We start from the raw sequence: 56,568 nt of genomic DNA on the forward strand, positions 1-56,568 counted from the left end.
TAGGCCTGTACGCAGCTCGTCGCATTCTGAAGAAGATGCGGTACGGAGAGGCGACCGTCACGGTCGTCGACCCGCGGTCGTACATGACGTACCAGCCCTTCCTCCCCGAAGCTGCCGCAGGCAGCATCTCGCCTCGGCATGTCGTCGTCCCGCTGCGACGCGTGCTGCCCAAGGCTGAGGTTCTCACCGGTCGTGTCACGACCATCGACCAGGACCGCAAGGTCGCCACGGTCGCGCCGCTCGTCGGCGAGGCCTACGAGCTGCCCTTCGACTACCTGGTCATCGCGATGGGCGCGGTCTCCCGTACCTTCCCGATCCCCGGCCTCGCCGAGCAGGGCATCGGCATGAAGGGCATCGAGGAGTCCATCGGCCTGCGCAACCACGTCCTGGAGCAGCTGGACAAGGCTGACTCCACGACCGACGAGGACGTCCGCCGCAAGGCGCTCACGTTCGTCTTCGTGGGTGGCGGCTTCGCCGGTGCGGAGACCATCGGCGAGGTCGAGGACATGGCCCGCGACGCGGCGAAGTACTACACCAACGTGAAGCGCGAGGACATGCGCTTCATCCTGGTCGACGCCGCCGACAAGATCCTTCCCGAGGTCGGCCCGAAGCTGGGCGCCTACGGCAAGGAGCACCTGGAGAGCCGCGGTGTGGAGATCTACCTCTCCACCTCGATGGACTCCTGCGTCGACGGCCACGTGGTCCTGAAGAACGGCCTGGAGGTCGACTCCAGCACCATCGTGTGGACCGCCGGTGTGAAGCCGAACCCGGCGCTCGCGCGCTTCGGTCTGCCGCTCGGCCCCCGCGGTCACGTGGACACCTCCGAGAAGCTCCAGGTGCAGGGCACCGACTACATCTGGGCCGCGGGCGACAACGCCCAGGTGCCGGACATGGTCGGCCGCCGCGCGGGCAACCCGAACGCCTGGTGCCCGCCCAACGCCCAGCACGCGCTGCGTCAGGCGAAGGTCCTCGGCGACAACGTGATCTCCGGCATGCGGGGCTTCCCGCAGAAGGAGTACAGCCACGCCAACAAGGGTGCGGTCGCCGGTCTCGGCCTGCACAAGGGCGTCGCGATGATCGTCATGGGCAAGGTGAAGATCAAGCTCAAGGGCCGTCTCGCCTGGTACATGCACCGCGGCTACCACGGCATGGCCATGCCGACCTGGAACCGCAAGATCCGGATCTTCGCCGACTGGACGCTGGCGATGTTCCTCAAGCGCGAGGTCGTCTCGCTCGGCGCCATGGAGACGCCGCGCGAGGAGTTCTACGAGGCCGCCAAGCCGGCCCCGGCTCCGGCCGCCGCCAAGTCCGAGGGCGAGAAGGCCAAGGCCTCCTGACCTCCCGGTGAGGCAGCTCCGCGAGGAGCAACCGTACGACGCCCGAAGGGGCCGTCCGCCATCCGTGGTGCGGACGGCCCCTTCGGCGTTCCCGGGGCGCTGCCTGTGCCGTTCGTGCACGCTTTGCCGATTCGTTGCCCGGTAGCGGGATGACGGAGCGTACGGAGACAGTTGACGCAGATGTACCTCGCGTGGCACCGAGGAGCGTGTCGCGGCGGGGCAGCGAGCATGTCCTACGCATCGTGATACGTGCATATCGGGGAAACACCACCACGGAGGTGTGCGCCATGGCCGACGCCGCGTCGCGGCTGACCGCTCTCGCCGAGGAGCTGCTCTCGGAACCCCTCCCGGTCCGCATCCGGGCCTGGGACGGCAGCGAATCGGGGCCGCCCGGAGCCCCGGTGCTCGTGATCCGGCACCGCCGCGCCCTGCGCCGGCTCCTGTGGAAGCCGGGCGAACTGGGCCTGGCCCGCGCCTGGGTGGCCGGGGAGATCGACGTCGACGGCGATCTGTACGAAGCGCTCACCCGGATCGCCGGGCTCCTGTGGGACCGGGGCGCCGACGCCAAGGACGCCGTCCACCCGGTCCGCGACCCCGCCGCCCGCGCCTTCGCCCGCGGCCTCATCCAGCTGGCGGGCCCCTGGCCGCCGCCCGCCCCGCCCGCCGAGGAGGTGCGCCGCCGCACCGGGCCGCTGCACACCAGACGCCGCGACAAGGAGGCCATCAGCCACCACTACGACGTCGGCAACGACTTCTACGCCCTGGTCCTCGGCCCGTCCATGGTCTACTCCTGCGCCTACTGGCAGGACGGCGGAACCCTGGAGGACGCCCAGCGCGACAAGCTCGACCTGGTCTGCCGCAAACTCGCCCTGAAGGAGGGCGACCGCCTGCTGGACGTCGGCTGCGGCTGGGGCTCGATGGCCATCCACGCCGCCCGCGAGTACGGGGCGCGGGTCACCGGCATCACCCTCTCCCGGGAACAGGCCGCCCACGCCCGCAAGCGCATCGCCGAGGATGGCCTGGCCGACCGGATCGAGATCCGCGTCCAGGACTACCGGGACGTCGGTGACGGACCGTACGACGCGATCTCCTCGATCGGCATGGCCGAGCACGTCGGCTCGGTCCGCTACCGCGAGTACGCCGATGACCTCTACGCCCTCCTGAAGCCCGGCGGCCGCCTTCTGAACCACCAGATCGCCCGCCGCCCCGAGCAGGACGAGGCCGCCTACCGCATAGACGCGTTCATCGACTCCTACGTCTTCCCGGACGGCGAACTGGCCCCGGTCGGCCGCACCCTGACCACCCTGGAGGAGGCCGGGTTCGAGGCCCGGGACGTCGAGGCGCTGCGCGAGCACTACGCGCTGACCCTGCGCCAGTGGGTGGCCAACCTGGAGCGGCACTGGGAGCGGGCCGTGGCGGCCACCTCACCGGGCCGGGCCAGGGTCTGGCGGCTCTACATGGCCGCCTCCGCGCTCTCCTTCGAGCACAACAAGATCGGCGTCAACCAGATCCTCGCGGTGCGCCCGCCGGAGGGCGGCGGCTCCCGGTTGCCGCTGCGCGCCCGCGCCTGGACGGAGCGGGCGGACGACTGACCCGTACGCCTACCCCTCCGGTACGGGCGAGGGGCCGGTGCTCCGCTTCCCAGCGGTGCACCGGCCCCTCGTCGTCCCCTCGTCCCGGCCCTCGGGCCGCCCGCCTACTCGGTCTTGATCGCCGTCAGCATGTTGAGCTTCGCCGCGCTGCGGGCGGGCCACAGCGAGGCGAGGACGCCCACCAGCCCGGCGAGGAGCAGGAAGATCGCGAGCCGGTCCCACGGGATGACCAGGGCGTAGCCGGGGATGTCGGCGGACAGCGTCCGCCCGATCGCCCAGCCGAGGAACACCCCGAGGCCGACCCCGATCACCGCGCCGAAGACCGAGATGACGATGGCCTCCAGACGGATCATCCGCTTGACACGGCCGCGGTCGAGACCGATCGCGCGGAGCATGCCGATCTCCTGCTGCCGCTCGAACACCGACATCGCGAGGGTGTTCACGACCCCGAGGACCGCGATCAGCAGGGCCATGGCGAGCAGCCCGTACATGATGTTCAGGGCGGTGTTGATGAAGCCGCCGAACATGTCACGGATGTCCTGCCGGTCCATGACGCTCATCGCCGGGTTGTCGCCGAGCGCGTCCACGATGGACTGCTCGTTGGCCTTGCTCGCGCCGCCGTCCGTCTTGATCCAGATCTCGCGGATCTCGGGGCGGGAGGACGCGCTGTGCTGGTCGGCGAGCTCCTTGGGGATCACGAAGGTCGACAGGAAGTCGTTCTCCTTGTAGACCGCCCCGACCGTGATCTCGCCCTTCTTGTCGTCGTCGAACTTCACCGGGAGGGTGTCGCCGGTCTTCCAGCCGTTCGACTTCGCGGTCTTGGAGCCGACCGCGACCTGGCCGTCCTTCAGCGAGCTCAGCGAACCGGAGACGGTCTCCAGCGAGAAGACCTTCTCCACATCACCCGGGTTGACGCCGGAGGCGGACTGGAACTCCCCGTCGACCTCGAACCAGGCAGCCTGCTGCGGGGAGATCGCGGAGACCCCGTCGGCCTTCTCCAGGGCGGTGAGCGCCGACCGGTCGAGCGAGTCGCCACTGGCCATCGTGACCATGTAGTCGGCCTTGATGTTGTCCGTGGTCATCTTGTCGATGGCCTGGCCGAGGGTGACGCCGAGCACCGAGATCCCGGTGACCAGGGTCAGCCCGATCGCCAGCGCGGAGGCCGTGGCTCCGGTACGCCGCGGGTTGCGGACCGCGTTCTGCGAGGCGAGCTTCCCGGAGACGCCGAACAGCTTCTTCAGCAGCGGCCGCACGAGGGCGATGACCGGACGGGACAGCAGCGGGATCAGGATGATGATGCCGATCAGGGCGAAGAACGCCCCGGCCGCGACCAGCTGACGGCCCGAGGTGCCGCCCGAGGCCGCGCCGCCGACGATGCCCGCCGCACCGAGCAGGGCGATCACACCGCCGATGGAGTTCCGTACGACCAGGGACTTCACGGAGGCCGTGGCGTGCACGCTGCTCATCGCGGCCACCGGGGCGATCTTCGCGGCCCGGCGGGCGGGCAGCCAGGCGGCCAGCACGGTGATCAGGATGCCGACGGCGAAGGCGGACCCGACCGCGACCGGGGAGACGACCAGCGGGCCCGCGGGGATCTTGCCGCCGAGGAGCCCCATGGCGGAGCGCAGGCCGGTGGCGAGGCCGAGGCCGAGGGCGAAGCCGATGACGGAGGCGAGCGTGCCGACGACGGCGGCCTCGATCAGCACCGAGCGCTTGACCTGGCGGCGGGAGGCGCCGATGGCCCGCATCAGGGCCAGCTCACGGGTCCGCTGGGCGACCAGCATGGTGAAGGTGTTGGCGATGAGGAAGACCCCGACGAACAGGGCGATGCCCGCGAAGGCCAGCAGCATGGTGTTGAGGCTGGTGAGGCCGCTCTCGATGTCCTCGGCCTGCTGGTCGGCGAGCGCCTTGCCGGTCTGCGCTGTCGCCTCCTTGGGCAGCAGCGGCAGGATCTCGTCCAGCAGCTTCTGGTCGGAGGCGCCCGCGGCGGCGGTCACGGTGGCGTCCTGGAAGACGCCGGGCTTCAGGTAGAGCTTCTGGGCGGTCGGGGTGTCGAACAGTACGAGGCTGCCGCCCGCGTTGACCGCGCCGTCCTCGGTGGTGAAGACACCGGAGAGGGTGTACTCCTTCACCGGGCCGTTGGTGGCGACCCGCACCGGGTCGCCGACGCGGTACTTGCCCTTCTCCGCGGTGTCCTTGTCGAGCGCGATCTGACCGTTCTTCACCGGGCCGGTGCCCTGGGTGAAGTCGTACGCGCCGTCCTTGCCGTCCTTGCCGGGGGCGAAGTTGCCGCCGGTGTTGGACCAGCCGTTGCCGATCAGCTTGCCGTCCGGGTCGGCGACCCCGGCGAAGCCGTTGACCCGGCCGGTGGCGGAGGCCACGCCGTCCAGGCCGCGGATCTTGTCCAGGGTGGCCTCGTCGAGGCCGGGGGTCTTGTCGTCGCGGCCGCCGGCGTGGGTCGAGACGGCGACGGCGACGTCGTCGTAGCTCTTGGCCGACTGGTTGCGGAAGGCGTTGCCGAGGGTGTCGGTGAAGACCAGGGTGCCGGAGACGAACGCTACGCCGAGCATGACGGCGAGCACGGTCATCAGCAGCCTGGCCTTGTGCGCGAGCACATTGCGCAGGGCGGTACGGAACATGTCTGAGTGTCCTGGGATGGGTTCCGGAAGGGGGAGGGGGACGCGGTCGGGCCTTGGGCCGTACGCGTCAGCTGGTGCGGCCCTTCGCGTCGAACGCCTTCATACGGTCGAGGACTCCGTCGGCGGTGGGGTGCATCATCTGGTCGACGACCGCGCCGTCCGCGAGGAAGATGACCCGGTCCGCGTAGGAGGCGGCCACCGGGTCGTGCGTGACCATCACCACGGTCTGGCCCAGCTCGCGCACGGAGTTGCGCAGAAAGCCGAGGACCTCGGCGCCGGAGCGGGAGTCCAGGTTTCCGGTCGGCTCGTCACCGAAGATGATCTCGGGCTGCGAGGCCAGGGCGCGGGCCACGGCGACGCGCTGCTGCTGACCGCCGGAGAGCTCGGTCGGGCGGTGCTTGAGCCGCTCGGAGAGCCCCACCATGTCGATGACCTTCTGGAGCCACGCGGCGTCCGGCTTCCGGCCCGCGATGTCCATCGGCAGGGTGATGTTCTCCAGCGCGGTGAGCGTCGGCAGCAGGTTGAACGCCTGGAAGATGAAGCCGATCTTGTCCCGGCGCAGCTGGGTGAGCTGCTTGTCCTTCAGCGTCCCGAGCTCGGTGTCGCCGATGCGGACCGAACCGCTGCTGAAGCTGTCGAGACCGGCCACGCAGTGCATCAGCGTCGACTTGCCGGAGCCCGAGGGGCCCATGATCGCGGTGAACTCGCCCTGCGGGAAGTCCACGGTCACCCGGTCCAGGGCGACGACCTGCGTCTCACCCTGGCCGTAGACCTTCGACAGCTCCGTGGCGCGGGCGGCTACCGCGGTGGCGCGGTGAACGGTGGGGGTGGTGGTCACAAGGACGCTCCTGGTTCGGGTGATGCGGATGGCACACGAGGTGCGGGGCGGGCGCTGACGGCGCTGCCCGGGGACTTACTCCATCGTCACGTCCCGATCGCGCCGGGGCGTCACTCCGGAAGCCCGTTCCGGTGGCCGTCTTGAGTCGCATCGCAGGGGTGAATCCGTCCTCCTGGGGTATGACACCGACCCTGAGCCAGGAGGAGCCCCACCCCGCTGGGTCCCGCTTCCGCCACTCGGCGATCACGCAGGGTGACCTGTGCTCTCGGGGGGCCGGGCGCGGGCCCCGGAGGAGGTCTCGGGCGGACGGCGGGCTTCCCGGGCGCCACGGGACCCGAGGGTGGCGGACACCCTGGCGAAGCCTGGCGCGAACCTGGCGCATTGGGCCGTACGGGTGCGGCGACTTTCCGTCATTCCCAACACGGCGTGTCGCCCGGCAGGGATCGGGCGCGGGCGTGGGGGCAGCCCGGCCGGGTGTGCTGACGACCCCTCAAGCAGTCAATAAAATAAGACAACATCGCGCCACTGTTCCGCTGATCGAGGGACGCCCCCGGATAGGGTCGGTAGCCAACGCGGAGCCGCGCGGCACGCCCGGATGGTGGAACGTAGACACGGCGAGCTTAAACCTCGCTGCCCCTCGGGGGCGTGCCGGTTCGAGTCCGGCTCCGGGCACCACACTCTCACAGTGTGTGACCAGGAATAACGGCGCGAGTTCATGTCCCACGCGGGTCGGTGTGGGAACACCATGGGAACACGGTGCCGACTTCCGCTCATCGCATCAGTGCCCCCCCCCGCAAGAACAAGCACGGCGAGATCACGGGCTGCCAGGTGAAGGGGCGGCTCGGCGGCGGCCGGGACTGCTTCCAGGTCTTGGTGCGCTGGAAGGCGATGCCGCGGCGCCGGAGCAGGCACCGTAAGGCCTCACGGCCGATGCGGACGGCCCCCGCCCACTGAGGGGCCAGGTCAGCCACCGCGCCCCCAGCGATCGGGGAGGATGCCACCGCACATCCAACCGTCACGACCAGCAACCCGGCGAGCCTTGCGGGGCAATGCAACTAGTACGGTCGTAAGACCATGAATGCTCTGATCTTGCTGTCCGCTGTGCTTGTCGTTTTCGGCACGCCCACCGCCCTGATTTGGCTGCTGGGGCGGCGAGCGAGAATCCCTGGCTGGATACTGGTTGTGTTCTTGCTGGCCGGGTGGCTGACAGTGGTCATCGGCGGGGCCCTCTCGCAGCGCGCGCAGCCGACCCTGTTCCCCGATACGTCGCCCTGCTACGGCACGGGCGGCACGCCTGTCTCGCAGTATTTCCCGCCCGACTCGTTCTGCCTCCACGCAGATGGGGAGTTGCGGACGGCCAACGGGGCGACTGCCAAGCTCGTGTTCTGGACCGCCGCCGGCACTACCCTCGCGATGGCGATTGCCGCCGTCCTTGCGCGGCGTCGTCGACGAGCTTGATCGCGGTCCGCTGGTCAAAGGCACCCCCGACCTCGACCGTCCCGGGGGTAGCCGGATCGCGCCACACTTCGGGCCGCTGAGGCAGTTCACCATCGCCAACTCGAACCACCCCAACCACACCGTGCGGACCCGGGCCCTGCACGCCTACCTGCGTCGGCGCAACGCCAACGCCCGCCACCGCGACGTCCTGGCGGCCGAACGCACGGTACGTGCCCGCGTCCGAAGTGGGAAAGGCATTCGCTGGGGCGGCCGCCCCCTCGCCACCGCGGCCTGAACGACCCGGCGAACCTGTGCGGTCACAGCACGAACGAGGGACAGCGCGCCCAGCGAGCACCCGCCGCTACGCGTTCGACCAGCCCCGCTCGCAGAGCACGAGCCGGTAGCCGTCCGGGTCCTCGATTGTGACGCCCCACCGGTTCCAGTACGGGTTCGGCGACGCCACCCGCTTGCCGCCGTGCTCCTCCAGCCGGGTGACCAGGTCATCGGGCACCGGTCCCTCGACGTAGATCACCAGCAGGTCCTCCTCGGTGGGACGGGGCTCGACGGGCCGGGAGGGCTCGTGGACCAGCTCCAGATGCCAGTCGGCGTCCGGCCAGCCCACCATGAGCAGGTCGTGCCCACCGGGTTCCGGCTCGCCCTCGGCCCGCCACACCACACCGAGTCCCAGCCCCCGCACCCAGAACCGCTCGGCCACCGCCAGGTCCCGGGAAGGCCGGGCGACCCGGATGTGACTATGACCGTTGACGGGCATGGTGACCTCTTCTGGCGCTGCCGATTCCTGCTCAGCAGCCTAGATATCAGGCTCTCGCGCGGCCATCGGCCGATGGCCCTGGACCACAGGTCCTAGTCCTGTGACCGGAACCCTGCCGGGCGGCGCGAGCCGGTTGACCCGTCCGGCCGCAGCACTACGGGGTCGGCGTTCACGAACGGGCGATCCCGGGCTGATCTGCCACCGGATTCATGGTTGGCCTGGTCGCGGTGCAGCAGCACGGTTCAAGTACGAACGGGATCGGCCAAAGAACCGAGTGATCCCCGTGACTCGCTGTGCCCGAGGGCACGGCGACAGTGGTGCTGTCCATGCTCCGCAAAGCCGGACAGGGCCGCAGGCGGGCCCGGCAGGATTCTGCCGGGCCCATCGTCATCTCCAAGGGGGATGGGGTGCCTGTTCCACGGGAACACGGCTGCGCGCCGACGGCGCAAGATGCGGGAGGATGCTCGCAGGTCAAAGAATCGCCGCAGGCCAGCGGGGGTGACAGCACCGGTTCGAGTCCGGCTCCGGGCACCACGCACCGCACCGAGCGTGACCCGGACGGCCCTGACCGTGACCGAAGAGGTGACAGCGGCCCCGGCCCCGTACACCGGGCGCCGGGCGGCTTCCGGGGGCCGGGGCGGCACGGCTGCCACAAAGATCCTCCCCTGGCACTAGGGTCATCCTTTTGCCTACCCATTACTCTTGTGGCGAGGCCATGCAGTGTGGCCATGGAGGAGTGAGATGAGGAGCAGCAACCCGGTCTTCTCGCGACGGGGGTTCAGCCGCGACAACGGCCACGCGAGCTTCAACGCGGCGCCGCAGGCCGGGGCCGCCGCGGGGACCAACCCGTTCGCGCAGGGCACCGCCGCAAACCCGTACGCCACCAACCCTTACGCACAGGGCACCCAGCCCGGCGCCCCGGCGCCCGCGCGCACCGACGCGATGACCATCGACGACGTGGTGACGCGTACGGCGATGACGCTCGGCACCGTGATCGTGGCCGCTGCCATCGCGTGGTGGGTCATGCCCGTCGACCAGGCGAACCTGGGCAGCGCCTACGGCGTGGCCATCGGCGCCGCGCTCATCGGCTTCGTGCTGTCGCTGGTGAACTCGTTCAAGCGCCGGCCCTCGCCGGCGCTGATCCTGACGTACGCGGCGTTCGAGGGTGTCTTCCTCGGCATCGTCAGCAACATCGTCAGTGTCTACGTCGCTCCCGGCGCCGCGATGCAGGCGGTGCTCGGCACGATGGCGGTCTTCGCCGGTGTGCTGATCGCCTACCGCACCGGTCTGATCCGGGTCACGCGCCGCTTCTACGGCTTCGTGATGGCCGCCGCCATCGGCTTCATGCTGCTGATGATGGTCAACATGCTGTTCGCCGTGTTCGGCGGCGGTGACGGCCTCGGCTTCCGCAGCGGTGCGCTCGGCATCATCTTCGGCATCGTGGCCATCGTGATCGGCGCGTGCATCCTCGCCCTCAACTTCAAGCAGGTCGAGGACGGCATCGCGTACGGCGCTCCGCGCGAGGAGGCCTGGCTGGCGGCCTTCGGCCTCACCGTGACCCTGGTGTGGATCTACATCGAGATGCTGCGCCTGGTCGCGATCCTCAGCGGCGACGACTGACCCACGGCGCAGGACCCGCACCACCCGTAACACCGCGACACCGGAAGGGCCCGCAGGCACGATGCCTGCGGGCCCTTCCGCGTCCGGGGCGGGCGGCTCACAACAGCTTGCGAGCGGCCCGCCTCAGGTCGTGCTCGTGGATGATCGCCTTGGCGTGGCCATAGGCGAGCTCGTGCTCACCGCGCAGCCAGCTGACCTTCTCCTCGAAGCGGATGAGAGAGGGGCCTTCGTCGACGGTCCGGAGCCAGTCGGAGATCTCACGACCGGTGCATTGAGGGATGCGGGCGAGCAGATTGCGATGGGTTTCTTCGGAGAAGACATGCGACATCGGCGCCTCCGACGCAGTGCGCGTAGCTGTTCCTTCCCGACACCGTGCCCGAGCAGACAGCCGTTGGCAACCATGCCGTGAGGGCGCGTAGGGTCGCGGAGTGCTCGATACGACGCCCCTCATCCAGGCCGTGGACCGCTTCGCCGACCGGCTGCGCTCGGCCCCGCAGAGCCGCCTCCGGCGCGGCCTGGCCGCCGAGGCCCTGGCCACCGCCCGCGAACTCGCCGCCCGGGCCCAGCGCCTGGAGAGCCCGGACTGCGGGCCGCGTGAGCTGCCGGACGCCGGGATGTTCGTCGTGGGCGACCAACTCGCCGTCGCCGGGCGGGACCTGGCCGTGGCACTGGAAACGGCCCCGCCCCAGGAGCTGGACGAGGCCGTGCGATACGTCGAGGAAGCGGCGGCGCGGGCTTTCCGCTAGGAAGCGCGAGCCGGCCGGTCAGAACGAGGCGATGACGCGGTCCGCGAGGATGTAGACGTTGTCCTCGCCGCAGGAGAAGGTCAGCGCATAGGCGCCGGAGACGCCCGAGCCGCCCAGCAGGACCGGCTGCCGACCCGCCCGCAGCGCCTCGGAGAGCCGCTCGGCGGTCTCGCGGTGGCCGGGGGTCATACAGAGCGTGGTGCCGTCGGCGAAGACGTACACATCGAGCGTGCCCAGCGGGCCGGGGCGCACATCGGTCAGCTCGGTTGCCAGGTCGGCCAGCTCTTCGAGGCGGCTCACGGTGCGCTCGTGGTCGGTGACCACGGGCGTCTGTACGGGGACGAAGTCCGGGTGCGAGGGGTGGCGGCGGCGGGCCGCGGCCAGCTCGGGGGAGTCCTCGGGGAACTCGGCGATCTCGGGAAGGTCGGTCAGCTCACCGGCCTCGTGCTCCGCGAGGGTGCGCTCGCTGAGCTCGACCAGCTCCTCCATCGCCTCGGCCGCTTCGAGGTCCAGGGACTCCAGACCGGCGAAGTCGGCCTGCCGGGGCAGGTAGTACGGGGCGGTGTCCTCACCGAGGCCCGACAGACCGCCCAGCAGGGACGGGGCGTCGGCGGCGTCACGGGCCTCCTGGGCCGCCCAGAAGGCGCGCGCCTCCGCCAGCTCCCGCTCCCGCTCCTCGGCCAGCGCCTCGGCGACCGCCGCGCGTATCTCCTCGGCGGGGGTGGCCGTACTGCGGCTCTGCGGTGGCACGGAGGCAGCCTGGGCATAGCCGTCGGCCAGCTCGGTACGCAGGGCCGCGACCTGCTTGCGCAGCCCGTGAGCGGCGTGCAGCGCGGCGGCGCCGACGGCCGTGGCAGCGGCGGTGGTCAGCAACAGGGCAAATGACATGGCGCTCACTGACATACTCCCGGTTTCAATCGATACCCCCGACTTCCTACATCAGCTTGGCCTGTCGGGGTACGGGCTGTCAGTGCATTACGTCACGAAATGGACAGGTCTTTCGGTCCGATGTTTAGGTCCAAAATGCTGTGACCTGCGGAAACGGCTCTCCCCCGGGGTGCAGATCACATCCTGGGGGAGATTCGGTCACGGTCGGAGCTCGACGGGGTTCGAAAACCCCGCGACGCGGAAGGTCCAGCCGGGCCTTCCGCGCCCACGAGGCCTCAGCTCAGCCGCTCGTTTTTACGGTCGCGCTGAGCTTCGCCTCCGCTGCGGGCAGGTGCCGCACTCGTACCTCGCGCGACCCCTACCCTCCGCTGCGCCTCAGCTCAGCCGCTCGTGCTTGCGGTCGCGCTGAGCTTCGCCTCCGCTGCGGGCAGGTGCCGCACTCGTACCTCGCGCGACCCCTACCCTCCGCTGCGCCTCAGCTCAGCCGCTCGATCACCATCGCCATGCCCTGGCCGCCGCCCACGCACATCGTCTCCAGGCCGAACTGCTTGTCGTGGAACTGGAGGCTGTTGATCAGCGTGCCGGTGATGCGGGCGCCGGTCATGCCGAAGGGGTGGCCGACCGCGATCGCGCCGCCGTTGACGTTGACCTTCTCCAGCGGCAGGCCGAGGTCCCGGTAGGACGGGATGACCTGGGCGGCGAAGGCCTCGTTGATCTCCGCGAGGTCGATGTCGCCGATGGTCAGGCCCGCCCGCTTCAGCGCCTGCTTGCTGGCCTCGACCGGGCCGTAGCCCATGATCTCGGGGGAGAGGCCGGAGACACCGGTGGAGACGATCCGGGCCAGCGGGGTCAGACCCAGCTCGCGCGCCTTCGTGTCGGACATGATCACCAGGGCGGCCGCGCCGTCGTTGAGCGGGCAGCAGTTGCCCGCGGTGACCAGGCCGTCGGGGCGGAAGACCGGCTTCAGGCCCTGCACGCCCTCCAGCGTGACCCCCGCGCGCGGGCCGTCGTCCTTGGAGACGACCGTGCCGTCGGGGGTGGTGACCGGGGTGATCTCCCGCGCCCAGAAGCCGTTCTTCAGGGCTTCCTCGGCGAGGTTCTGCGACCGTACGCCGAACTCGTCCATGTCCTGGCGGGTGACGCCCTTGGACCGGGCCAGGTTCTCGGCCGTCTGCCCCATCGAGATGTACGCGTCCGGGACCAGGCCGTCCTCGCGCGGGTCGTGCCAGTCCGCGCCGGACTCCTCGGCGCGGGCCGCGGTACGGGCCTCGGCCTCGGCGAACAGCGGGTTGTGCGTGTCCGGCAGGCTGTCGGAGTTGCCCTTGGTGAAGCGGGACACCATCTCGACACCGGCCGAGATGAAGACATCGCCCTCGCCCGCCTTGATCGCGTGCAGCGCCATCCGGCTGGTCTGGAGCGAGGAGGAGCAGTAGCGGGTGACCGTGCAGCCGGGAAGGTGGTCCATCCCCATCTGCACGGCGATGATGCGGCCCAGGTTGTTGCCCTGCTCGCCGCCGGGCAGACCGCAGCCCAGCATCAGGTCGTCGATGTCCTTCGGGTCCAGCTCGGGAACCTTGGCCAGCGCGGTCTGGATGATCGTGGCGGTCAGGTCGTCCGCGCGCAGGTCCTTCAGGGACCCCTTGAAGGCGCGGCCGATCGGCGAACGGGCGGCAGAGACGATCACGGCTTCGGGCATCACGCGGCTCCATGAGGGCTGGAAGGCTGTGTGGACAGGCAGAACTCCTCTGGAAGTTACCCGGACGTATCGCCGGGGTCACCCGGCAGGCCGTGTGATGCGGAACTCTTTTCTAAGCGCTTGCTCAGGCACGCCTCCCGTGGATGGCGGCCGCCGCTACGCGTGCCCGTGGGCGGCGTCCGGGTGCGGGTGCGGGATGGGCTCGGTGGAGGAGGGCAGGCGCCGCCGCCTGCGGTGCTTGAGGAGAGCCCAGGGCGCCCGGGCCCCCGTGACCTCCGTACCGGCCTCCCGGGCCGCCTGGGAGGCCGCCTTCGCCACCGGGAGGATGTCCTCGCGCCGCGCACCGTCCAGCCGGTCGCTCTCCGGCCACAGGCCCAGCACCGCGCAGAGCGTGGGCAGGACCGCCATGGCCGCCGTGGCGTACCCCTCGGCCGACGGGTGGTAGTTGTCCGGGCCGAACAGCTCGCGCGGGTTCGCCGCGAACTCCGGGCCCAGCAGATCCCCCAGCGACACCGTGCGCCCGCCCTGTTCCACCGCCCCGATCGTCTGCGCGGCCGCCAGCTGCCGGCTCACCCGCCGGGCCAGCCAGCGCAGCGGCTGGTAGACCGGCTCGATCGTGCCCAGGTCCGGACAGGTCCCGACGACCACCTCGGCCCCCGCCGTCCGCAGTCTGCGCACCGCCGTCGTCAGACAGCGCACCGACTGGGTGGCGGGCATCCGGTGGGTGACGTCGTTCGCCCCGATCATGATCACGCAGACGTCCGGGGTGCGCGCCGGGTCCGCGAGCAGCAGCGAGACCTGCCGCTCCAGATCGTCCGACCGGGCCCCCGGCAGGGCCACGTTCCGCAGGTCCACCGGCCGCTCGGCGACCGCCGCGAGCCCCGAGGCGAGCAGCGCCCCCGGGGTCTGCCCGGCCCGCCGCACCCCCTGGCCCGCCGCCGTCGAATCCCCGAGCATCCCGAGCCGCAGGGGATCGGACGGACCGGCGAACGCCACCCCGTAGCGCCCGTCCGCACTCGGCGGAACCGGAGCCGTCCCGCCCCCCACCTGCCTCTTCGCGAGCTGGACCTCCGCCAGGAACACGCCCACGGCCGCCGCACCGATCAGCCCGATGCTGCCACCGCCGTAAGCCGCGCCCGCCGCGATCCGCCGTGCCACCCTTGCTCTCGACACAGTCCGGTCCACCTTCTCCTCGCCGTACAGCCGTACACCTACCTACCTGCCCCGCGAGGACCTCCGTGTACTCCTTCCCGTACGCAGAGTCCTCCCCGTACGCATACTCTGGGCCGGACCATCTCGGAGATCCCGGAGTACACGGTGCAATTCCACGATTCGATGATCAGTCTTGTCGGCAACACCCCGCTGGTGAGGCTGCGCAACGTCACGGCAGGTATCCAGGCGACCGTCCTGGCCAAGGTCGAGTACTTCAACCCCGGCGGGTCCGTGAAGGACCGCATCGCGCTGCGCATGATCGAGGCGGCCGAGCAGAGCGGGGAGCTGAAGCCCGGCGGCACGATCGTCGAGCCGACCAGCGGCAACACCGGCGTCGGCCTCGCCATCGTCGCGCAGCAGAAGGGCTACAAGTGCATCTTCGTCTGCCCGGACAAGGTGTCCACGGACAAGATCAACGTGCTGCGCGCGTACGGCGCCGAGGTCGTCGTCTGCCCCACGGCCGTTGACCCCGAGCACCCCGATTCCTACTACAACGTCTCCGACCGGCTGGTCACCGAGACGCCGGGCGCCTGGAAGCCGGACCAGTACTCCAACCCGAACAACCCGCGCTCGCACTACGAGACCACCGGTCCCGAACTGTGGGAGCAGACCGAGGGGAAGATCACCCACTTCGTCGCGGGCGTCGGCACCGGCGGCACGATCAGCGGCACCGGGCGCTACCTCAAGGAGATCAGCGACGGCGCGGTCCAGGTCATCGGCGCGGACCCGGAGGGCTCGGTCTACTCCGGCGGCTCCGGTCGGCCGTATCTGGTCGAGGGCGTCGGCGAGGACTTCTGGCCGAGCGCCTACGACCGGAACGTCACCGACGAGATCGTCGCGGTGTCCGACAAGGACTCCTTCCAGATGACTCGCCGGCTCGCCAAGGAGGAGGGGCTGCTCGTCGGCGGCTCCTGCGGCATGGCGGTCGTCGGCGCCCTGGAGGTCGCCAAGCGGCTCGGCCCCGATGACGTCGTCGTGGTGCTGCTCCCCGACAGCGGCCGCGGCTACCTGAGCAAGATCTTCAACGACGAGTGGATGGCCGACTACGGCTTCCTGGAGGACTCCGGCGCCTCCGCCAACGTGGGCGCGGTCCTGGACTTCAAGGAGGGCCCGATGCCCTCCCTCGTCCACATGCACCCGGAGGAGACGGTCGGCGAGGCCATCGAGGTGCTGCGTGAGTACGGCGTCTCCCAGATGCCGATCGTGAAGCCGGGCGCCGGGCACCCGGACGTGATGGCCGCCGAGGTCATCGGCTCCGTCGTGGAACGGCAGCTGCTGGACGCGCTGTTCACCCAGCGCGCCTCGCTGACCGACCCGCTGGAGAAGCACATGTCGGCCCCGCTGCCGCAGGTCGGCTCCGGCGAACCGGTCGAGGACCTGATGGCCGTGCTCAGCGGCACCGACGGCGCGGACGCGGCGATCGTGCTCGTCGAGGGCAAGCCCAAGGGTGTGGTGAGCCGCCAGGACCTGCTGGCGTTCCTCGCCAAGGACGCGGGCACGACGAAGGTCTGACGGGTCGGCAGGGCGCTTCCGGCCCGGCGTGACGGAGGCCGGAAGGAGCGTGACGGGGTCCGGCGGCAGGGCTTCGCGAAAACGGTACGAGCGTGTCACGTTCGCGCAGCACCCGCTTAACACCGCTCCGGCACATTGGTGGGTGTCGGCAGGGAAACCCGCCGGCACCCAGAACGGCGACACCGGACTACGGAGCGGCTCCCGGACCTCCACCGTCGCCCGGACGCGGGTATCCGGCCCTGACTCGGACCGCGTCCCTCGCGGGGACCGCCGTCGTCCCGCCCCCCGGGCAACCGGGGGTGCGGCGGCCCCGCGACATACTCCGGTGCGGCCGGGCTCCTTCGAGGGCCCGGCCGCACGGTCATGCCGCGCGACACCATCCGGGCCCAGGCCTTCCAGCGCTCGGACCTTCCAGCGCTCAGCCCTTTCGGCGCTCCCTCAGCCGCTCAGTCCTTCCAGTCGGATATCGCGCGCTCGTCCCGGCGGCGGAACAGCTGTCCGTTCCGTGACGCCTGGAACGCGTTGACCCCGACGATGCCGAGCCAGGCCACGACCAGTCCCTCGATCCCGGCGTTCGCCACACCGATCGCGGACAGGGGGACGGCCAGGACCAGCGAGACGATCGCCAGTCCATGCCGCTCCCCGAAGCTCCCCGGCTCCGTCGGCCGCGCGCCCCGGGCCACGGTGCCCTGCTGCTCGGCCAGCTGCCTGCGGACCTGGCGGTCGAGCGTGGTGTCGAGGCGCTGCTCGACCTTCTCCAGGAACGAGTCGATGAGCGCGGCCTCATACTCCGCTCCCAGCTCGCCACGGGCATGGAGCGTGGCGGAGAGCTCCTTCTTGAGTTCCTGGTCGCGGGCTTCCATGCCGAACACGGTACGGAACCCCGGGCCCCGTGACAGTGGGGATAGCCCCCGAATCCTGTGGGGCTATCCCCCCTCCAGAGGGTGCATGGCCCCTGGAGGGGCATGGAGGACAAGCGAGGGGCGGTCAGCGGAACTGGGAGGCCCGTCGGCGCCGGGAAGGTGCCGTCACGTCGGGTACGAGTCCGGCGCCCGCACCCGGTACCTCGCGCCAGGCGCGGACCTTGGCAGCGACCCCGGCCAGACGAGCATCCCCCGGAGGTACGTTCAGGTAGAACAGCCCCTCGTACGGGTGGCGATCGTCGCCACCCCAGCGGACGACGCCCTCGGCGTCGGCGAGGATGTCGCGGATCGTCAGCTCCTGTCGGGAGGTGAAACCGCCCCGTACTCCGGGCGGGTAGGAGTCCGGGCGGACGACGACGGCAGTTCCCGAGGCCCGGTTCGACTCGGGGAGCCGGCTGTCGCGTATCGACGACGGGGCCGTCCACCCCGCGAGCGGGTTCGGTTCGCCGCGCAGCCCCAGAGCCTCGACCTCGTAGTGGAATCGGCGGATCACATGGGCCAGGACCGATTCGACGTCTCCCGTGCGAACCGGGACGCTCAGCGGGGTGCCCTCCACGTGACGTGTGGCGATGTCGCCCTCGTCGTCGGTGGCCTTCTCCATCTCCCACCCGTTGGCGGACGCCCGGTCGGTCAGGATGCGGCGGCGCCGCGCTTCCACCCGGCGCAAGGCTGCTTTGAGCTCGTCGTTCCTGAGGGGCCGCGGCGCGGCCGCAGCCGGTGTCGCGAGGAGGGTGGAGGAGGTGATGCCGACGGCGGCGACGCCCGCCGCGGTGATGAGAGCGGTTCTGCGGGACATGTCGGTGAGGCTCAACAGTCAGCCTTTCTTCCGCGACGCAGTGCGTTGCATGTGGTGGAGAACGACGGAGGCGACGGCGCCGAGAAGCGCCGGCAGTGTCAGGACGACGACGATCGGGTTGATGTATTCGGGGATGAGGACGGGGTGGTCGCGACCGTTCGATGCCTCGCGGACGAGCCGCAGTGGGAGGAAGTCCCCTCTGCGGCCGACGAGGGACGGCACCCCTTCGGGACGTTGCCGCCCGCACTCCTGGGCCTGCTTCTGGTCCTCAAGGAAAAGGGCGTGGAGGAGTCCCCGCAGAAGGACGTGGAGAAGTCCCCACAGGTAGAGGTCGATTCCCGCAGCGATCGCTGCCGGCGCCGCGTCCCGCCCGGCACGGACAGGCGTGCAGCGCGGACGGTCCGCGGCGCGAGCCGTGAGCACAGGTGGACCGTGATGCTCGCGAGCGTTGCGATTCCCACGTAGAGGACGGCCATCAGGGTTCCGGGGTCGTGTCCTCGCCAGGGGGCGGAGGCGATGACCATGGTCTGTCAGGCTTCACGAACGATGCGGTTGTACTTCTCGAAGATGGCGTACAGCGGCATCCTCTGCCGCGCGTGTGCCTCGGTTTCCGTGCCCCTGCCCGGGTACCGGCGGAGGACCTCGAAGGTCTCCGCTTCGGTGTAGTCGAGGGAGGGGCGGCGGACCGGGGCCTCCTCCTCGACGTCGCCCTTCTTCCCATCGGCTGCCCACATGTGAAGGTGCGGCACGGTGGTCAGGTTGAACACCTCGTCCTGATTGACCTTCTGCCACATGGCCCAACGATCGCTGTCCGCGGCGGAATCCAGGATCTGGCCGTCCAGAAGCCCCGCACGGATCGAGTTGTTGCGCGACAGGATGCACGTGCGGCCCGAGATCCTGGCGACTCCCGTGCTGCTGTCGACCATCCTGGTGACCCCGGGCAGGTCCTTGCCCCAGTCCGGTAGGACACCGGTGTGGTGGAGCACGACACCTGCGTCTTCCGTCACGTCCTTGTAGCTGTAGTGGCAGAGCTCCCAGAAGGCCGACGTCTGGACAAGGGCCTTGCGCATGCGGTGGCTACGGGACGCCGAGGTGATCGCGGCGTCATGCGCCATGATCCTTTCAAGGCACTCCCGGAGGGTGTACAGGCGCTCAGTGCCGTCTGGCCTGCCGATCGACTGCATGTATTCCTCCACCTCCTTCAACAGGGCCGACCAGGAATCCAGGTCGAATCCGGTGTCCAGCTTCTGGGAGGGAGGCGGGTAGAAGTCGCCCTGGCCGGTGTCCCGGCCCGAGGCGATGTTGTTGTCGATCTCGATCAGGCCGTCGCCCGAACCGATTGTCTTGGTCACGATCTGGTCGAAGGCCCAGTTCTCGGGCATGGCATAGCCGAGGTTGCCGGAGAATCCGGAGGACATGTCCGATACGAAGCTGGCGTCCGCGTACCCCTTTCCGGAGATACGGGAGCATGCGTTGCGCGGACCGTAGACCCCGATCTTGTACGGGCTGCCCAGCCTGTCCATCTGCTCCTTGACGCTCCGGAAGTACGGCAGAATGTACGCCGTCACGTCTTCGTCCACCGCGTCGTAGTCGACGGCGAAGTAGATACGCGCCCCGGGTTTGAACCCATGTTCCTCGGCCTTGAACGCTGCGGTCAGACAGTCCGTGACGCCCTGCGCGACGCTGTAGTAGTCGACCGAGCGCGCCCACGTCTGGTAGATCGGGAAGCAGCGGAGCCCGAACTCCTTGATGGTCGCGAGCTCCCCCGGCTGAATTTCCTTCTCGGGGAGGGACGTCGTCGAGGGGTTGTACAGGTAACGGCCGACGTACTTGTATCCGGCTGCCTTCAGAGTCTGCGCGCGGGCAGGCGTGATCTTCGTGATGCCGTCGCACGACTCGCCCTGACGGGTCTGATCCCCGTAGGAGACCAGGAGGGAGGCCCATGTCGGGTAGTCGCCCCGCCCGTTGGCGGCGATCCGCAGGAACGTCTGGAAGGCGCTGACGTCACTGGCCAGCGCGGAGGTGAACGAGCTGGAGAAGGACACCGGACGCTCGTTGAGCACCATGGCGGCTGTGAACAGCCGCACCCACACGCCGGAGGACCCGGTCGACACAGTGTGACTTTTCAAGCCGGCTCGGGTTCCGGGACCGAACGCGCCGTTCGCGACGCCGTCGGCCATGCCCAGTTCGTACTGGATCGCCAGGAGCATCGACCTGGCGACGTCGCGGGAGTGCTGACCGTCACAAGGGATGACGTAGAAGTCCTTGCGTTGGATGTATCGGCCGTTCAGCCACTGCTGGATGGAACGAACGGTGGCCGAGCCGTCATTGACGGTGACGTAGGCGTCCATATTGAACAGGCCCTTGACCGCCTTCGGCCACAGAGCACTGCCGGGATAGGTGACACCGATGCCCATGTCGCTGTTCAGCTTCGTTACCGCAGCTTTGACCCGGGAGCTGTATATTCCGTCGATGTCACCGCCGTCGTAACCTTTGCAGTAGAGGGCGGATTGGATGATCCGGCAGAACTTTGCCGACGGGATCGTCGTCTCGTCGAGTTTTCCGTATTTCTCCCGAAGTGCTGACAGGGTGCCGGGGCCGAAGTTGTTCGACAGGGCGCTGATGCCCATCTCGTACTGCAAGGCGCGGGTGAGGGCGTACATGACAGTCCAGCCAGTACGGCCATTCTCCTCAAGCTTGGCTATGCCGAGAGTTGACCCGTTCCCGTAGGTGGTATTGATGAATCTCTGGGCGCGAAGCACCATTTCGTCGGTCATTTGATTCCTTGTGCGTAAGTGGAGCAGGTTCCAGCAGGAAAAGGTTCCCTCATCGACACGCCACGGCTTGCTCAGCCGGTTCGGGTGCAGCGAAAATTTCATGTGCGGAGCGGAGTCGGGGCCACCGTCGCGAATGTTCCAGCCTATTCGCGAGCGGATTGCGCTCGCGGGCCTCATGTTTTCGGCGTTCTCTGAAATATTTTCCGTCCGGTTGACGCTGCCAGCGTAGTTGGATCAATCAGTGGCCGGAGGTGATGTTCCCGCCATGTTATTGGCGCAAACTGGCTGGCAACCCGGGGGGTATTCTTAGTTCTTTTCCGCCGGTGTATGTGCTGTGAACGGGGTTCCTTGTCCGTCGGTGACAGACGGAATGCCTCGTATCGTCGGGGGCGCCTGGCGTGGATCGCGACGGGCTCCCTGGTATCCGTCGGCACCGCCCACGCATCCAACCCCTCCCTGCTCGCCCTGTTCCGCTCCCGACCCGCTCCGCCCCTGCATATGGACATACAGCGACGTTCCTGGCTGAATAGAACAGTCGGCGCCGGTCGTGGCGCGATGGACTCAGCAAGGGGACACCATGAGCGGGAGCAGCCCCGCCGCACGGTTGCAGCGGCTCTTCGAGGGCCACCGGCTCACGCCCACCCAGCGGCGCATCGCGCACTGCATGGTCCGCCGGGCCGCCGACGCGCCGTTCCTGTCCAGCGTCGAACTGGCCGAGCTGGCGGGGGTCAGCCAGCCCTCCGTCACCCGCTTCGCCGTCGCGCTCGGCTTCGACGGCTACCCGGCGCTGCGCAGGCACCTGCGCGAGGTCGCCCCCGCCGACGCGGAGCCGGAGGACGCGGGAGACACGTACAACGAGTACCAGCAGGCCGTCCGCGCCGAGATCGAGAACCTCCAGCACTTGTCCGACCTGCTCGCCGACCCCGCCCCCGTCGAGCGGGCGGGCCGACTGCTGGCAGGGTCGCGGCCGCTGCCGGTGCTGGGGCTGCGCGCCGCCTCCTCACAGGCCCGCGGGTTCGGGTACTTCGCCGCCAAGGTGCACCCCGACGTCCGGGTGCTCGACGAGGGCGGCAGCATGCTGCTCGACCGGATCGACTCCGCCCGGCGGGCCGGGGCAACCGCCCTGATGTGCTTCGCGCTGCCTCGCCACCCCAAGGAGAGCGTGGACGCGCTGGCGTACGCCAAGGACCAGGGGCTGGCCGTCGTGACGGTTGCCGATTCGGCCTTCGCGCCCGTCGCCAAGCACAGCGATCTGCTGCTTCCGGCGGCCATCGGCTCCGGGCTCTCCTTCGACACCGTCTGCGCCCCGATGCTGCTGGGGCGGGTGCTGCTGGAGGCGATCTGCGACGAACTCCCCGAGGCCCAGGCGCGGCTTGAGGAGTTCGACGTACGGGCGGCGGCCCGCGGCCTGTTCGTGGAGTGAGCGGCCCCGCGACGGGCCCCTGCGCCGATGCCCAGGCCTTCCTTTCTCAGGCATTCCTCATGTACGGCCGCTAACCTCCGCGCCCGGAACGACCGGCACAGGGCCGTCCGGCAGGCAGGGAGCGAGAGGGGTACGCAGGTGGCGCGCGGAGGACAGTCGCTGGCGAGAGTGGCCGTGGCCGTACGGGCCGGGGCGGCGCCGCTGTGGTGGTCGGGTCTGGTGGCCGCGGCGGCGGGAGCGTTCGTACCAGGGCTGACCGGGCGCCGGATCGGGCTGCTGGCCGGGGCCGCGCTCTTCCTGATCACCGCGGCCGTGGTGGTCGTGGCGCGCGGCGGGCGGTACGCGGAACTGGCGCGGGGTGCCTCCCGGGCCGGGCGCGGCGACTTCCTCCAGGACCGGGCTGTGACCGTACGGGCCTGGCGGCGCGGGCGCCGGTGGTGGCTGCTTGCCGCGTTCGTCGCGGCGGTGGCGTCCTCGTTCGCGCTGCCGGGGGCCGGCGGACTGCTGCTCGCGGGCGCGGGCGCGGGCCTCTGGCTGAAGGCCGTACGGATCGGGCAGCGGGAACGCGGCGAGGACGTCCTGTACTGGGTGCGCACCGACTGGGCCGGGCACGGCAGCCCGGTCGGCAAGCGGGTCAGGGCGCACCGGACGACGGGCCCGGAGGCGGGGGACGCCGCGCCGGGCGGGGCGCGGCGTCGCCGCCGGTGACTCGGACCCGCTGGCGGACCGAGGTCAGACCTCCAGGTCCGCCTCGATCTTCTTCAGCTGGTGACGGGCCATCGCCAGGTTGGCGCGGCCGGAGTCCAGCACCAGGTAGAGGAAGAGGCCGTTGCTGCCCCGGGTCTTGAGCAGCCGGATCAGGTGGTACTGGGTGCCCAGCGTGATGAGGATGTCCTCGATCTCGTCCTTGATGCCCAGGTGCTCCATGGTGCGGAGCTTGGCGCGGACCACGTCGGTGTTGCCCGCGGCGGCGACCTCCAGATTGAAGTCCTTGCCGCCGCCGAGCGTGCCCAGGGCCATCCCGCTCGTGTAGTCGACGAGGGCGACACCCGTGGTGCCCTCGATCGAGCTCATCGCTTCCTTCAGTGACGCTTCGGTGTTCGCCATGGAGGCTCGTTTCCTTTCCGTGGCCGGTCGCGGTGACCGGGTCCTTTTCTGTGTGAGTGGCGTGGGTTTCCGCGTGATGGCGTGAGTCCCGGTGGTCTTGGTGCTACGAGTGGGGGCTATGTGGGGCGCTGCGGCAGGGCGCTGTTCGGGGCGCCGGCCGGGCGGGGCGGGGTGGTACGGGATGCGGGGGCGGGGCGCTCAGCGCGTTCCAGGGCGGAGTCGACGAGTTCGCCGATGCGGGCGCCCGCGCGGCGGCCCTCCAGGTGGAGGCGGCCGACGTTGATGCGGTCCTCGGCCAGCAGGGTCAGGACGGCGGAGGAGCCCGCGGCGTAGGTCGCGATGTAGCCGCTGCCGCCGCGGACCAGCAGCTCCCGGAAGCCGCCCCGGCCGGTGGCGTCGGTCATCCGGATGGAGACGCCGAGGGCGGCGGCGGTGAGGGCGGCGACGCCCTCCGCCTCGACGCCCGGGGTGTCGTGGGCCAGGACGAGCCCGTCGGTCGAGGCGGCCAGCGCCCCGGAGAGCAGGGGGACCCGGGCCCGTAACCGCTGGAGTTCGTCGAGGACATCCCGCACTTCGGCCTCGGGCACCATCAGCTGTCTCCTCCCGGCACGCTGTCTGAGCGCGCGTATCACAGGGCCTCCAATGCGTCTCGGAGTCGGCGCAGCAGGGCGATATCGGGGTCGGCCGTCACCTCGGGGAGCGTGATCCGGCCGGGTGCGGCGGCACCGGGCGGCGGCTGCGAGCGGACCGCCGCCACCAGACCGGCCGCAGCGAGCCGGCGCAGGTCGACCAGGATGTGGAACGCCGAACGGCCCAGCGCCCGGGCGATGTCCGAGGCGGTGCGCACCCCGTCGGCCAGCTCCAGGACGCGGCGCTGCCGGGCCGGGACCGGGGCATCGGCAAAATGAGCCGCCGTCCGGACCAGTGGTGCGCTGTCGCAGGCGGCGTCCGGCCAGATCCGGTCCAGGAACTCCCGTCTGCGCAGCGTCTCGCGCTCCACGGCGGCCACCGGGACCGGCCGCACCGGGCCGATCCAGTGCGAGACCCCGTAACGGAACCGGGCGGGCGTACCGGTCGGGGCGAGCGCGAAGTACGCGGCGTCGTACAGCGCGCCCAGATGGCACAGCTCCAGCGCGCCGCCCGGCACATGACCGTTGTCCACCAGATAGCGGCCGACCCGCCGCCCCGCCCCCGCCTGGGCCACGGCGTCCCACCAGCCCTCGTGCCGCAGCGTTCCGCCGGTGGTGAGCAGCACATCGATGCCGGGGGTGGCCGGGCTCTCGGCGTGCACCACCTGGCCGTCGGCCAGATAGAGCGTGCCGCGGTCGCGCATCAGGGCGCCGGTGGCACGCTCGGCGGCGAGGCGCTGGAGCATCGGGGAGAGGACCGGGAGCCGGTCCGGGAGCCGGTCCGGGGCCGATGCCTCCGACTGCGCGCCGGAGCGATCGCCGGAGGAGGCCCCGGAGCGAGCACCCGGCTCTGCGCCGGGGTGCGCGCCAGGTTGTGCGCCGGGGGCGGCCGCTATCGCGCTCATGCCAGTACCAGCCGTTCGGCCAGCTCGCCCAGGCGCAGCCGGGCGAAGGCGAGGTTGCCCTCGGAGCGGTCCAGCCACAGGTGAAGGAAGACGCTGCTGTCGAAAGCCGTCTCGACGAAACGGAGCATGTGGTACCCGTCGTGGGTGGTGACGATGACGTCCTCGACGGGGGTGCTCGGTGCTTCACCGGGGCGTTCGGCGTCGCCTCCGGTCGCCAGGCGGGCGAAGGCGGGCTGTTCGGCGGTCATCCGGGCGACTTCCGCCGTCTCGGCCGCCGTCGCCTCGTGGTCGCCGTTGGGGGATTCCCCGATGGTGCCGAGGGCGAGACCGCTCGTCCAGTCGACCACCGAGGCGCCCCGGGCACCGGGCAGCCTCATGACTTCGAGCAGGCACTCGTCGATTCCGGGCACGCGGATTTCCCCTCCCGACCTGGCGTACGGCTGTAACGCAGAGGCTACGCATTGTGCTCACGGCGGGTGGGAGTTCTGGCATTTTCCCTTGGTACATGCGTTCTGGGGTGTAGAGGAGCGGCTTGAATGCGGCGGTCGGGGCGGAGGATGCGGAAGGCCAGGCTGATCGTCAGGACGGAGACGAAGGCGATCCCGGCCCAGGGGGTGCGGCGGCGGGCACCGGCACCTTGCGCAGGGCGGGCGCCAGGATGCGTTCGTCGGCCGTGCCGCAGCAGAGTCGCGAGCCCGTCGTGATGGTGATCAGGGCCGAGTCGGCGACGGCGGACAGGGTGATCGGTGCGAGAGTTTCGGCGGAAAATCGCCGCCCGCCTTGTGACCGCCTCCGAGCCCCCGTGCTGGTTGATCGTGGCGAGGGTCAGGAGAACGAGGAGCAGGATCGCGCGCAGGGGCGGCGTCGCCGCGGCGGTGAACTTGAGAGCGCCGGCGGCTTGGGGGCGAGAGTGCGTTCGGGCGGCGGCGATCCGCCCTCGCCCTCGGGCGGCCGGGGCGGTTGCGGGGGCGTGTCGGCAGTGCTCACCGGTGCCTCCGGTCCCGCCGCCGGGTGGGTAGGGAACACGCCTTCCCGATCGCGGCGCGAACCGCACCTGTTGACTACGACTATTCAGGGCATCAGGATGTGAATAGATATTCACCGTCGCGAGGAGGCACCGCCATGTCAGGACCCCGCCCCGTACGAGCGCCGCGCGGCAGCGCTCTCAGCGCCCTGGGATGGCAGCAGGAAGCCGCCCTGCGCATGCTGCAGAACAACCTGGACCCCGAGGTCGCCGAGCACCCCGACAAGCTCGTCGTCTACGGCGGCACGGGCAAGGCGGCACGCGACTGGCGCTCGTTCGACGCGATGGTCCGCACGCTGGAGACCCTCAAGCAGGACGAGACGATGCTCGTCCAGTCCGGGCGACCCGTCGGCGTCATGCAGACCCACGAGTGGGCGCCCCGCGTCCTCATCGCCAACTCCAACCTGGTCGGCGACTGGGCCAACTGGGAGGAGTTCCGCCGTCTGGAGGCCCTCGGGCTCACCATGTACGGCCAGATGACCGCCGGGTCCTGGATCTACATCGGCACCCAGGGCATCCTCCAGGGCACCTACGAGACCTTCGCCGCCGTCGCCGCGAAGAAGTTCGGCGGCACGCTCGCGGGGACCATCACGCTGACGGCCGGACTCGGCGGCATGGGCGGCGCCCAGCCGCTCGCCGTCACCATGAACGACGGCGTCGCGATCTGTATCGACTGCGACCCGCGCGCCATCGAGCGCCGGATCGACCACCGCTACCTGGACGTCAAGGCCGACAGCCTGGAGCACGCCCTCCAGCTCGCCGTCGAGGCCCGCGACGCCCGTCGCCCGCTCTCCATCGGCCTCCTCGGCAACGCGGCGGAGCTGCTGCCCCGGATGCTCGCCGAGGGCGCGCCCATCGACATCGTCACCGACCAGACCAGCGCCCACGACCCGCTGGCCTACCTCCCGCTCGGCGTCGACTTCGACGACATGGCCGACCTCGCCGCCGAGAAGCCCGCCGACTTCACCCAGCGTGCCCGCGAGTCGATGGCCCGCCACGTCGAGGCCATGGTCGGCTTCATGGACGCCGGGGCCGAGGTCTTCGACTACGGCAACTCCATCCGCGGCGAGGCCCAGCTCGCCGGGTACGACCGTGCCTTCGACTTCCCCGGCTTCGTCCCCGCCTACATCCGCCCCCTCTTCTGCGAGGGCAAGGGCCCCTTCCGCTGGGCCGCCCTGTCCGGCGAGACGTCCGACATCCACAAGACCGACAAGGCGATGCTGGAGCTCTTCCCGGAGAACGAGTCCCTGCACCGCTGGATCAAGATGGCCGGCGAGCGCGTCCACTTCCAGGGCCTGCCCGCCCGCATCTGCTGGCTCGGCTACGGCGAGCGCGACAAGGCCGGCGAGCGCTTCAACGACATGGTCGCGAGCGGCGAACTGGCCGCCCCGCTGGCCATCGGCCGCGACCACCTGGACTGCGGCTCGGTCGCCTCCCCGTACCGCGAGACCGAGGCCATGCTCGACGGCTCCGACGCCATCGCCGACTGGCCGCTGCTCAATGCCATGGTCAACGTGGCCTCCGGCGCCTCCTGGGTCTCCCTCCACCACGGCGGCGGCGTCGGCATGGGCCGCTCCATCCACGCGGGCCAGGTCTCCGTCGCCGACGGCACGAAGCTCGCGGGCGAGAAGATCCGCCGCGTCCTGACGAACGACCCCGGCATGGGAGTCATCCGCCACGTCGACGCGGGCTACGACATCGCGGAGTCCGTCGCCACGGACAAGGGCGTTCGCGTACCGATGGCGGAGGGCAACTGATGCCCGCGGGCGCATCCGCCACCCCACCCGAGTCGGGGTCGCAGCAGTGGAGCGCGGGTGACTCCTTCCTCTCGATGTGGCGCGAGCTGGCTCCCGTCGGGCGCCACCCCGACAGCGGCGGCTACCGGCGTTACGCCTGGTCGGCGGCGGACCTCGACTGCCGGGCCTGGTTCCGTGCGCAGGCCGAGGCGCGCGGGCTCGTCCACGAGACCGACCGCAACGGCAACCAGTGGGCCTGGCTCGGCGACCCCCTGGCCGGGGACGCCGTCGTCACCGGCTCCCACCTGGACTCCGTCCCGGACGGCGGGGCCTTCGACGGACCGCTCGGCGTGGTCTCCTCCTTCGCCGCACTCGATGAACTCCACCGCAGGGGAGTGGAGTTCACCCGGCCGCTGGCCATCACCAACTTCGGTGACGAGGAGGGCGCCCGCTTCGGTCTGGCCTGCGTCGGGTCCCGGCTCGCCGCCGGGCAGCTCACCGTCGCCGACGCCCGCCGTCTCCGCGACGCGGACGGGACCACCCTGCCCGCCGCCATGGAGAGCGCCGGATACGACCCCGAGGCCATCGGCCCCGACCCGGAACGGCTCGCCCGGATCGGCGCGTTCGTCGAACTCCACGTCGAGCAGGGCCGGGCCCTCGACCTCACCGGCGACCCCGTCGGCATCGCCTCGGCCATCTGGCCGCACGGCCGCTGGCGGTTCGACTTCCGGGGCGAGGCGAACCACGCGGGCACCACCCGCCTCGCCGACCGCCGTGACCCGATGCTCACGTACGCCGAGACCGTGCTCGCCGCCCGCCGCGAGGCCGAACTGACCGGCGCGCTCGCCACCTTCGGCAAGATCGCGGTCGAGCCCAACGGCGTCAACGCCATCCCCTCCCTCGTACGCGGCTGGCTCGACTCCCGCGCCGCCGACCAGGTCACCCTGGACGCCGTCGTCACCGGCATCGAGCGCGCCGCCCGGGAGCACGCCGAGCGGGCCGGGATCGATCTCGACGTCGTACGGGAGTCCTTCACGCCCGTGGTCGAGTTCGAGCACGCCCTGCGCGACGAACTGGGCAAGATCCTGGAGGGCACCGGCGACACGGGCCGGCCCGTGCCCGTCCTCGGCACCGGCGCGGGCCACGACGCGGGTATTTTGTCCGCTTCGGTGCCCACCGCCATGCTCTTCGTGCGCAACCCCACCGGAATCTCGCACTCACCTGCCGAGCACGCAGCCGAGGACGACTGCACAGCCGGGGTGGAGGCGCTCGCCGACGTACTGGAAGGTCTCGCGTGCAGCTGACGAATCGGGCCGGGGGCGCACCCGTCACCGCGACGTACTGGATGGACCACGCCTGGCTCGGCAACCAGGTCGAGCCGGGCGTCACCCTGGACGTCGCGGGCGGCCGCATCGCCGGGATCAGGACCGGGGACGGGACACCGCCGCCCGGCGCGACCGTGCTGCGCGGTCTGACCCTCCCCGGCCTCGCCAACGCCCACTCCCACGCCTTCCACCGGGCCCTGCGCGCCACCGTCCAGGTGGGCTCGGGCACCTTCTGGACCTGGCGGGAGCTCATGTACCGGACGGCCTCCCGGCTCACCCCGGACACCTACTTCGACCTGGCCCGCGCCACGTACGCCGAAATGGCCCTGGCCGGCATCACCTCCGTCGGCGAATTCCACTATCTGCACCACGCGCCGGGCGGCACGCCCTACGCCAACCCGAACGCCATGGGCGAGGCGTTGATCGCGGCCGCCGCCGAGGCGGGCATCCGGATCACCCTGCTGGACACCGCCTATCTCGCTGCCGGATTCGGCGAACAGCCCAACCGGCACCAGCTGCGCTTCTCCGACACGACCGCCGGGGCGTGGGCCGAGCGGGCCTCCCTCCTCAAGGGCGACGACCACACTCTGATCGGCGCGGCCATCCACTCCGTCCGCGCGGTCCCGGCGGACCAGCTGGCCACCGTCGCGCAGTGGGCCGAGGAACGTGACGCCCCTCTCCACGTCCATCTCTCCGAGCAGACCGCGGAGAACGACGCCTGCCGGGCCGCCCACGGCCGCACCCCCACCCGGCTGCTGGCCGACCACGGGGTCCTCGGCCCGCGCACCACGGGCATCCACAACACGCATCTGACGGAGGAGGACATCGCTCTGCTCGGCTCCTCCACCACCGGCACCTGCATGTGCCCCACCACCGAACGCGACCTGGCCGACGGCATCGGACCCGCCGTCGCCCTCCAGCAGGCGGGCTCGCCGCTCTCGCTGGGCAGCGACAGCCACGCCGTGATCGACCTCTTCGAAGAAGCGCGGGCGATGGAACTCAACGAGCGTCTGCGCACCCACATCCGGGGTCACTGGACAGCCGCCGCCCTGCTCCGGGCCGCCTCCGCCGACGGGCACGCCGCACTCGGCCGCCCCGAGGCGGGCGTCCTGGAACCGGGCGCCCCGGCCGATCTGACGACCGTCGCCCTGGACTCCGTCAGAACGGCCGGAGCCGTGCCCCGGCTGGCAGCGGAGACCGCCGTATTCGCCGCCTCCGCCGCTGATGTGCGGCACACGGTCGTGGCGGGGCGGCACATCGTCCGGGACGGCAGGCACACAAGGATCGAGGATGTGCCCCGAGCGCTCGCGACAGCCGTGGCCGCCCTGCACGGCTGACCGCCGGCCGCTGAGCAAGAGCGACCACCGGCCGCTGAGCAAGAGCGACCACCGGCCGCTGAGCAAAGGCGACGGCCGTCTGCTCCGTACGGCCGACCACCGTCTGCTCAGTACGGCCGACCAGCCGCTCCGCACGACCGACCGCCGACTGCTCCGCACGACCGACCGCCGACCGCCCCGCACGACCGCCCCCGCTCTCCCCGCAACGCAAGGAGAACACTCTCCAGATGACGAGCACCGCCGTCACCCACATCGCCAGCCTGGTCACCAATGACCCCTCCCTCGGCAACGGGACCCCCCTGGGCCTGATCCAGGACGCGGCCGTCGTCATCGAGGGCGACCGCATCGTCTGGACCGGTGAATCAAGCAAAGCACCCGCCACTGACAACGTCCTCGACGCGGCGGGCCGGGCTGTGATCCCCGGCTTCGTCGACTCCCACTCCCACCTGGTCTTCGCGGGCGACCGCACCCAGGAGTTCAACGCCCGGATGTCCGGGCAGCCCTACCGCGCGGGCGGCATCCGCACCACGGTCGCCGCCACCCGCGCCGCCACCGACGACGAGCTCTCCGCCAACGTCGCCCGCTACCTCGCCGAGGCCCTGCGCCAGGGCACGACCACCTTCGAGACCAAGTCCGGCTACGGACTCACCGTCGAGCACGAGGCCCGCGCCCTGCGCATCGCAAGCCGCCACACCGCCGAGGTCACCTACCTCGGCGCCCACATCGTCTCCCCGGACTACGCCGACGACCCCGCGGGCTACGTCGACCTGGTCACCGGCCCGATGCTGGAGGCCTGCGCCCCGCACGCCCGCTGGATCGACGTGTTCTGCGAGCAGGGCGCGTTCGACGGCGACCAGGCCCGCGCCATCCTCACGGCGGGCCGTGCCAAGGGGCTGCACCCGCGCATCCACGCCAACCAGTTGTCGTACGGCCCCGGCGTCCAGCTGGCCGTCGAGCTCGACGCCGCATCCGCCGACCACTGCACCCACCTCACCGACGCCGACGTCGATGCGCTCGGCCAGGGCCGCACGGTCGCCACGCTGCTCCCCGGCGCGGAGTTCTCCACCCGCGCCACCTGGCCCGACGCCCGCCGCCTGCTGGACGCGGGGGCCACCGTCGCGCTCTCCACGGACTGCAACCCCGGCTCGTCGTTCACCTCGTCCGTACCGTTCTGCATCGCCCTCGCCGTACGCGACATGGGGATGACTCCCGACGAGGCCCTGTGGTCCGCCACCGCGGGCGGGGCCGCGGCCCTGCGCCGCACCGACATCGGCCGCATCACCCCCGGCGCCCGCGCCGACCTGGTCCTCCTCGACGCCCCGAGCCACGTCCACCTCGCCTACCGGCCGGGTGTCCCGCTGGTCAGCGCGGTGTGGCGGAGCGGCCAGAGGGTGGTGTGACGGGCGGTCCGGGGAGCGGCACCGGGGCCCAGGCGGCCGTCGGCCACGTGTGGTCGTCGAAGCCGTCGGGGAGCTTCCCACAGGCCGCATAGGCGGTGACGACGTACGCCGCATAGGCGGTGACGGCGTACGTTCCCGTCTGCCGGTACCAGTGCGCGTCCACGATGTCCTCGGTGCCCGGGCGGCGGAAGCGGAAGCCCGTCGCCCCAACGCTCTCGCCGACGAAGGTCCACCCTTCGCGTTCCAGCCGCGCGCGTACGGTGCAGGCCGGACCGGGTGACGCCCTCCGGGACCGCCGTCACCCGCCAGTCGAGGCCGAAGTTCCTGACGTCGGGGCGGCCGCGGTCGATGTGGGCCAGACCCCGCAGCCCGGTAGCAGCAGGTGCCCGTCTCCACCCGGACCGGGCCCACCTCGCCGCTCCCGGGCAGCGCGGGATCCGGGAGGACGCGGACGACGGAGGAGACGCCGACGCGGAGCCGTGCGATACCCGGGCCGGGGCCGGGGCCGGGGCGAGTTCATGATCGAACGCTGGGAGCCGGACGGATCCGGGCGCCTCGATGCCGTACTCAGCCCGGGTGAGCAGCCGGTCCGGCGCAGGCGCGTCGCCCGGTCACGCGGAAGGACCCGCTCCCGGCGATCCGGGGCGGGTCCTTCCGCACTGCTCGACGGCGCATGGCGCCCCGTGAAGGGCCACGCCGGTCATTCCTCCAGGGTCAGACCCTTGCCTCTTATTCCTCCAGGGTCAGGCCCTTGCGGAGCTTGACCAGCGTCCTGGAGAGCAGCCGGGACACGTGCATCTGCGAGATGCCCAGCTCCTCGCCGATCTCCGACTGCGTCATATTGCTGACGAAGCGGAGCGAGAGGATCATGCGGTCGCGCGAGGGAAGCGCGGCGATGAGCGGCTTCAGCGACTCGACGTACTCGATGCCTTCGAGGCCGTGGTCCTCGTAGCCGATCCGGTCCGCGAGCGCGCCCTCGTTGTCGTCCTCCTCGGGCTTGGCGTCCAGCGAGCTCGCGGTGTAGGCGTTGCTCGCGGACATGCCCTCGACGACCTCGTCCGGGGTGATGCCGAGACGCTCGGACAGCTCCGCCACGGTGGGCGCGCGGTCCAGCTGCTGCGACAGCTCGTCGCCCGCCTTCGCCAGGTCGAGCCGGAGCTCCTGGAGCCGGCGCGGTACGCGTACGGACCAGCTGGTGTCGCGGAAGAAACGCTTGATCTCGCCGACGATCGTCGGCATGGCGAAGGTGGGGAACTCCACACCGCGGCTCAGCTCGAACCGGTCGATCGCCTTGATCAGGCCGATGGTGCCGACCTGGACGATGTCCTCCATCGGCTCGCTGCGGGAGCGGAACCGGGAAGCGGCGAACTTGACGAGCGCGAGGTTGAGCTCGACGAGGGTGTTGCGGACGTAGCTGTACTCGTGGGTGCCCTCTTCGAGGGACTCCAGCCGCTCGAACAGCGTCTTCGACAGGGCCCGCGCGTCCAGGGCCCCCACTTCGGCGTAGGGCGGGATCTCGGGAAGCCCCTCAAGCCCGTCGAAGCCCTCGCCGGAAAGCTCAGAGGTGGTGGTGCTGGTGGTGCTGGCACGCGGGCCGGGTACGGCGCTCGCGGCGGGGGAGTCGGAATTGGTCGGTCCCTGAGGACATGCCGACGGCGCGTTGTGGGTACGCGCTTCGTCGAGCCGGGGTGACATGCTTCTCCTCCATCGTTCTCGGCATATGGCTGCCGATGCCCATACGTGTTCCTGCGGTGAAGCGGCGCCTCCAAAGCCGGTCGTGTTTGGGTGTCCCTCTACCCTTACCCGGTTCTGGCCAGCAGTTACAAGCGCCAATTACTGCTATATGTCCGGTTTGTTGAGGTCTCCGACTACCGCGGGGCGAGCGGAACGCGTACTGTTTTACGCACGTCGGCGGCAGCTCCGCATACGGCCGCGCAGGCAGTGAAGCGCAAGTGACGAACGGCGAAGAGGGACAGGCATGGACCGCGGGACGGTCGGCAGTGCGAACCGGGGTCGGCTTCAGGTCGAGGTCCGGACCGAGGGGTGCAGCGAGGTCGTGACGCCGGTGGGTGAGCTTGACCACCACACCGCCGATCTGCTGCGCGAACCTCTGGAGAGCGCGGTCGAGCAGGGGCGATCACGCCTGGTGGTCGACTGTTCGCGACTGGAGTTCTGTGATTCCACCGGGCTGAATGTGCTGCTCGGTGCCCGCCTCAAGGCGGAGGCGGCCGGAGGAGGGGTTCATCTGGCCGGAATGCTGCCCGTTGTGGCGAGGGTGTTCGAGATCACGGGCGCGGAGGCGGTCTTCACCGTCCACGCCACGCTCGCCGACGCCCTGGACACCTGACCTCACGCGCGTGTGACCCGCCCGACGCCCCGGCGGCCCCGATGCCTCCGATGTCGTCCGTGTCACGCGATCGTGTGCCCGAAGTGGGTGTTGTTGCGAAGCGGCAGGGCAGGAGACACCCCGGCGGCGCCCGGTGAGGGCCCGGCACACTCGGTAACTGATCATTATCTGTTCAACGGCGACATGGCGACATGGCGAATCGGTGAGGTGAAGCGCTGATGAGCACCACCCGGCAGCATCCGCCGGGCGACCTCGGCCGCGAGCCGGACGGAGCGGGCGCAGCCTCGCTCGTCCCGGCGGACCGGCAGTGGCGCACGCTCTCCCTCGGGCAGGCCAGCGGCATTGTCCCCATGGCCCGTGACTTCGCCCGGCAGGCCCTGTGCGACTGGGGCTGGCTCCCGGCGTCCAGCGCGGACCGCCGGGCGGCCGCCGAGGATGTCCTGCTGGTCGTCTCCGAGCTCGTGACCAACGCGTGCCTGCACGCCGAGGGCCCCGAGGAGCTCCGGATCGGCCACACGCCCAAGGTGCTGCGGGTGGAGGTCGTCGACCGGGGGGCCGGGCAGCCCGCTCCCCGTACGCCTCACCGCGCCGGGCGTCCCGGAGGGCACGGCATGTTCATCGTGCAGCGCCTCTGCCTGGACTGGGGCGTCGTGCGTACGCCGGAGAAGCCGGGCAAGACCGTCTGGGCGGAGCTCGCCGCTCCCGCGTAGCCGCACTCGTGCCGACCCACCGCAGGACCCCGCGTCGGCGAGCGGAGTCACACTCGTACCGACGAACCGCGCGATCCCGCGTCGGCGGGCGGAGCCGTATCCGTACCGACGAACCGCCCCCTCCGCACCGAAAAGAGCGTGCCGGATCGGCGCGCTCTTTGTCTTCCCTCCATCAGGCCCCGGGCGTACCTTGAGCGCCCAATCTGATGTGTCGTCAGCAACGTTCGCCCGTAAGGGTCGTGGTGCGCGGCGACGTCCGGCATGAGGGGAACACGAGGTGCCGAACCGGAAACGGACAACTCTCGCGCTGGCGACCGCGCTGGCAGGCTCGATGGTGGTGCTGGGCGCGCCCGCCGCACACGCCGAGGTCGTGGACGTCAACTACCAGTGTGTGACGCCCATCGGCCCCAAGGGGGCGGTCTCGCCCATCGATATCAAGGCCGTCAGCAGCGGCAACGGCTACAAGCTCACCATGTCCTTCCAGAAGGGCGTCTCCTCCAGCCCGGTCGAACTGGGCAAGGGGGCCATGAACCCGAGCGCCGTGATCGAACTGGGCGGTGCCGAGACGGGCAAGGTCCAGGTCTCCGGGCCGGCGAACGCCGAGGCGATCCCGCCCGACACCCCTATCAAGATCAGTGACTTGTCGGGGACGTACACCCCGAAGAAGAGCGGCAAGGTCACCTTCACCGCCGGGGTGCTCACCATCAAGGCCCTCGGTACGACCACCACCTGTACGCCCAAGAACAGTCCCGGCCCCTCCCTCGAACTCGACATCCAGGGCGCGGGCAACTCATCGGGCGGCTCCACCGGGGGCTCCACGGGCGGCGGCGCGACCGGCGGGTCCTCGGGCGGCGGCGAACTGCCCCGCACCGGCCCCCTCGACTCGGCGGCGGCGCTCGGCACGCTCGGCGGCACCGTGCTGCTGACCGGGGCGGCCGGAGTGCTCTGGCTGACCAGGCGAGGACAGCGCTCCACGGGCTGAACCCGCGAGCCTCGGCCGCGAAGCGCTGAACCCGGGAGCCTTGGCCACGAAGCGCTGACTCCGTGAGCCTCGGCCACGAAGCAAGGGAGCTTTGTCCATGCCGCTGCCGACTCCACGCGTCCGCTCGGCGCCGAACCCGGTCCCGTACGCGTACGTTCGCCGGGCGCTGCTCGGCCTCCCGGTGGCGCTCGCCGCGCTGCTGTTTGCGCTCGCCGCGCCCCCGGTGGCGGCCGACGACGGCCCCGGGGCCCGGACGGGCTGGGCGGTCCGCCCCGCGGGCGGCGGGAGCGACGGCCGGGACGCCCGGCCGTACGTCTACCTGGAGGGCACCCCGGCCATGGTGCTCCAGGACCGGCTGTCGGTGACCAACTCCGCCCGCACCCCGCTGACCGTACGGCTGCGGGGCGACGGCCGGGCCGGGGCCTGGCTCCGGTTCGCCGAGGACACCGTCACCGTCCCGGCCCGGACCCGCGCCGATGTGCCGTTCGCCCTCGCGGTGCCGTCCGGCGCGGGGCCCGGTGACGCGTCCGGGGAGGCGGTGGCGGTGGCGGTCGGCGGGGGCGCGGAGAAGCGGGTTCCGGTACGGGTGCGGATCGGCGGCCCCACGCTGGCGGCGCTCACCGTGGAGGACGTCGAGGTGTCCGGCCGGACCATCCGCTACGCCCTCGTCAACCGGGGCAACGCGGTGCTGAGGCCCCGGCTGGCGGTGCGCGCCGATGGGGTGTTCGGCACGATTCTGGACCGCCCGGAACGGCCCCTGCCACTGGAGCTCGCCCCCGGCCGCCGGGTGGAGCTGACCGAACCCTGGCCGGACGCCCCCGCCCTGGACGCGGTCACCGTACGGCTGAGGGTCACCGCGGACGGCGGTGCCCGGGGCGAGGGCGAGGCTTCGGCGACGTACGTCCCGGTGCTCCCGGCCGTCGGGGCCGGGCTGTCGGCCCTCGGGCTCCTGGCGCTGCTCGGGACCGGCGCGTACCGGCGCAGGCGAACCCGCCGGGCACCACCGAGGACCACCGCAGAAGACGGGCGACAGCCCACGAGAGAAGCAGCAGAAGCGGAAGAAGCAGCAGAAACGGAAGAAGCGGAAGAAGTAGACGAAGCATCAGCGGAAGCGGAACAGCCGGCCGAGACAAGGTCCCTGGCGAAGGCGGGAGCGCAATCGTGACGCAGCAGTCCGGACCCGTAGCCCTCCGACGTACCGCACCCCCGGCTCTCCTTTCCCTCCTCCCCCTCCTCCTGGCCGCTCTTCTCTCCTTCCTGCCCCTCCTGCTCGTCCTGACGGCCGCCCCAGGCGCGCGGGCGGCCGACGGCGACCCCACCGTCAGCCTCTCCAAGAAGGAAGCGGGCAAGGGAGGCGAGATCACCGTCAAGGGCAGCGGCTGGCGCTCCGACGCGTTGCTGATGCTGCTGATCTGCGGTCAGTCCACGCCGGAGCGGGGTGTGATCGGCGGCACCAACTCCTGCGCCAACGCCGACGGACGGGCCGTCACCACCGACAAGAAGGGCGCCTTCAGTAAGAAGCTGCCGGTGGCCGAGCCGCCGAAGCCGTGCCCCTGCGTGGTGCACGTCGCCACGGTGACCGGTGAGCAGGCCCTGGTCGACGCCGTGTTCACGGTGGCAGGCCACCCGACGGAAGAGCTGCCGAGGGAGGCCGGGGACGGGAAACTCGCGGTGCTGGCCAGCACCCGGCTGGAGGGCGACAGCTCGCTGCTCACCTGGTTCGGTGCGCCGCCCGCCCGGCAGTTGGTCTTCACCGTCGGCAATCTCGGCACCGGCCCTGTGGAGGACCCCGTCTTCGAGATCGGCACCGCGCACGGCGTCTACGCCCCGCAGTGGGAGGAACGCCAGTGGCGCGGCACGGTCGCGCCCGGCGGCAAGGCGCAGATCAAGCTGCCGGTCGAGCTGTCCGCGGGCGCGCACGGCGATTACCAGGTCTCCCTGCGGTACGGGGACAAGGTGCTGGCCGAACAGCCGTGGGGGGTGGGCCGGCCCTGGGGCGTCACGCTCTTCTGGGTGCTGCTCTGCCTGGTCGTCCCGGCCGCCCTCTTCCGTATCGGCATGGCCGTCGTGGACAAGGTCCGCCCGCGCCCCGCCGGAACGGCCGCGGCACGCCACGCGCACCGTACGACGCGAACGCGAGCGCGCGGGGGAGCCACCGAACCGAAGCCACCCACGAGCACGAGCACGAGCACGAGCACGAGCACGAACTCGACCGCGAGCACGAACTCGACCGCGGCCGCGCTGCCGTGGTTCACCCCGGATTCCGCACCGTCAGAGAACCGACCCCGACCCACGACGAAGGGACAAGCGTGAGTACGCAACGGAGGATGAGCGCGGCCGGAGTCGCGCTGATGCTCGGCGGCGCGGGCATCCTGATGGCCGCGAGTCCGGCCCAGGCCGCCGAGGTCAGCTACGCGACGGAATGCATTCCGCCGCCGATCTCGGGACTGCCCGCCGTACAGGGCACCACGAAGGTGGAGCTGACCGCGCCGGCCGAGGCAGAGGTCGGCGACGAGATCGAGGTGGTCTGGAAGACGGTCGAGGCCGCGTCCAAGAACCCGGACGTACTGGACCTGAGCGCCGACACCGTCAAGCCGACCGGCACCGTCACCCTCGGCGGGGCTGCGAGCGGTGAACTGAAGCTGGAGGGCCCCCGGCAGAACCCGCCCATTCCCAAGAACAGCCCCATGGTGCTGTCCGACATGAAGGGCACGCTCAAGCTGGAGACCGCCGGGGAGATCACGCTGACCCCGGGCGCGTACAACATCAACGTGTCCAAGCCGATCTCCACGAACACCAAGTGCACCCCGAAGGAGGAGGTCCAGCCGGGCGCCACGATCAAGGTCACGGAGGGCGGCGGCTCCACCACGGGCGGCACGACCTCCGGCGGCACGGACAGCGGCGGTACGACGACCGGCGGAACCGACACCGGAGGCACGACGTCCGGTGGCACGGACTCCGGCGGCACCACGTCCGGCGGCGGTGACTCCGGTGGTACGGACGGCGGTACGGACAACGGCGGCACCGGCAGCGGCGGGAGCACGGGCGGGGGCGGCGGCGAGACCGACTTCCCCGGCAGGGAGGTGTCCGTCGCCTACGCGTGCAAGACCCCGATCGGCGACAAGGACGCCACCTCACCGGTCCGGATCAGCGCCAAGAAGAACGGCGGGGACTACGACCTCACCGTGGAGTTCAGCGAATCCGTGATGGACAGCCCGATCGACATCCCGGCCAACCAGGTCAAACCGTCGATGGACGTCGAACTCGGCGGGGCGGACTCGGGCACGGTCAAGGTCGAGGGGCCGCTGAACAAGGAGGTCATCAAGACCGGCGCCCCGATCGAGATCCCCGACCTCACCGGCACGTACAAGCCCGGCGCGAGCGGGAAGTCCACGCTCAGCCCCGGCGTCCTGACGGTGATGGCCGCCGGTACGACGACCACGTGCACCCCGCCCGAAGACGTGGCCGTCTCCCTGGAGCTGGACACCTCCGCCCAGCCGGGCGGCGCGTCCGGCGGCAGCGGGGGCGACAGCGGCGGCACTGCGGGCTCGGGCGGAGCCGCGGCGTCCGTCGGCGGCACGGACTCCGGCGGCACGGACTCCGGCGGAGGCCTGGCAGCCACCGGCGCCGAGGACGACGGTGCCCTGCGCGCGCTCGGCCTGGTCGCCGGTACGGCGATCCTGCTGGGCGGCGCGGTGTTCACGTTCACCCCGTGGCGGAGGCTGCGCGGCGCGGCCTGACGCGCAAGGGCCGCCGCACCGGGGAGTTCCGGTGCGGCGGCCCTTGCCGTACGTCCTGCAGGGCGTCCATCAGCGGACGTTGCCTGTCAGCGGAAGCCGCCTGTCAGCGGACTTGCCCATCGGTGGATGCCACCGGTCAGCGGACGTCGCCCATCAGCTGCTTGACCTTGCCGCGGTACATGAAGATCGCGATACCGGCCACGACGGCGAGCGTCGCTTCCAGGGCCACGACCCCGGTGCCGTTGAGCCCCACACCGGCCAGCGAGAGCAGGCCCGTGGTGCAGTCGCCGGCGGTGACGGCGAGGAACCAGACACCCATCATCTGGCTCGCGTACTTCGCCGGAGCCATCTTCGTCGTGACGGAGAGGCCGACCGGGGAGAGCGTCAGCTCGGCGACGGTCTGGATGAAGTAGATCGCGACCATCCACATCGCGGCGGCCTTGTGGCCGTCACCCGCGATGGTCAGCGGCATCAGGAAGACGAAGAACGAGGCGCCGATCAGGACGAGACCGGAGCTGAACTTCACGATCGTGCTCGGCTCCTTGCCGCGCCGGTTCAGGGCGAGCCAGAAGGCGGCGAAGACCGGCGCGAGCGCCATGATCAGGACGGGGTTGACCGACTGGTACCAGGAGACCGGGAAGTCCCAGCCGAAGACGCTGTTGTCCGCCGAGGACTCGGCGAAGATCGCGAGCGTCGAGCCGCCCTGGTCGTAGATCATCCAGAAGATCGCGGCGGCCACGAAGAACCAGATGTAGCCGGACATCTTCGACTGCTCGGCGGCGCTGAGCTCCTTGTCGCGCTTGATGCGCGTCAGGACCATCACCGGAATGACGAGACCCGCGACGGTGATCGGGACCAGCAGCCAGTTCAGCGTATAGACGCCGGTGACGACGGTACCGATGTAGAAGACGGCCGCGACGCCCAGCCAGATCATCGACTTGCGCAGCGTCGAGGCGCGCTCGTCCTTGGAGAGCGGCTTCGGAACGACGAGGCTGCGCTCGTTGAGGTGGCGGGTACCCATGAGGAACTGGAGCACACCCAGGCCCATGCCGAGGGCGGCGAGGGCGAAGCCGAGGTGCCAGTTGACGTTCTCGCCGACGGTACCGATCACCAGGGGAGCCGCGAAGGCGCCCATGTTGATGCCCATGTAGAAGATGGTGAAGCCACCGTCGCGGCGCGGGTCCTCCGGGCCGTCGTAGAGGTGGCCGACCATCGTCGAGATGTTGGACTTCAGCAGACCCGAGCCGATGGCCACGAGGCCGAGGCCGCCGAAGAACGTGCCCTCCCAGGGCAGGGCCAGGACGAGGTGCCCCGCCATGATGACCCCGCCGGCGACGGCGACGGTCTTGCGCGGGCCCCAGACCCGGTCGCCGAACCAGCCGCCGGGCAGGGCGAGCAGGTACACCAGCGACAGGTAGACCGAGTAGATCGCGGTCGCCGTGCCGGGGTTCATGTCGAGCCCGCCGGGCGCGATCAGGTAGAGCGGGAGCAGTGCCCTCATGCCGTAATAGCTGAAGCGCTCCCACATCTCCGTCATGAAGAGAGTGGCCAGGCCGCGGGGGTGGCCGAAGAAGGTCTTCTCGCCGGAACTGGCCGAGTCCTTCGTCAGGCTGGACGCCATGGTCGATCCTTGCTGGTCGGGACGCGTCGCCTCGTGAGCGGTACGCGCCCGGTGGGGGGCAGCCGGCACCGGTGCGGTCACCCCCATCCCCGACGCCTGAGGGGATTCGCCCCACGCGGCCGCGCTCCTGACGGGGCGGTCGGCGACGAGGCGGGGAAGAACCGCATCGGGATCCACACCCGGGGCGCGTCTTCGCGCTCCGGGCCCGGCTCACAGGTCATTCACTCAGAGCGGACCGGTGTGACCGGTCCCGCACACAAAAGAGACCCTTGGCGCTCATGGCTGCCCAAAGGTCCTTGAGTAGTGCAACAGGCGTCGGGACACCATACGACACGACACGGCAGGATATAAAAGGACTTGAGATATGGATCACAGGTCTTAGTGGAACCAGGCTCGCATATTCCAAGGTCCTTGTCCTCTTTGTGGAGCTGACCCGCAGGTGACGTCGCAGGCCTCACTCCCGACTCCCCGTCCGGACTACCATCACTCCATGACCCGTGTACTGCTCGCCGAGGACGACGCGTCCATCTCGGAGCCACTGGCCCGCGCCCTGCGTCGGGAGGGTTACGAGGTCGAGGTCCGCCAGGACGGTCCGTCCGCGCTCGACGCCGGACTCCAGGGCGGCATCGACCTGGTCGTCCTCGACCTGGGGCTGCCCGGGATGGACGGTCTCGAAGTCGCCCGCCGACTCCGTGCCGACGGGCACACCATCCCGATCCTCGTGCTGACGGCCCGCGCCGACGAGGTCGACACGGTCGTCGGCCTGGACGCCGGCGCCGACGACTACGTCACCAAGCCGTTCCGCCTCGCCGAGCTGCTCGCCCGGGTCCGCGCCCTGCTGCGCCGCGGGGCCTCCGAGCCCGTCCCGCAGCCCGCCACCCACGGCGTCAGGATCGACGTCGAGTCGCACCGGGCCTGGATGGGCGAGGAGGAGCTCCAGCTCACCGCCAAGGAGTTCGACCTGCTGCGGGTCCTGGTCCGGGACGCGGGCCGGGTCGTCACCCGCGACCAGCTCATGCGCGAGGTCTGGGACACCACCTGGTGGTCCTCCACCAAGACCCTCGACATGCACATCTCCTGGCTGCGCAAGAAGCTCGGCGACGACGCCGCCAATCCGCGCTACATCGCCACCGTCCGGGGCGTCGGCTTCCGGTTCGAGAAGAGCTGACGTACGAAGCACCCATGCACTTTGACCACGTACGGCAACGGGTCCGGCGGACATGCGCCGCCGCCTGATCAACTCCACGCTCGCCGTGGTGCTCGTCGTCATCGCCGTCTTCGGCGTATCGCTGGTGATCGTGGAGACGCGCACCATCAGCGCCAGCGCCCAGGAGAGCGTCGAGTCCGAGGCTCTGCGGCTGATGAGCGTGGTCGACAGCCGTCTGCTGGGCGATGAAGTGATCAACTCCGGAGTGCTGTCCGAGCAGATCGACCCCAGCCGGTTCGCCCTGATCGAGATCCCGGGCCGGGCCCCCATCACCGTCGGCGAGCGCCCCGACGGCAGCGTCCTGCGCGCCACCGAGACCGGTGAGCAGGGCGAGAAGGTCACCGTCGAGGAGTCCCGCTCCTCCGTCACCCGCGAGGTCGGGCGCACGCTGCTGATCATCGGCGCGGTGGCGCTGCTCGCGATCGTCTCCGCAGTGCTCCTCGCCGTACGCCAGGCCAACCGGCTCGCCTCCCCGCTCACCGACCTCGCCGAGACCGCCGAGCGCCTCGGCTCCGGCGACCCCCGCCCGCGCCACAAGCGGTACGGGGTGCCCGAGCTGGACCGGGTCGCCGACGTACTGGACGCCTCCGCCGAGCGGATCGCCCGGATGCTGACCGCCGAGCGGCGCCTCGCCGCCGACGCCTCGCACCAGCTGCGGACACCGCTGACCGCGCTCTCCATGCGGATCGAGGAGATCTCCGTCACCGACGACCCCGAGACGGTCAAGGAGGAGGCGAACATCGCCCTGACGCAGGTCGAGCGCCTCACCGACGTCGTCGAGCGGCTGCTGACCAACTCCCGCGACCCGCGGACCGGATCCGCCGTCGTCTTCGACCTGGACGAGGTCATCAAGCAGCAGATCGAGGAGTGGCGCCCCGCCTACCGCTCCACCGGCCGGGCCCTCGTCTGCTCCGGCAAGCACGGACTGCGCGCCGTCGGCACCCCGGGCGCGGTCGCCCAGGTCCTCGCGGCGCTGATCGAGAACTCCCTCATGCACGGCGGCGGCACCGTCGCCCTGCGCACCCGCGTCACCGGCAACCAGGTCGTCATCGAGGTCACCGACGAGGGCCCCGGCGTCCCCGCCGAGCTGGGGGCGCGGATCTTCGAGCGGACCATCAGCGGCCGCAACTCCACCGGCATCGGCCTCGCCGTCGCCCGCGACCTCGCGGAGGCGGACGGCGGGCGGCTCGAACTGCTCCAGCAGCACCCGGCGGTCTTCGCGCTCTTCCTCAGCCGGGTCCCGCTGGACCGCAAGGAACCCGAGCGCCCGGTGCGCTGACAACGAAGAAGGCGCCGGGCCAGTTCCGTACGGGGGCTGTACCGGGCGAGCGCGTCGCGTCAGTTCCGTACGGGGTCGGGCGCTACTCGCTCTTCCGCCGGCCGACGCTGCTCCAGAAACCGTTCCGCGTTCACCACGGTCTCCTTGGTCTCCGTGGTCTCCCTGATGTCCGTGGCGGGCAGTGTCTTGAAGACCCAGGTCCGGTAGGACCAGAAGCGGAACAGGGTGGCGATACCGATGCCGACGATCTTGAAGATATTGCTCTGGAGCGGCGTGTTCCAGCCGAAGCCGTACGTCGCCAGGTACAGCACGCCCGTCTCGATCACCGCGCCCGCCGCGCTGAACAGCAGGAACAGCGTCAGCTCACGGGTCCGGCCGGTCTTGTCGCGCTCCCGGTAGGTCCAGTAGCGGAAGCCCACGTAGTTGAAGAGGATCGCGACGAAGGTCGCCAGCACGCTCGCCCGGACCACCTGGAGGTCCGTCGTGTGCCGCAGCAGGTTGAAGACCGCGATATTGACCAGCAGGCCGAAAGCGCCGACCGCGCCGAACTTGGCGACCTCCCGGGCCAGCAGCTCAAGCCGGGTCCGCAGTGCGCCCCGTTCGCTCATGGTGATCGCTGGCCCCGTCCGTTGGAAGGCGTCTGGATGGCGTCGACGCACACACGTCAACCCAGCCATGCTAACCAGCCCTCCCGTGTGACGCCCCTGAGTCCGCGGGGCGGCGAGCAGCACAGCATCCGTACGGCCGTCCGGGGAGCACCGGCGTGGCGGATACCCTGGAGGCGTGACGTTCCCGGTAGTCGGCATGGTCGGCGGCGGTCAGCTCGCCCGTATGACCCACGAGGCGGGCATCCCCCTCGGCCTGAAATTCAAGCTCCTCAGTGACACTCCCCAGGACTCGGCCGCCCAGGTGGTGAGCGAGGTCGTCATCGGCGACTATCGCGACCTGGACACGCTGCGCGCCTTCGCGCAGGGCTGTGACGTGATCACCTTTGATCACGAGCACGTGCCGACCGAGCATCTGCGGGCCCTGGAGGCGGACGGCATCCCCGTGCGCCCCGGCCCCGACGCCCTGGTGCATGCCCAGGACAAGGGGGTGATGAGGGCCAAACTCACGGAGATCGGCGCCCCCTGCCCCCGCCACCGCATCGTGAGCGACCCGGCCGACGCCGCCGCGTTCGCCGAGGAGGTCGGGGGCTTCCCCGTCATCCTCAAGACCGTGCGCGGCGGGTACGACGGCAAGGGCGTGTGGTTCGTCCGCTCCGAGGCGGACGCGGCCGATCCGTTCCGCGCCGGGGTCCCGGTCCTCGCGGAGGAGAAGGTCGACTTCGTACGGGAGCTGGCGGCCAACATCGTCCGCTCGCCGCACGGCCAGGCCGTCGCCTACCCGGTCGTCGAGTCCCTCCAGGTCGACGGCGTCTGCGACACGGTGATCGCCCCGGCCCCGGGGCTGGACGAGCAGCTGGCGGGCGAGGCCCAGCAGCTGGCACTGCGCATCGCCGCCGAGCTGGACGTCGTCGGCCACCTGGCCGTGGAGCTGTTCGAGACCCGGGGACCCGACGGGAAGCCCGCCATCCTGGTCAACGAGCTGGCGATGCGCCCGCACAACTCGGGCCACTGGACCCAGGACGGCGCGATCACCTCCCAGTTCGCCAACCACGTACGGGCCGTCCTCGACCTGCCCCTCGGCGACCCGCGCCCGCGCGCCCCCTGGACGGTCATGTGCAACGTCCTGGGCGGCGACTACCCGGACATGTACCAGGCGTATCTGCACTGCATGGCCCGCGACCCGCAGCTCAAGATCCACATGTACGGCAAGGACGTGAAGCCCGGCCGCAAGGTCGGCCACGTCAACACCTACGGCGACGACCTGGCGGACGTGCGGGAGCGCGCCCGGCACGCGGCCGACTACCTGCGAGGAACGATCACCGAATGACTTCCCCCTCCGCACCGGCCGCACCCGTGATCGGCATCGTGATGGGCTCGGACTCCGACTGGCCCGTCATGGAGGCGGCGGCCAAGGCGCTCGACGAGTTCGAGATCCCGTACGAGGTCGACGTCGTCTCCGCCCACCGCATGCCGCGCGAGATGATCGCGTACGGAGAGCTGGCCGCGGGCCGTGGCCTGAAGGCGATCATCGCGGGCGCGGGCGGGGCCGCCCACCTGCCCGGCATGCTGGCCTCCGTCACCCCGCTGCCCGTCATCGGCGTCCCGGTGCCGCTGAAGTACCTGGACGGCATGGACAGCCTGCTCTCCATCGTCCAGATGCCCGCCGGGGTCCCCGTCGCCACCGTCTCGGTCGGCGGCGCGCGCAACGCGGGCCTGCTCGCCGCCCGCATCCTCGCCACGCAGGACCCCGCGCTCCAGGAGCGGATGGGGGAGTTCCTCCAGGAGTTGAACGACCAGGCCACGGAGAAGGGCAAGCGCCTGCGGGCCAAGGTCCAGGGCTCCGACTCCTTCGGCTTCGGAAAGTAGGGCAGGCGCATGGACTACGTGCAGCGGGCCCGCGAACTCCTCGCCGCCCACCCCGTCGTCGACGGCCACAACGACCTCCCCTGGGCCCTGCGCGAGCAGGTCGGCTACGACCTGGACGCCCGGGACATCGCCGCCGACCAGCGCGGCCTGCTCCACACCGACCTGGCCCGGCTGCGGGCGGGAGGGGTCGGCGGCCAGTTCTGGTCCGTGTACGTGCGCACCGACCTGACCGGCGACGCGGCGGTCAGCGCCACGCTGGAGCAGATCGACATCGTCGCCGAACTGATCGCCCGCTACCCCACGCACCTGCGGCGCGCGCTCACCGCCGACGACCTGGAGAAGGCCCGCGCCGAGGGCCGCATCGCCTCGCTGATGGGGGCCGAGGGCGGCCACTCCATCAACAACTCCCTGGGCACCCTGCGCGCGCTGTACGACCTGGGCGTCCGCTACATGACGCTCACCCACAACGACAACATCGACTGGGCCGACAGCGCGACGGACCTGCCGCGCCTCGGCGGTCTCTCCGCATTCGGCCACGAGGTCGTCCGCGAGATGAACCGCATCGGCATGCTGGTCGACCTCTCGCACGTCGCCGACGGCGTCATGCGCGACGCGCTCGCCACCAGCACCGCGCCGGTGATCTTCTCGCACTCCTCGGCCCGCGCGGTCTGCGACCACCCCCGAAACATCCCCGACGACGTGCTCGCGGCCCTCCCGGCCAATGGAGGCGTCGCCATGGCGACCTTCGTCCCGAAGTTCGTGCTGCCCGAGGCCGTCGCCTGGACCCTGGCCGCCGACCGCAACATGCGCGAGCACGGCCTGCACCACCTGGACACCACCCCGGTCGCGATGCGCATCCACGAGGACTTCGAGGCGGCCCACCCGCGCCCCGAGGCCACGGTGGCCACCATCGCGGACCACCTGGACCGCATGCGCGAAGTCGCGGGCATCGACCACATCGGCATCGGCGGCGACTACGACGGCACCGCGTTCACCCCGCGCGGCCTGGAGGACGTCTCCGGCTACCCGAACCTCATCGCCGAGCTGCTGCGACGCGGCTGGTCCGAGGGCGACCTCGCCAAGCTGACCTGGCAGAACGCCGTACGGGTGCTGCGCGACGCGGAAGCCGTCGCCCGCGAGGAACAGAGCGTACGCGGCCCGTCCCACGCGACGATCGCGGAGCTGGACGGCCCGCTCGGCTGACGCGGGGCCCGCTGCCTCGGCACGTACGGGGACGGCGGGGCGCCAGACCCCGCACGCGGTTTACGGGGCGGCCGGGTCCGGGACGCGGGTTACGGGGCGCCGGACCCGGCACGCGGGTTACGGGGCGGCCGGGCCCGGGACGCGGGCTACGGGGCGGCGGACCCGGCAACACGGGTCTACCGGGCGGCGGGCCTGGTACGCGGGCCCCCGAACCGGCTACGCGGCCGCGAACGGTCCCCCCGGGCCGAAGGCGAGTGCCCCGAAGCGCTCGCCCATGCGGCGGTGGGCGGCCGCGTCCGGGTGCAGCTGGTCGGGCAGCGGCAGGTCGGCGAAGTCCGCCTCGCCGTACAGCTCGCGGCCGTCCAGGTAGTACAGGTTCGGATCGTCCGCCGCCCGCTCCTCGACGATCCGGGCCAGCTCCGTGCGGATGACGTTCAGCGTCAGCTTGCCGAACGCCGCCTCCGCCGGGTCCCCCATGGCCTTGAACGCGACCTTCCCGTCGCTGAACTCCGGCGCGGCGGGCCCCGGGGTGTCCTCGTGGATGGGGCAGTACACCGGCGAGAGCACGAGCAGCGGCGCGGTCGGATGGCCTTCCCGGATCGTGTCCAGGAAACCGTGTACGGCGGGCCCGAAGACGCGCAGCCGCATCCCGTCGAGGTTCACCAGATTGATCCCGATCTTGACGCTGACCAGGTCCGCCGGGGTGTCCCGCAGAGCGCGCGCGGTGAACGGGTCGAGCAGCGCGCTGCCGCCCAGGCCGACGTTGACCAGCTCCACACCCCCCGCGGTCGCCCCCAGGGCGGGCCAGGTGGTGGCGGAGCTCTCGGCGCTGGAACCGTGGCTGATGGAGCTGCCGTGGTGCAGCCACACCCGCCGCCCGCCCGGTTCCACGGCGCTCACGGGGGCGTCGGTGCGCAGCCCGATCAGCTCGGTGGTCTCGGTGTACGGCAGCCAGATCTCGACGGTCTTCTCGCCCTCGGGCAGCCCGGCGAACCGCACCGCGCCGACCGGGCCGGGGATCGTCTCGCGGGACCCGTCGGACATGTCGACCATGACCACGTTGCCGCCGCCCGCCGTGGCCCGGCCGGCCGGCTCGCCGTCCACGTACAGGTCGTACACCCCGTCCGGGCGGGGCGGAACACCCCGGTACCCCATCTTCGTACGGAGGACGTCCAGCTCGACGGCGGTGGCCCGGGTACGGAACACCACCCGCACACCGGAGGGCTGCGCCTCGGCCTGGGCCACTTGTCCGTCACCGCCGAACTGGGCGCGGGCACGGGCGGGCAGCCGGTGGGGGAGGAGGCCGCCGCGCTCGGTGCGCTCCAGTTCGAGGGCGCCGCGCAGCAGGGAGTCGGTGAGCGGGGTGGAGATCCACTGGGCGGCGTCGGAGGCGGGAGCGGGGTCGTACGAGTCGTCCATGCTCCTACCTTGCCAACCGGATGCTTGGAACGCACACGGATTTTTGCCCGCACGGATTCCTGCCCGGACGGACGAAAGGAGCCGGACGAAGAAGAAGCCGGTGGAGACGAAGAAGAAGCCGGTGGCGACGAAGAAGGAGCCGGATAAAAGGGAAGAAGACGGGCTTCCCGGCGGGCCTGGCCAGGGAGCCTCAGGCCTTCGGCCGCCCCATCGCCCGGTAGGTCCACCCGGCCTCGCGCCAGACCGCGCTGTCCAGGGCGTTGCGCCCGTCCAGGATGATCCGGCGGGATACGGCCTCACCCAGCTGCGCCGGGTCCAGCTCGCGGAACTCGCGCCACTCCGTCAGATGCAGCACCACGTCCGCACCACGCACGGCCTCCAGCGCGGAGTCCGCGTAGCCGAGGGTCGGGAAGAGTCGCCGGGCGTTGTCCATCCCCTTCGGGTCGAAGACGGTCACCTGACCGCCCTGGAGGTGGATCTGCCCGGCGACGTTGAGGGCGGGGGAGTCGCGTACGTCGTCGGAGTCGGGCTTGAACGCGGCGCCCAGCACCGCCACCCGCTTACCGAGGAACGACTCGCCGCCCACGGCCTCCCGGGCCAGCTCGACCATGTGGCCGCGGCGGCGCATGTTGATGGAGTCGACCTCGCGGAGGAAGGTCAGGGCCTGGTCGGCGCCCAGCTCACCGGCGCGTGCCATGAAGGCGCGGATGTCCTTGGGCAGGCAGCCGCCGCCGAACCCGATCCCGGCCCGCAGGAACTTGCTCCCGATCCGCTCGTCGTGCCCGATGGCCTCCGCGAGCTTCACGACGTCGCCGTCGGCGGCCTCGCAGACCTCGGCCATGGCGTTGATGAAGGAGATCTTGGTGGCGAGGAAGGAGTTGGCGGAGGTCTTCACCAGCTCGGCGGTCGGGAAGTCGGTCACCACGAACGGCGAGCCCTCCGCGACCGGCACGGCGTACACCTCGCGCAGCAGCTTCTCGGCCCCCTCGCTCTGCACGCCGACGACGATCCGGTCGGGGTGCAGGGTGTCCTTCACGGCGAAGCCCTCGCGCAGGAACTCCGGGTTCCAGGCCAGCTCGGCGCCCTCGCCCACCGGAGCCAGCTCGGCGAGGCGGGCCGCGAGGCGGGCGGCGGAGCCGACGGGGACGGTCGACTTGCCGACGACCAGGGCGGGCCGGGTGAGCCGCGGGGCGAGCGACTCGAAGGCGCTGTCCACATAGCTCATGTCGCAGGCGTACTCGCCGTGCTTCTGCGGAGTGTTCACACAGACGAAGTGCACGTCCCCGAACTCCCCGACCTCCTCCCAGGACGTGGTGAAGCGCAGCCGCCCGGTGGAGCCCTCGATGCCCACGACGTGCTTCTGGAGCAGCTCCTCCAACCCCGGCTCGTACATCGGCACGCGCCCGGTGGAGAGCAGCTCGATCTTCTCCGGTACGACGTCGAGCCCGAGGACCTCGAAGCCCAGCTCGGCCATGGCCGCGGCATGGGTGGCGCCGAGATAGCCGGTGCCGATCACAGTGATCCTGAGGGCCATGGAGTGCTCCTGGAGGTACGGGCGAAGGTGCGGACCGAGCATAGTCGGGGCGGGGGAGGCCGGAATCCGCAGCTCCATCCGCCCGATAGGTCCCCTATGTCCCACCCCTGTCGGCAAGCTCACGTGCTGGTCACGTATGCCGTCGGGCGGTCGGCACACTAAAATTGAGTTACTTAACGGTAGTTAGCATTTGGGGAGTGAGCGTCTTGGCGGGTTCGACCGATTTCGACCTGTACCGTCCGGCCGAGGAGCACGACATGCTCCGCGAGACCATCCGTGCGCTCGCCGAGACGAAGATCGCCCCCTTCGCCGCCGCGGTCGACGAGGAGAGCCGCTTCCCGCAGGAGGCGCTGGACGCCCTGGTCGCCTCGGACCTGCACGCCGTCCACGTGCCCGAGGAGTACGGCGGCGCCGGCGCCGACGCGCTCGCCACGGTCATCGTGATCGAGGAGGTGGCCCGCGCCTGTGCCTCCTCCTCCCTGATCCCGGCCGTCAACAAGCTCGGCTCGCTCCCGGTGATCCTCTCCGGCTCCGAGGAGCTGAAGCGGAAGTACCTGGGCCCGCTCGCCAAGGGCGACGCGATGTTCTCGTACGCACTCTCCGAGCCGGACGCCGGCTCGGACGCGGCGGGCATGAAGACGAAGGCCGTGCGCGACGGCGACTTCTGGGTTCTCAACGGTGTGAAGCGCTGGATCACCAACGCGGGCGTCTCCGAGTACTACACGGTCATGGCGGTCACCGACCCGACCAAGCGCTCCAAGGGCATCTCCGCGTTCGTCGTCGAGAAGTCCGACGAGGGCGTGTCCTTCGGCGCCCCCGAGAAGAAGCTCGGCATCAAGGGCTCCCCGACCCGCGAGGTCTACCTCGACAACGTCCGCATCCCTGTCGACCGCATGATCGGCGCGGAGGGCACCGGCTTCGCCACCGCGATGAAGACCCTGGACCACACCCGCATCACCATCGCGGCCCAGGCCCTCGGCATCGCCCAGGGCGCGCTGGACTACGCCAAGGGGTACGTCCAGGAGCGCAAGCAGTTCGGCAAGCCGATCGCGGACTTCCAGGGCATCCAGTTCATGCTCGCCGACATGGCCATGAAGATCGAGGCCGCCCGCCAGCTCACCTACGCGGCCGCCGCCAAGTCCGAGCGCGGAGACGCGGACCTCACCTTCCAGGGCGCCGCCGCCAAGTGCTTCGCTTCCGACGTCGCCATGGAGGTCACCACGGACGCCGTCCAGCTCCTCGGCGGCTACGGCTACACGCGGGACTACCCGGTCGAGCGCATGATGCGCGACGCCAAGATCACCCAGATCTACGAGGGCACGAACCAGGTCCAGCGCATCGTCATGGCGCGGAACCTGCCGTAGCAGGCTTTTCGCAGGTCAGGAGCCTCCTGGAGTGGTCCTGAAGCGCTGATCGGCTTCCGATCCGTTCGGGCCCCTTCCGGGCCCTTGCTGAGCATCATGCTGGGCAAATCCTGGGCGGACACTGGACTGGGAACAGGTGCTGACCTGTATAAACGACAGGGCCCCCAGCGATGCCGGGGGCCTTTCGTGTGGGCTGGGTCAGGCGGCTTCGGCCCGCTCAGTAGGGTCGTCCGCGCCGGGGGTCAACATGGTTGCGATAGCAGCACGTCCGCGTTGCTCGGCTCCTTAGAAGACGTAGTGGTAGTGCTCGCGGAGCACGTCCGTGCTGCTGTGCCCCATCCAGTCGGCCACATCGTTCTCAGGGACGCCCGCGTAGAGCAACCGGGACCCGTGTAGTGCGGCTTGCAGTAGGTCACCCCGCCCTTCGTCAGGGCCGCCAACCAGACCCGCCGGTAGAAGTACCAGGCGTACACGTACCCGGTCCGGGTGACATTCGGGAACAGCAGCCTCTCCGGTCCCGCACACCATGGTTCTTGATGTGTCTGCGTAGCTCGAAGGCCACATTCAGAGGAAGAGGCGCGACTCGCCCCGGCTCCTCCTCGTCGCGGTCCTTGATGTGCCGCCGCTGGAGCGCACTGCTCTTGCCTGACTCGGATTCGCCGTCCTCCGCAATCTGGAAAGCGACGCGCAGGACCTCGGTCTGGAAGTCGATCTGATCGCGCGAGACGGCCATGGCCTCACCGATGCGGAGCCCGCATCCCGCCATGAGCCAGAGCATTGCTCGGTACCGGGGCGGGGCCCCATCCAGCATGGCCAGGACCTCGCGGGTCGTCAGCCGCCGTGCGTTGCTGTCGTGTTCCGAGACCATCACGGATTTGAACGCCCCTACCGCGAATGGCAGGGGCGTTCATTCGATGGTCAGCGTCGCCGTCGTGATCGGTCAGCGTGCCAGCGCGCGTACGAGCATCGTGCCCACGGTCCTGCCCTGCGGCGGATCGATCAGCGATGCTGACACCGCCGCGAATCCGTGGCCTGTGAGCAGGTGCTCCCATGCATCGAGGCTGTGGTTGTGACGCAACCCCGCCCCGCCTGGTTTCACGTCTTGACTTCCGGCGGGGAGGTGGGAGAACGCGAGAGTGCCACCCGAAGCCATACGGGATCGAATCAGCGGTAGCAGTGTGTGCGGCTCGACGAACCACACGGCGCCAAAGATGGAGAGCACGACGTCAAAGGTCTCGTCCGTCTCGCTCAGGAAGGCCGTTGCCTCTGCCGTGCGGAACTCAATACCTGTCAGACCGGCCCAGCGTTCCTTTGCGACCGTTTCGCGGGCAGGTGCAACGTCCACTCCCAGACCCGTCGCACCCAGCGTGACCAGGTGGGCCAGGTTGCTCCCGCTGCCTGAGCCGAGTTCCAGCACCCGACGTCCGGCGACAGGGCCAAGAACGCTCTCGTTCGGCCCGTGATCGGCGTACTGGGTCCAGTTCAGCCACGTCGTCTCACCTGTGGCGTTCACTGCCCTGCGCGGCTTGCTTCCGACCGCGTATTTGTCCCAGGACTCAGCCAATGACATGCGGTGATCCTTTCCAGCAGAAGGGGCCTACTCCCAACGTACGGGGTAGGCCCCAACTCAACTTCTATGCGGCTCTACTTGGGTGAGTCGTGGCACCCGGCGTGGCACTGGTTGCAGTTGGCTGCACTCTCCATGCCCCACAGGTCGGGGTCGATCTCGAACCCGACAGCCTTGATGGCCTTGATCGTCTGCTCCAGGACCAGCGGGCCGCCGGTCCTGGAGTCGTGCCCGTCCCGTGTCGCCTCGTCGTCGCTGAGGCATTGGACCCCGGCAGCCGTTCCCGGAAGCTCGGGGACGTGGTGGATGTACCGGCCGAAGTGCCGGTTGGTGAAGTGGTGGTACGGGATCGAGTCGAGCATGAACGAGTGCCATGCCTCGTCCACCTGCTCGGACGGGCCCATGAGAAGGCCCGGGTTCTCGCCGCACGTGACCAGGTAGGCGATGGCCTGCCCGAACTTGGCTTCCGCCAGTTCGCGGGTGTTCTCCGGGTTCCGGAGGAGAAGGGTTACCTCCCGCTCCCACACGTCCGGCGTGACGTACGTCTTCGGGTCGCGGATCACTACTGCCGTATTCATGCTGGCTTGCCTCCACGTGGTTTGGATGTCCGACGTGCTCCGTTCATGCCGTCCGCCTCTGCACCCGGGGCACAGGCACGGGGGCATCAGGCCAGTCGCTAGGGGCTCCCCGCCCTCACCCTCGTACAGGGTTCGCGGCTCGGTCTGCGTACCGTTGGCTCTCACCGTGTAGGCGCTGATGCGGATGGACATGTCGACCATGCTCCGGATTAACCTCGACCATCGCGGCGACGTTCGAGACGACCCTCAGGCGTCATATCGACGTCACTCCCAGGGCGTCAACCCGGTGTCATTCAAGGTGCTGCGTCGCTAGCCTCGGACCATGACGACTACGGCCGAGCGCGGGCGAGTTCCCAACGACGTCCTGACCTCCGTACGCAAGTCGATGAATCTCAGCCAAGACGAGTTCGCCCAGGGATTACGTGGGGCGGGGGAGGAACTGGGCGAACCGAACGATGCCTCCAAGCGACTTGTGCAGCGTTGGGAGTCCGGGATGACCAGGACGTGCCGCCCGCTGTACGCGCGAGCGCTAAAACAGTTCACTGGCCGCGCCCCCGAGTCACTAGGCTTTGCGATCCCCATGACACGCGTCCACTCAGACGGCGCAGGAGGCCACGATATGGAAGCTGGGGAAGTCGGCACGACCAGTGCCGTCACAAGTCCGGAGCCGGAGACGCAGGGAGAGTACGCAGGTATCTGGCTGTCTCGGTACGAGTTCTACTCGTCCAGCCGTGACGAGACTTTCGACTGCAAGCACCATGTCGTCATCGTCCAGCACGGCAACAGGCTGACTGCCCAGAGCCTGCCCGGAGCGTCGACCAATCCTGACAGCCCTCTGTCTCTGGATCTGACCGTGGACCGGAACATCATCACAGGCACGTGGACGGAACAGACGGCGGTGGACGGCTACTACCACGGTGCCCGGTACCACGGTGCCGTCCAGCTACTGATCGAGCCGACGGGCCGTCGTATGGCAGGCAAGTGGGTCGGTTTCGGAAAAGACTTCGACGTGAACAGTGGGCCCTGGGAGCTTCGCCTGCTCGACCGCTCCACGGGACGGGCCAGCGTCGAAAGCTACTCGGCTTCCCCAGAGTGAGCGGCAGGTTCACGTGCCTAATGCGTGAGAGCACCGCTTCTGGGCCTGTCCTGGGGGAATCCTGGGCGACCCCCTCACTTGCAGGGTGTTTTCGCAGGTCAGGCAAACGTATGCCGTAGAGCACCCAGATCTACGAGGGCACGAACCAGGTCCAGCGCATCGTCATGGCGAGGAACCTGCCGTAACGACCCGGCGCAGCAGCGCAGAACGGCCCCCGGAATTCGACACCTTCCGGGGGCCGTTGTCGTGCGGGGGCGGGAAGGCCGGGGGCCGACGCGCGGACGGGTGTCGTGCCGGCTCTTCATCCGGCCGTGCCGGTGCCACCCCGTGGGCGGTAGAGCTCTTTGGCACGGGCGGGGTCCACGGACCCGTCCTGGGGCAGGTGCAGGAAGTGGTCCAGCTGCCACGCCTGCGCCCTGCCGGCTTGGCGGTTGGTGGTGGTCACCCAGGGCGGATAGACGCGGAAGGCCCGCTTTCCGCCGACACCGTTCACCGACACGACACCGTGCCGGCAAAGCACGTCCTTGGGGATGACGAACTGGCCGAGGTGGTGCTGGTCACGGCTGCTGATGACGAAGAGGTCGACGGAGTCCGACGCGTCGAAGGGCTGGATGGGCCCGCCGGGGGACCTCTTCCATACGGTGACGAACTGGCCGACCTTGGTGGGGGTCGTCTTGGCCGCGCGGAATCGGATGGAGAGTCCGTCAAGGGTGAACGTGTGGGCGGCGTACTCGGCACTCTCGGCTTCGGGGACCGGCTGCGAGCAGGTGAACCCGCAAGGGTCGTAGACGAGGGCCTTCGCCGCGAGGAGATCACCGTGGACCGGGTCGGTGTCCGGCCACGGCGTGACGCCGGCCGGTTGGAGATCGGGTGAGTACTCGCGGTTCGTCGCCATTCGTTCACCCTGTCACGAACGCATGGACGGTCGCCGACCCGACTGGGGACGTATCTCTCGTGGAGCCATGGCGCATGCTGCCTGTGCTCAGGAGCACAGGCAGGACGCCCAAGGCCCTTGTGTGCCGAACTGCCTGGACGCTCTGCTGACCGCACCCGTACGTGAAGATCGACGACGAGCTCGGAGGAACCCCGATGGGTGGGGCAGGCCGCCCCGGTCGGCGGACTCCGAGTCGAAGACCGGCCGGCCCTGGTGGTCAGGACGGCAGGAATTGCCGCCGAGGCAGCCACGACCCCGCAGCCCGAGGAACCGCGATCCGGAAACCGCAGCTTCAAGAACCGCGGTGTCAGCGGACGACGTCGAACACGTTCTTCTGGATGCCGTTCGCGTACGCCTCGTGCTCGACCAGCTTCAGCTTCTGGCGGTCCTTGTCCGTGTCGCTGAACAGGCGCTTGCCCGCGCCGAGCAGGAGCGGGAAGACGAGCAGGTGGTAGCGATCGATGAGGTCGGCGTCCGCGAGGCTCCTGTTCAGGGCGGCGCTGCCGTGGACGATGATCGGGCCGCCCTCGGTCCGCTTCAGGGCGGCCACCTCGTCCAGGGAGCGCAGGATCGTGGTGTCGCCCCAGTCGGACACCAGGTCGTCCTCGGCGAGGGTCGTGGAGACGACGTACTTCGGCATCACCTTGTACGACGCGAACTCCTCCATCCCCGGCCACACCGGGCTGAAGGCCTCGTAGCTGACCCGGCCCAGCAGCATGGCGGCGGCCTCCTTCTGCTCCTGGTCCTTGATGGCGTAGGCCTCCGGGAGGAACTCCACGTCCTTGAAGGTCCACCCCGAGTTCCGGTAGCCGGGCTCGCCGCCCGGGGCCTCCACGACGCCG

The 56,568-nt window shown here is 70.3% G+C and carries 50 protein-coding genes, 1 tRNA gene and 1 pseudogene (2 of these 52 only partly in view); 28 read left to right on the forward strand and 24 right to left on the reverse strand.

Annotated elements, in window-relative coordinates; translation table 11 throughout:
- Both ACZ5WC_RS17515 and ACZ5WC_RS17520 read left to right on the forward strand, forming a co-directional pair.
- Positions 1-1,337: the 3' portion of an NAD(P)/FAD-dependent oxidoreductase gene (locus ACZ5WC_RS17515; RefSeq protein WP_103532092.1), read on the forward strand. Its footprint begins 49 nt before the window's first position; only the last 1,337 of its 1,386 coding nucleotides appear in the window; the start codon falls outside the window, past its left edge; it ends in the stop codon at positions 1,335-1,337.
- A 287-nt stretch (positions 1,338-1,624) separates the two neighbouring features.
- Complete coding sequence (locus ACZ5WC_RS17520) at positions 1,625-2,929, forward strand: class I SAM-dependent methyltransferase (protein WP_468541608.1); 1,305 nt, start codon at positions 1,625-1,627, stop codon at positions 2,927-2,929.
- Between the two features lie 104 nt (positions 2,930-3,033).
- On the opposite strand, the gene ACZ5WC_RS17525 is transcribed toward ACZ5WC_RS17520, so the two are convergent.
- Together ACZ5WC_RS17525 and ACZ5WC_RS17530 are read right to left on the reverse strand one after the other, a co-directional pair.
- Positions 3,034-5,568, reverse strand: a complete 2,535-nt coding sequence (locus ACZ5WC_RS17525) for an ABC transporter permease (RefSeq protein ID WP_468541609.1) — start codon at positions 5,566-5,568, stop codon at positions 3,034-3,036.
- Between the two features lie 67 nt (positions 5,569-5,635).
- Positions 5,636-6,406 carry an ABC transporter ATP-binding protein gene (locus tag ACZ5WC_RS17530; RefSeq protein ID WP_096627007.1) on the reverse strand — a complete coding sequence of 257 codons (771 nt, stop codon included), beginning with the start codon at positions 6,404-6,406 and terminating at the stop codon, positions 5,636-5,638.
- A gap of 589 nt (positions 6,407-6,995) precedes the next feature.
- Between ACZ5WC_RS17530 and ACZ5WC_RS17535 the strand changes: the two genes are divergently transcribed.
- The 3 genes and pseudogenes from ACZ5WC_RS17535 to ACZ5WC_RS17545 form a co-directional block, all read left to right on the forward strand.
- Positions 6,996-7,081, forward strand: a tRNA-Leu gene (locus ACZ5WC_RS17535).
- 399 nt (positions 7,082-7,480) lie between these two features.
- Positions 7,481-7,864: a hypothetical protein gene (locus ACZ5WC_RS17540; RefSeq protein ID WP_468541610.1), complete on the forward strand. Its 384-nt coding sequence runs from the start codon at positions 7,481-7,483 to the stop codon at positions 7,862-7,864.
- 55 nt (positions 7,865-7,919) lie between these two features.
- A pseudogene (locus ACZ5WC_RS17545) lies at positions 7,920-8,138 on the forward strand (IS630 family transposase); the annotation flags it as partial.
- A gap of 66 nt (positions 8,139-8,204) precedes the next feature.
- On the opposite strand, the gene ACZ5WC_RS17550 reads toward ACZ5WC_RS17545, so the two are convergent.
- Complete coding sequence (locus tag ACZ5WC_RS17550) at positions 8,205-8,615, reverse strand: VOC family protein (protein ID WP_468541611.1); 411 nt, start codon at positions 8,613-8,615, stop codon at positions 8,205-8,207.
- Between the two features lie 741 nt (positions 8,616-9,356).
- Between ACZ5WC_RS17550 and ACZ5WC_RS17555 the strand changes: the two genes are divergently transcribed.
- Positions 9,357-10,235, forward strand: coding sequence for a Bax inhibitor-1/YccA family protein (locus ACZ5WC_RS17555; protein ID WP_468541612.1), 879 nt, complete (start codon positions 9,357-9,359; stop codon positions 10,233-10,235).
- Between the two features lie 97 nt (positions 10,236-10,332).
- Here ACZ5WC_RS17555 and ACZ5WC_RS17560 read toward each other — a convergent pair whose 3' ends face one another.
- A complete protein-coding gene (locus ACZ5WC_RS17560) occupies positions 10,333-10,563 on the reverse strand; it encodes a DUF4287 domain-containing protein (RefSeq protein ID WP_096627009.1) in 231 nt (76 codons plus the stop codon).
- 100 nt (positions 10,564-10,663) lie between these two features.
- Between ACZ5WC_RS17560 and ACZ5WC_RS17565 the strand changes: the two genes are divergently transcribed.
- A complete protein-coding gene (locus ACZ5WC_RS17565) occupies positions 10,664-10,981 on the forward strand; it encodes a hypothetical protein (protein ID WP_468541613.1) in 318 nt (105 codons plus the stop codon).
- A gap of 18 nt (positions 10,982-10,999) precedes the next feature.
- On the opposite strand, the gene ACZ5WC_RS17570 is transcribed toward ACZ5WC_RS17565, so the two are convergent.
- The 3 genes from ACZ5WC_RS17570 to ACZ5WC_RS17580 all read right to left on the reverse strand — a co-directional run bounded on the left by ACZ5WC_RS17570 (position 11,000) and on the right by ACZ5WC_RS17580 (position 14,723).
- The gene (locus ACZ5WC_RS17570; RefSeq protein ID WP_468541695.1) at positions 11,000-11,854 is read right to left on the reverse strand and encodes a hypothetical protein; all 855 of its coding nucleotides are present in this window, start codon (positions 11,852-11,854) and stop codon (positions 11,000-11,002) included.
- Between the two features lie 490 nt (positions 11,855-12,344).
- Complete coding sequence (locus ACZ5WC_RS17575) at positions 12,345-13,565, reverse strand: acetyl-CoA C-acetyltransferase (RefSeq protein WP_468541614.1); 1,221 nt, start codon at positions 13,563-13,565, stop codon at positions 12,345-12,347.
- Positions 13,566-13,721: 156 nt separating this feature from the next.
- The gene (locus ACZ5WC_RS17580; protein WP_096627013.1) at positions 13,722-14,723 is read right to left on the reverse strand and encodes an SGNH/GDSL hydrolase family protein; all 1,002 of its coding nucleotides are present in this window, start codon (positions 14,721-14,723) and stop codon (positions 13,722-13,724) included.
- A 159-nt stretch (positions 14,724-14,882) separates the two neighbouring features.
- Between ACZ5WC_RS17580 and ACZ5WC_RS17585 the strand changes: the two genes are divergently transcribed.
- Complete coding sequence (locus ACZ5WC_RS17585; RefSeq protein ID WP_468541615.1) at positions 14,883-16,289, forward strand: cystathionine beta-synthase; 1,407 nt, start codon at positions 14,883-14,885, stop codon at positions 16,287-16,289.
- A 446-nt stretch (positions 16,290-16,735) separates the two neighbouring features.
- Here ACZ5WC_RS17585 and ACZ5WC_RS17590 read toward each other — a convergent pair whose 3' ends face one another.
- Positions 16,736-17,152 carry a hypothetical protein gene (locus tag ACZ5WC_RS17590; RefSeq protein WP_468541616.1) on the reverse strand — a complete coding sequence of 139 codons (417 nt, stop codon included), beginning with the start codon at positions 17,150-17,152 and terminating at the stop codon, positions 16,736-16,738.
- Between the two features lie 124 nt (positions 17,153-17,276).
- On the reverse strand, positions 17,277-18,008 hold the full coding sequence (locus ACZ5WC_RS17595; protein WP_468541617.1) for a hypothetical protein: 732 nt from the start codon (positions 18,006-18,008) through the stop codon (positions 17,277-17,279).
- A gap of 51 nt (positions 18,009-18,059) precedes the next feature.
- Here ACZ5WC_RS17595 and ACZ5WC_RS17600 point away from each other — a divergent pair, with 51 nt between their 5' ends.
- Positions 18,060-18,473, forward strand: coding sequence for a hypothetical protein (locus tag ACZ5WC_RS17600; protein ID WP_468541618.1), 414 nt, complete (start codon positions 18,060-18,062; stop codon positions 18,471-18,473).
- Positions 18,474-18,538: 65 nt separating this feature from the next.
- Here the strand turns inward: ACZ5WC_RS17600 and ACZ5WC_RS17605 are convergent, their stop codons facing one another.
- Positions 18,539-20,785, reverse strand: coding sequence for a glycoside hydrolase domain-containing protein (locus ACZ5WC_RS17605; protein ID WP_468541619.1), 2,247 nt, complete (start codon positions 20,783-20,785; stop codon positions 18,539-18,541).
- Between the two features lie 577 nt (positions 20,786-21,362).
- Between ACZ5WC_RS17605 and ACZ5WC_RS17610 the strand changes: the two genes are divergently transcribed.
- Together ACZ5WC_RS17610 and ACZ5WC_RS17615 are read left to right on the forward strand one after the other, a co-directional pair.
- Positions 21,363-22,208 (forward strand): MurR/RpiR family transcriptional regulator, encoded by an 846-nt coding sequence (locus ACZ5WC_RS17610; protein ID WP_468541620.1) that lies wholly within the window; start codon positions 21,363-21,365, stop codon positions 22,206-22,208.
- Between the two features lie 168 nt (positions 22,209-22,376).
- Complete coding sequence (locus tag ACZ5WC_RS17615) at positions 22,377-22,916, forward strand: hypothetical protein (RefSeq protein WP_468541696.1); 540 nt, start codon at positions 22,377-22,379, stop codon at positions 22,914-22,916.
- A 24-nt stretch (positions 22,917-22,940) separates the two neighbouring features.
- On the opposite strand, the gene ACZ5WC_RS17620 is transcribed toward ACZ5WC_RS17615, so the two are convergent.
- From ACZ5WC_RS17620 to ACZ5WC_RS17635, 4 genes are all read right to left on the reverse strand, one after another.
- The gene (locus ACZ5WC_RS17620) at positions 22,941-23,315 is read right to left on the reverse strand and encodes a hypothetical protein (protein ID WP_468541621.1); all 375 of its coding nucleotides are present in this window, start codon (positions 23,313-23,315) and stop codon (positions 22,941-22,943) included.
- A 116-nt stretch (positions 23,316-23,431) separates the two neighbouring features.
- On the reverse strand, positions 23,432-23,905 hold the full coding sequence (locus tag ACZ5WC_RS17625; protein ID WP_468541622.1) for a roadblock/LC7 domain-containing protein: 474 nt from the start codon (positions 23,903-23,905) through the stop codon (positions 23,432-23,434).
- Positions 23,906-23,943: 38 nt separating this feature from the next.
- Positions 23,944-24,690, reverse strand: a complete 747-nt coding sequence (locus ACZ5WC_RS17630) for a transcriptional regulator (RefSeq protein ID WP_468541697.1) — start codon at positions 24,688-24,690, stop codon at positions 23,944-23,946.
- A gap of 155 nt (positions 24,691-24,845) precedes the next feature.
- Positions 24,846-25,259 carry a hypothetical protein gene (locus ACZ5WC_RS17635; RefSeq protein ID WP_468541623.1) on the reverse strand — a complete coding sequence of 138 codons (414 nt, stop codon included), beginning with the start codon at positions 25,257-25,259 and terminating at the stop codon, positions 24,846-24,848.
- 712 nt (positions 25,260-25,971) lie between these two features.
- Between ACZ5WC_RS17635 and hutU the strand changes: the two genes are divergently transcribed.
- From hutU to hutI, 4 genes are all read left to right on the forward strand, one after another.
- The gene (hutU, locus tag ACZ5WC_RS17640) at positions 25,972-27,630 is read left to right on the forward strand and encodes a urocanate hydratase (protein ID WP_468541624.1); all 1,659 of its coding nucleotides are present in this window, start codon (positions 25,972-25,974) and stop codon (positions 27,628-27,630) included.
- Complete coding sequence (locus tag ACZ5WC_RS17645; protein WP_468541625.1) at positions 27,630-28,913, forward strand: allantoate amidohydrolase; 1,284 nt, start codon at positions 27,630-27,632, stop codon at positions 28,911-28,913. The genes hutU and ACZ5WC_RS17645 overlap by 1 nt, the downstream gene beginning before the upstream one ends.
- Positions 28,904-30,271 (forward strand): formimidoylglutamate deiminase, encoded by a 1,368-nt coding sequence (locus ACZ5WC_RS17650; protein ID WP_468541626.1) that lies wholly within the window; start codon positions 28,904-28,906, stop codon positions 30,269-30,271. Before ACZ5WC_RS17645 ends, ACZ5WC_RS17650 begins: the two co-directional genes overlap by 10 nt.
- 227 nt (positions 30,272-30,498) lie before the next feature.
- Positions 30,499-31,671 carry an imidazolonepropionase gene (gene hutI / locus ACZ5WC_RS17655; protein WP_468541627.1) on the forward strand — a complete coding sequence of 391 codons (1,173 nt, stop codon included), beginning with the start codon at positions 30,499-30,501 and terminating at the stop codon, positions 31,669-31,671.
- Here the strand turns inward: hutI and ACZ5WC_RS17660 are convergent.
- Both ACZ5WC_RS17660 and ACZ5WC_RS17665 read right to left on the reverse strand, forming a co-directional pair.
- Positions 31,634-31,834, reverse strand: coding sequence for a hypothetical protein (locus ACZ5WC_RS17660; RefSeq protein ID WP_468541628.1), 201 nt, complete (start codon positions 31,832-31,834; stop codon positions 31,634-31,636). The genes hutI and ACZ5WC_RS17660 overlap by 38 nt on opposite strands.
- 566 nt (positions 31,835-32,400) lie before the next feature.
- Entirely contained in the window at positions 32,401-33,366 is a 966-nt protein-coding gene (locus ACZ5WC_RS17665) for an RNA polymerase sigma factor SigF (RefSeq protein ID WP_468541629.1), read from the reverse strand.
- Positions 33,367-33,649: 283 nt separating this feature from the next.
- Here ACZ5WC_RS17665 and ACZ5WC_RS17670 point away from each other — a divergent pair, with 283 nt between their 5' ends.
- The 6 genes from ACZ5WC_RS17670 to ACZ5WC_RS17695 all read left to right on the forward strand — a co-directional run bounded on the left by ACZ5WC_RS17670 (position 33,650) and on the right by ACZ5WC_RS17695 (position 39,450).
- A complete protein-coding gene (locus ACZ5WC_RS17670; RefSeq protein ID WP_096627027.1) occupies positions 33,650-34,018 on the forward strand; it encodes an STAS domain-containing protein in 369 nt (122 codons plus the stop codon).
- Between the two features lie 218 nt (positions 34,019-34,236).
- Positions 34,237-34,728, forward strand: a complete 492-nt coding sequence (locus tag ACZ5WC_RS17675; RefSeq protein ID WP_468541630.1) for an ATP-binding protein — start codon at positions 34,237-34,239, stop codon at positions 34,726-34,728.
- Positions 34,729-35,005: 277 nt separating this feature from the next.
- Entirely contained in the window at positions 35,006-35,710 is a 705-nt protein-coding gene (locus ACZ5WC_RS17680) for a peptidase (RefSeq protein ID WP_468541631.1), read from the forward strand.
- Between the two features lie 97 nt (positions 35,711-35,807).
- Entirely contained in the window at positions 35,808-36,875 is a 1,068-nt protein-coding gene (locus ACZ5WC_RS17685) for a hypothetical protein (RefSeq protein ID WP_468541632.1), read from the forward strand.
- Positions 36,872-38,023 (forward strand): hypothetical protein, encoded by a 1,152-nt coding sequence (locus ACZ5WC_RS17690; RefSeq protein WP_468541633.1) that lies wholly within the window; start codon positions 36,872-36,874, stop codon positions 38,021-38,023. Before ACZ5WC_RS17685 ends, ACZ5WC_RS17690 begins: the two co-directional genes overlap by 4 nt.
- A gap of 14 nt (positions 38,024-38,037) precedes the next feature.
- Positions 38,038-39,450: a hypothetical protein gene (locus tag ACZ5WC_RS17695; protein WP_468541634.1), complete on the forward strand. Its 1,413-nt coding sequence runs from the start codon at positions 38,038-38,040 to the stop codon at positions 39,448-39,450.
- Positions 39,451-39,586: 136 nt separating this feature from the next.
- Here the strand turns inward: ACZ5WC_RS17695 and ACZ5WC_RS17700 are convergent, their stop codons facing one another.
- Positions 39,587-41,071 (reverse strand): oligopeptide:H+ symporter, encoded by a 1,485-nt coding sequence (locus ACZ5WC_RS17700; protein WP_468541635.1) that lies wholly within the window; start codon positions 41,069-41,071, stop codon positions 39,587-39,589.
- 490 nt (positions 41,072-41,561) lie between these two features.
- Here ACZ5WC_RS17700 and ACZ5WC_RS17705 point away from each other — a divergent pair, with 490 nt between their 5' ends.
- Both ACZ5WC_RS17705 and ACZ5WC_RS17710 read left to right on the forward strand, forming a co-directional pair.
- Positions 41,562-42,239, forward strand: coding sequence for a response regulator transcription factor (locus tag ACZ5WC_RS17705; RefSeq protein WP_096627080.1), 678 nt, complete (start codon positions 41,562-41,564; stop codon positions 42,237-42,239).
- 52 nt (positions 42,240-42,291) lie between these two features.
- Positions 42,292-43,557, forward strand: a complete 1,266-nt coding sequence (locus tag ACZ5WC_RS17710; protein ID WP_096627034.1) for an ATP-binding protein — start codon at positions 42,292-42,294, stop codon at positions 43,555-43,557.
- 59 nt (positions 43,558-43,616) lie between these two features.
- Here the strand turns inward: ACZ5WC_RS17710 and ACZ5WC_RS17715 are convergent, their stop codons facing one another.
- On the reverse strand, positions 43,617-44,165 hold the full coding sequence (locus tag ACZ5WC_RS17715; RefSeq protein WP_468541636.1) for a GtrA family protein: 549 nt from the start codon (positions 44,163-44,165) through the stop codon (positions 43,617-43,619).
- A gap of 175 nt (positions 44,166-44,340) precedes the next feature.
- On the opposite strand from ACZ5WC_RS17715, the gene ACZ5WC_RS17720 reads away from it, so the two are divergent.
- The 3 genes from ACZ5WC_RS17720 to ACZ5WC_RS17730 are packed head-to-tail and all read left to right on the forward strand — an operon-like array spanning position 44,341 to position 47,234.
- Positions 44,341-45,492 (forward strand): 5-(carboxyamino)imidazole ribonucleotide synthase, encoded by a 1,152-nt coding sequence (locus ACZ5WC_RS17720; protein ID WP_468541637.1) that lies wholly within the window; start codon positions 44,341-44,343, stop codon positions 45,490-45,492.
- Positions 45,489-46,031, forward strand: a complete 543-nt coding sequence (purE, locus tag ACZ5WC_RS17725; protein ID WP_311119852.1) for a 5-(carboxyamino)imidazole ribonucleotide mutase — start codon at positions 45,489-45,491, stop codon at positions 46,029-46,031. The genes ACZ5WC_RS17720 and purE overlap by 4 nt, the downstream gene beginning before the upstream one ends.
- A 9-nt stretch (positions 46,032-46,040) precedes the next feature.
- A complete protein-coding gene (locus tag ACZ5WC_RS17730; RefSeq protein WP_468541638.1) occupies positions 46,041-47,234 on the forward strand; it encodes a dipeptidase in 1,194 nt (397 codons plus the stop codon).
- A 216-nt stretch (positions 47,235-47,450) separates the two neighbouring features.
- Here ACZ5WC_RS17730 and ACZ5WC_RS17735 read toward each other — a convergent pair whose 3' ends face one another.
- Together ACZ5WC_RS17735 and ACZ5WC_RS17740 are read right to left on the reverse strand one after the other, a co-directional pair.
- Positions 47,451-48,653, reverse strand: coding sequence for a GDSL-type esterase/lipase family protein (locus ACZ5WC_RS17735; protein ID WP_468541639.1), 1,203 nt, complete (start codon positions 48,651-48,653; stop codon positions 47,451-47,453).
- Positions 48,654-48,843: 190 nt separating this feature from the next.
- Positions 48,844-50,187 (reverse strand): UDP-glucose dehydrogenase family protein, encoded by a 1,344-nt coding sequence (locus ACZ5WC_RS17740; RefSeq protein WP_468541640.1) that lies wholly within the window; start codon positions 50,185-50,187, stop codon positions 48,844-48,846.
- A 206-nt stretch (positions 50,188-50,393) separates the two neighbouring features.
- Between ACZ5WC_RS17740 and ACZ5WC_RS17745 the strand changes: the two genes are divergently transcribed.
- The gene (locus ACZ5WC_RS17745; RefSeq protein ID WP_468541698.1) at positions 50,394-51,551 is read left to right on the forward strand and encodes an acyl-CoA dehydrogenase; all 1,158 of its coding nucleotides are present in this window, start codon (positions 50,394-50,396) and stop codon (positions 51,549-51,551) included.
- Positions 51,552-52,491: 940 nt separating this feature from the next.
- On the opposite strand, the gene ACZ5WC_RS17750 is transcribed toward ACZ5WC_RS17745, so the two are convergent.
- Together ACZ5WC_RS17750 and ACZ5WC_RS17755 are read right to left on the reverse strand one after the other, a co-directional pair.
- The gene (locus ACZ5WC_RS17750) at positions 52,492-53,121 is read right to left on the reverse strand and encodes a class I SAM-dependent methyltransferase (protein ID WP_468541641.1); all 630 of its coding nucleotides are present in this window, start codon (positions 53,119-53,121) and stop codon (positions 52,492-52,494) included.
- Positions 53,122-53,195: 74 nt separating this feature from the next.
- Positions 53,196-53,696: a glycine-rich domain-containing protein gene (locus ACZ5WC_RS17755; protein ID WP_468541642.1), complete on the reverse strand. Its 501-nt coding sequence runs from the start codon at positions 53,694-53,696 to the stop codon at positions 53,196-53,198.
- 322 nt (positions 53,697-54,018) lie between these two features.
- Between ACZ5WC_RS17755 and ACZ5WC_RS17760 the strand changes: the two genes are divergently transcribed.
- The gene (locus ACZ5WC_RS17760) at positions 54,019-54,792 is read left to right on the forward strand and encodes a helix-turn-helix domain-containing protein (protein WP_468541643.1); all 774 of its coding nucleotides are present in this window, start codon (positions 54,019-54,021) and stop codon (positions 54,790-54,792) included.
- Between the two features lie 301 nt (positions 54,793-55,093).
- Here ACZ5WC_RS17760 and ACZ5WC_RS17765 read toward each other — a convergent pair whose 3' ends face one another.
- On the reverse strand, positions 55,094-55,687 hold the full coding sequence (locus ACZ5WC_RS17765) for a MepB family protein (RefSeq protein ID WP_468541644.1): 594 nt from the start codon (positions 55,685-55,687) through the stop codon (positions 55,094-55,096).
- 346 nt (positions 55,688-56,033) lie between these two features.
- Positions 56,034-56,568: the 3' portion of a dihydrofolate reductase family protein gene (locus tag ACZ5WC_RS17770; RefSeq protein ID WP_468541645.1), read on the reverse strand. 38 nt of this gene lie beyond the right edge of the window; only the last 535 of its 573 coding nucleotides appear in the window; its start codon lies beyond the right edge, outside the window — the gene reads right to left on this strand; it ends in the stop codon at positions 56,034-56,036.

This window comes from Streptomyces sp. NPDC033165 (assembly GCF_055577965.1).

Coding starts and splice junctions, on each gene's coding strand:
- ACZ5WC_RS17540 (WP_468541610.1), top strand. CDS start 7,481: ATGAATGCTCTGATCTTGCTGTCCGCTGTGCTTGTCGTTTTCGGCACG.
- ACZ5WC_RS17595 (WP_468541617.1), bottom strand. CDS start 18,008: ATGTCCCGCAGAACCGCTCTCATCACCGCGGCGGGCGTCGCCGCCGTC.
- ACZ5WC_RS17675 (WP_468541630.1), top strand. CDS start 34,237: ATGAGCACCACCCGGCAGCATCCGCCGGGCGACCTCGGCCGCGAGCCG.
- ACZ5WC_RS17715 (WP_468541636.1), bottom strand. CDS start 44,165: ATGAGCGAACGGGGCGCACTGCGGACCCGGCTTGAGCTGCTGGCCCGG.
- ACZ5WC_RS17665 (WP_468541629.1), bottom strand. CDS start 33,366: ATGTCACCCCGGCTCGACGAAGCGCGTACCCACAACGCGCCGTCGGCA.
- ACZ5WC_RS17765 (WP_468541644.1), bottom strand. CDS start 55,687: ATGGCGACGAACCGCGAGTACTCACCCGATCTCCAACCGGCCGGCGTC.
- hutI (WP_468541627.1), top strand. CDS start 30,499: ATGACGAGCACCGCCGTCACCCACATCGCCAGCCTGGTCACCAATGAC.
- ACZ5WC_RS17755 (WP_468541642.1), bottom strand. CDS start 53,696: ATGAATACGGCAGTAGTGATCCGCGACCCGAAGACGTACGTCACGCCG.
- ACZ5WC_RS17620 (WP_468541621.1), bottom strand. CDS start 23,315: ATGGCGAACACCGAAGCGTCACTGAAGGAAGCGATGAGCTCGATCGAG.
- ACZ5WC_RS17695 (WP_468541634.1), top strand. CDS start 38,038: ATGAGCGCGGCCGGAGTCGCGCTGATGCTCGGCGGCGCGGGCATCCTG.
- ACZ5WC_RS17525 (WP_468541609.1), bottom strand. CDS start 5,568: ATGTTCCGTACCGCCCTGCGCAATGTGCTCGCGCACAAGGCCAGGCTG.
- ACZ5WC_RS17550 (WP_468541611.1), bottom strand. CDS start 8,615: ATGCCCGTCAACGGTCATAGTCACATCCGGGTCGCCCGGCCTTCCCGG.
- ACZ5WC_RS17610 (WP_468541620.1), top strand. CDS start 21,363: ATGAGCGGGAGCAGCCCCGCCGCACGGTTGCAGCGGCTCTTCGAGGGC.
- ACZ5WC_RS17710 (WP_096627034.1), top strand. CDS start 42,292: ATGCGCCGCCGCCTGATCAACTCCACGCTCGCCGTGGTGCTCGTCGTC.
- ACZ5WC_RS17605 (WP_468541619.1), bottom strand. CDS start 20,785: ATGACCGACGAAATGGTGCTTCGCGCCCAGAGATTCATCAATACCACC.
- ACZ5WC_RS17555 (WP_468541612.1), top strand. CDS start 9,357: ATGAGGAGCAGCAACCCGGTCTTCTCGCGACGGGGGTTCAGCCGCGAC.
- ACZ5WC_RS17740 (WP_468541640.1), bottom strand. CDS start 50,187: ATGGCCCTCAGGATCACTGTGATCGGCACCGGCTATCTCGGCGCCACC.
- ACZ5WC_RS17575 (WP_468541614.1), bottom strand. CDS start 13,565: ATGCCCGAAGCCGTGATCGTCTCTGCCGCCCGTTCGCCGATCGGCCGC.
- ACZ5WC_RS17630 (WP_468541697.1), bottom strand. CDS start 24,690: ATGCTCCAGCGCCTCGCCGCCGAGCGTGCCACCGGCGCCCTGATGCGC.
- ACZ5WC_RS17735 (WP_468541639.1), bottom strand. CDS start 48,653: ATGGACGACTCGTACGACCCCGCTCCCGCCTCCGACGCCGCCCAGTGG.
- ACZ5WC_RS17750 (WP_468541641.1), bottom strand. CDS start 53,121: ATGTCATTGGCTGAGTCCTGGGACAAATACGCGGTCGGAAGCAAGCCG.
- ACZ5WC_RS17645 (WP_468541625.1), top strand. CDS start 27,630: ATGCCCGCGGGCGCATCCGCCACCCCACCCGAGTCGGGGTCGCAGCAG.
- ACZ5WC_RS17730 (WP_468541638.1), top strand. CDS start 46,041: ATGGACTACGTGCAGCGGGCCCGCGAACTCCTCGCCGCCCACCCCGTC.
- ACZ5WC_RS17685 (WP_468541632.1), top strand. CDS start 35,808: ATGCCGCTGCCGACTCCACGCGTCCGCTCGGCGCCGAACCCGGTCCCG.
- purE (WP_311119852.1), top strand. CDS start 45,489: ATGACTTCCCCCTCCGCACCGGCCGCACCCGTGATCGGCATCGTGATG.
- ACZ5WC_RS17705 (WP_096627080.1), top strand. CDS start 41,562: ATGACCCGTGTACTGCTCGCCGAGGACGACGCGTCCATCTCGGAGCCA.
- ACZ5WC_RS17590 (WP_468541616.1), bottom strand. CDS start 17,152: ATGGAAGCCCGCGACCAGGAACTCAAGAAGGAGCTCTCCGCCACGCTC.
- hutU (WP_468541624.1), top strand. CDS start 25,972: ATGTCAGGACCCCGCCCCGTACGAGCGCCGCGCGGCAGCGCTCTCAGC.
- ACZ5WC_RS17760 (WP_468541643.1), top strand. CDS start 54,019: ATGACGACTACGGCCGAGCGCGGGCGAGTTCCCAACGACGTCCTGACC.
- ACZ5WC_RS17625 (WP_468541622.1), bottom strand. CDS start 23,905: ATGGTGCCCGAGGCCGAAGTGCGGGATGTCCTCGACGAACTCCAGCGG.
- ACZ5WC_RS17670 (WP_096627027.1), top strand. CDS start 33,650: ATGGACCGCGGGACGGTCGGCAGTGCGAACCGGGGTCGGCTTCAGGTC.
- ACZ5WC_RS17560 (WP_096627009.1), bottom strand. CDS start 10,563: ATGTCGCATGTCTTCTCCGAAGAAACCCATCGCAATCTGCTCGCCCGC.
- ACZ5WC_RS17700 (WP_468541635.1), bottom strand. CDS start 41,071: ATGGCGTCCAGCCTGACGAAGGACTCGGCCAGTTCCGGCGAGAAGACC.
- ACZ5WC_RS17520 (WP_468541608.1), top strand. CDS start 1,625: ATGGCCGACGCCGCGTCGCGGCTGACCGCTCTCGCCGAGGAGCTGCTC.